General features: G+C 59.8%; 43 protein-coding genes and 3 pseudogenes. 17 read left to right on the top strand and 29 right to left on the bottom strand.

Annotated features, from left to right (window positions below):
- The first annotated feature begins 511 nt into the window (after positions 1 to 511).
- The 5 genes from NKJ23_RS21355 to NKJ23_RS21335 all read left to right on the top strand — a co-directional run bounded on the left by NKJ23_RS21355 (position 512) and on the right by NKJ23_RS21335 (position 5,976).
- Entirely contained in the window at positions 512 to 865 is a 354-nt protein-coding gene (locus NKJ23_RS21355) for a hypothetical protein (RefSeq protein ID WP_023680319.1), read from the top strand.
- Between the two features lie 988 nt (positions 866 to 1,853).
- Positions 1,854 to 2,237, top strand: coding sequence for a hypothetical protein (locus NKJ23_RS21350; protein WP_156937370.1), 384 nt, complete (start codon positions 1,854 to 1,856; stop codon positions 2,235 to 2,237).
- Between the two features lie 392 nt (positions 2,238 to 2,629).
- Positions 2,630 to 2,995 carry a hypothetical protein gene (locus NKJ23_RS21345; RefSeq protein WP_023677855.1) on the top strand — a complete coding sequence of 122 codons (366 nt, stop codon included), beginning with the start codon at positions 2,630 to 2,632 and terminating at the stop codon, positions 2,993 to 2,995.
- Between the two features lie 1,089 nt (positions 2,996 to 4,084).
- Positions 4,085 to 4,609: a YciE/YciF ferroxidase family protein gene (locus NKJ23_RS21340; protein ID WP_352682207.1), complete on the top strand. Its 525-nt coding sequence runs from the start codon at positions 4,085 to 4,087 to the stop codon at positions 4,607 to 4,609.
- A gap of 200 nt (positions 4,610 to 4,809) precedes the next feature.
- Positions 4,810 to 5,976, top strand: coding sequence for a glycoside hydrolase family 1 protein (locus NKJ23_RS21335; protein WP_352682155.1), 1,167 nt, complete (start codon positions 4,810 to 4,812; stop codon positions 5,974 to 5,976).
- A 136-nt stretch (positions 5,977 to 6,112) separates the two neighbouring features.
- Here the strand turns inward: NKJ23_RS21335 and glf are convergent, their stop codons facing one another.
- Positions 6,113 to 7,255 carry a UDP-galactopyranose mutase gene (glf, locus tag NKJ23_RS21330; RefSeq protein WP_352492345.1) on the bottom strand — a complete coding sequence of 381 codons (1,143 nt, stop codon included), beginning with the start codon at positions 7,253 to 7,255 and terminating at the stop codon, positions 6,113 to 6,115.
- 2 nt (positions 7,256 to 7,257) lie between these two features.
- A complete protein-coding gene (locus NKJ23_RS21325) occupies positions 7,258 to 8,430 on the bottom strand; it encodes a glycosyltransferase family protein (RefSeq protein WP_352467856.1) in 1,173 nt (390 codons plus the stop codon).
- A gap of 399 nt (positions 8,431 to 8,829) precedes the next feature.
- Between NKJ23_RS21325 and NKJ23_RS21320 the strand changes: the two genes are divergently transcribed.
- Positions 8,830 to 9,753 (top strand): glycoside hydrolase family protein, encoded by a 924-nt coding sequence (locus NKJ23_RS21320; RefSeq protein WP_352508321.1) that lies wholly within the window; start codon positions 8,830 to 8,832, stop codon positions 9,751 to 9,753.
- Positions 9,754 to 9,986: 233 nt separating this feature from the next.
- On the opposite strand, the gene NKJ23_RS21315 is transcribed toward NKJ23_RS21320, so the two are convergent.
- The 5 genes from NKJ23_RS21315 to NKJ23_RS21295 form a co-directional block, all read right to left on the bottom strand.
- A complete protein-coding gene (locus tag NKJ23_RS21315) occupies positions 9,987 to 10,907 on the bottom strand; it encodes an ArsR/SmtB family transcription factor (RefSeq protein WP_352516188.1) in 921 nt (306 codons plus the stop codon).
- A 1,167-nt stretch (positions 10,908 to 12,074) separates the two neighbouring features.
- Positions 12,075 to 12,542, bottom strand: coding sequence for a tetratricopeptide repeat protein (locus tag NKJ23_RS21310; protein ID WP_352682152.1), 468 nt, complete (start codon positions 12,540 to 12,542; stop codon positions 12,075 to 12,077).
- Positions 12,543 to 12,557: 15 nt separating this feature from the next.
- Positions 12,558 to 13,010, bottom strand: a complete 453-nt coding sequence (locus NKJ23_RS21305) for a YidB family protein (RefSeq protein WP_352503351.1) — start codon at positions 13,008 to 13,010, stop codon at positions 12,558 to 12,560.
- A gap of 355 nt (positions 13,011 to 13,365) precedes the next feature.
- A complete protein-coding gene (locus NKJ23_RS21300; protein ID WP_352492316.1) occupies positions 13,366 to 14,235 on the bottom strand; it encodes an MBL fold metallo-hydrolase in 870 nt (289 codons plus the stop codon).
- A gap of 1,324 nt (positions 14,236 to 15,559) precedes the next feature.
- Positions 15,560 to 15,718 carry a hypothetical protein gene (locus NKJ23_RS21295; RefSeq protein ID WP_352682150.1) on the bottom strand — a complete coding sequence of 53 codons (159 nt, stop codon included), beginning with the start codon at positions 15,716 to 15,718 and terminating at the stop codon, positions 15,560 to 15,562.
- 376 nt (positions 15,719 to 16,094) lie between these two features.
- Here NKJ23_RS21295 and NKJ23_RS21290 point away from each other — a divergent pair, with 376 nt between their 5' ends.
- Positions 16,095 to 16,733 carry a hypothetical protein gene (locus tag NKJ23_RS21290; RefSeq protein WP_352682148.1) on the top strand — a complete coding sequence of 213 codons (639 nt, stop codon included), beginning with the start codon at positions 16,095 to 16,097 and terminating at the stop codon, positions 16,731 to 16,733.
- Between the two features lie 21 nt (positions 16,734 to 16,754).
- Here NKJ23_RS21290 and NKJ23_RS21285 read toward each other — a convergent pair whose 3' ends face one another.
- The 8 genes and pseudogenes from NKJ23_RS21285 to NKJ23_RS21250 all read right to left on the bottom strand — a co-directional run.
- Complete coding sequence (locus NKJ23_RS21285; RefSeq protein WP_352682205.1) at positions 16,755 to 18,416, bottom strand: DNA polymerase/3'-5' exonuclease PolX; 1,662 nt, start codon at positions 18,414 to 18,416, stop codon at positions 16,755 to 16,757.
- A 103-nt stretch (positions 18,417 to 18,519) separates the two neighbouring features.
- Complete coding sequence (ligD, locus tag NKJ23_RS21280) at positions 18,520 to 20,418, bottom strand: DNA ligase D (protein WP_352682146.1); 1,899 nt, start codon at positions 20,416 to 20,418, stop codon at positions 18,520 to 18,522.
- Between the two features lie 536 nt (positions 20,419 to 20,954).
- Positions 20,955 to 21,080, bottom strand: coding sequence for a DUF982 domain-containing protein (locus NKJ23_RS21275; protein WP_352682203.1), 126 nt, complete (start codon positions 21,078 to 21,080; stop codon positions 20,955 to 20,957).
- A gap of 120 nt (positions 21,081 to 21,200) precedes the next feature.
- Positions 21,201 to 21,446 (bottom strand): DUF982 domain-containing protein, encoded by a 246-nt coding sequence (locus tag NKJ23_RS21270; RefSeq protein WP_352473718.1) that lies wholly within the window; start codon positions 21,444 to 21,446, stop codon positions 21,201 to 21,203.
- 480 nt (positions 21,447 to 21,926) lie between these two features.
- Positions 21,927 to 22,181 (bottom strand): DUF982 domain-containing protein, encoded by a 255-nt coding sequence (locus NKJ23_RS21265; RefSeq protein ID WP_352467868.1) that lies wholly within the window; start codon positions 22,179 to 22,181, stop codon positions 21,927 to 21,929.
- A gap of 548 nt (positions 22,182 to 22,729) precedes the next feature.
- Complete coding sequence (locus NKJ23_RS21260; RefSeq protein ID WP_352467869.1) at positions 22,730 to 22,957, bottom strand: hypothetical protein; 228 nt, start codon at positions 22,955 to 22,957, stop codon at positions 22,730 to 22,732.
- Positions 22,958 to 23,623: 666 nt separating this feature from the next.
- The gene (locus NKJ23_RS21255; RefSeq protein ID WP_352682143.1) at positions 23,624 to 23,821 is read right to left on the bottom strand and encodes a hypothetical protein; all 198 of its coding nucleotides are present in this window, start codon (positions 23,819 to 23,821) and stop codon (positions 23,624 to 23,626) included.
- A gap of 644 nt (positions 23,822 to 24,465) precedes the next feature.
- Positions 24,466 to 24,662: pseudogene (locus tag NKJ23_RS21250) on the bottom strand (transposase); the annotation flags it as partial.
- Between the two features lie 75 nt (positions 24,663 to 24,737).
- Here NKJ23_RS21250 and NKJ23_RS21245 point away from each other — a divergent pair.
- The 3 genes from NKJ23_RS21245 (at position 24,738) to NKJ23_RS21235 (ending at position 27,669) form a co-directional block, all read left to right on the top strand.
- The gene (locus NKJ23_RS21245) at positions 24,738 to 24,989 is read left to right on the top strand and encodes a DUF6074 family protein (RefSeq protein WP_352473724.1); all 252 of its coding nucleotides are present in this window, start codon (positions 24,738 to 24,740) and stop codon (positions 24,987 to 24,989) included.
- A gap of 717 nt (positions 24,990 to 25,706) precedes the next feature.
- Positions 25,707 to 26,867, top strand: coding sequence for a hypothetical protein (locus NKJ23_RS21240; RefSeq protein WP_352682141.1), 1,161 nt, complete (start codon positions 25,707 to 25,709; stop codon positions 26,865 to 26,867).
- Between the two features lie 220 nt (positions 26,868 to 27,087).
- Positions 27,088 to 27,669, top strand: coding sequence for a hypothetical protein (locus tag NKJ23_RS21235; RefSeq protein WP_352682139.1), 582 nt, complete (start codon positions 27,088 to 27,090; stop codon positions 27,667 to 27,669).
- Positions 27,670 to 27,777: 108 nt separating this feature from the next.
- Here NKJ23_RS21235 and NKJ23_RS21230 read toward each other — a convergent pair whose 3' ends face one another.
- Complete coding sequence (locus tag NKJ23_RS21230; protein WP_352682137.1) at positions 27,778 to 29,982, bottom strand: hypothetical protein; 2,205 nt, start codon at positions 29,980 to 29,982, stop codon at positions 27,778 to 27,780.
- Between the two features lie 287 nt (positions 29,983 to 30,269).
- Positions 30,270 to 30,593, bottom strand: a complete 324-nt coding sequence (locus NKJ23_RS21225) for a hypothetical protein (protein WP_352682135.1) — start codon at positions 30,591 to 30,593, stop codon at positions 30,270 to 30,272.
- A gap of 46 nt (positions 30,594 to 30,639) precedes the next feature.
- Between NKJ23_RS21225 and NKJ23_RS21220 the strand changes: the two genes are divergently transcribed.
- Positions 30,640 to 31,221 (top strand): hypothetical protein, encoded by a 582-nt coding sequence (locus NKJ23_RS21220; protein WP_352682133.1) that lies wholly within the window; start codon positions 30,640 to 30,642, stop codon positions 31,219 to 31,221.
- Positions 31,222 to 31,227: 6 nt separating this feature from the next.
- Here NKJ23_RS21220 and NKJ23_RS21215 read toward each other — a convergent pair whose 3' ends face one another.
- The 4 genes from NKJ23_RS21215 to NKJ23_RS21200 form a co-directional block, all read right to left on the bottom strand.
- On the bottom strand, positions 31,228 to 32,091 hold the full coding sequence (locus tag NKJ23_RS21215; RefSeq protein WP_352682131.1) for a hypothetical protein: 864 nt from the start codon (positions 32,089 to 32,091) through the stop codon (positions 31,228 to 31,230).
- Positions 32,092 to 32,393: 302 nt separating this feature from the next.
- Complete coding sequence (locus NKJ23_RS21210) at positions 32,394 to 37,238, bottom strand: NACHT domain-containing protein (RefSeq protein ID WP_352682129.1); 4,845 nt, start codon at positions 37,236 to 37,238, stop codon at positions 32,394 to 32,396.
- A gap of 211 nt (positions 37,239 to 37,449) precedes the next feature.
- Complete coding sequence (locus NKJ23_RS21205) at positions 37,450 to 42,591, bottom strand: NACHT domain-containing protein (RefSeq protein ID WP_352682127.1); 5,142 nt, start codon at positions 42,589 to 42,591, stop codon at positions 37,450 to 37,452.
- A gap of 347 nt (positions 42,592 to 42,938) precedes the next feature.
- Positions 42,939 to 47,492, bottom strand: a complete 4,554-nt coding sequence (locus NKJ23_RS21200) for an ATP-binding protein (protein ID WP_352682125.1) — start codon at positions 47,490 to 47,492, stop codon at positions 42,939 to 42,941.
- A 522-nt stretch (positions 47,493 to 48,014) separates the two neighbouring features.
- Between NKJ23_RS21200 and NKJ23_RS21195 the strand changes: the two genes are divergently transcribed.
- Positions 48,015 to 48,275 carry a hypothetical protein gene (locus NKJ23_RS21195; RefSeq protein ID WP_352682123.1) on the top strand — a complete coding sequence of 87 codons (261 nt, stop codon included), beginning with the start codon at positions 48,015 to 48,017 and terminating at the stop codon, positions 48,273 to 48,275.
- Here NKJ23_RS21195 and NKJ23_RS21190 read toward each other — a convergent pair.
- The 5 genes and pseudogenes from NKJ23_RS21190 to NKJ23_RS21170 all read right to left on the bottom strand — a co-directional run bounded on the left by NKJ23_RS21190 (position 48,272) and on the right by NKJ23_RS21170 (position 51,703).
- Complete coding sequence (locus tag NKJ23_RS21190) at positions 48,272 to 49,096, bottom strand: toll/interleukin-1 receptor domain-containing protein (protein WP_352682121.1); 825 nt, start codon at positions 49,094 to 49,096, stop codon at positions 48,272 to 48,274. The genes NKJ23_RS21195 and NKJ23_RS21190 overlap by 4 nt on opposite strands.
- 77 nt (positions 49,097 to 49,173) lie before the next feature.
- Positions 49,174 to 49,734 (bottom strand): RloB domain-containing protein, encoded by a 561-nt coding sequence (locus tag NKJ23_RS21185; protein WP_352682119.1) that lies wholly within the window; start codon positions 49,732 to 49,734, stop codon positions 49,174 to 49,176.
- A 2-nt stretch (positions 49,735 to 49,736) separates the two neighbouring features.
- Positions 49,737 to 50,966, bottom strand: a complete 1,230-nt coding sequence (locus tag NKJ23_RS21180) for an AAA family ATPase (RefSeq protein WP_352682118.1) — start codon at positions 50,964 to 50,966, stop codon at positions 49,737 to 49,739.
- A gap of 98 nt (positions 50,967 to 51,064) precedes the next feature.
- A pseudogene (dnaE2, locus tag NKJ23_RS21175) lies at positions 51,065 to 51,443 on the bottom strand (error-prone DNA polymerase); the annotation flags it as partial.
- A gap of 5 nt (positions 51,444 to 51,448) precedes the next feature.
- Positions 51,449 to 51,703, bottom strand: a complete 255-nt coding sequence (locus NKJ23_RS21170) for a hypothetical protein (protein WP_352682116.1) — start codon at positions 51,701 to 51,703, stop codon at positions 51,449 to 51,451.
- Between the two features lie 99 nt (positions 51,704 to 51,802).
- Here NKJ23_RS21170 and NKJ23_RS21165 point away from each other — a divergent pair, with 99 nt between their 5' ends.
- Entirely contained in the window at positions 51,803 to 52,489 is a 687-nt protein-coding gene (locus NKJ23_RS21165; RefSeq protein ID WP_352682114.1) for a DUF4160 domain-containing protein, read from the top strand.
- Between the two features lie 70 nt (positions 52,490 to 52,559).
- Here the strand turns inward: NKJ23_RS21165 and NKJ23_RS21160 are convergent, their stop codons facing one another.
- The 3 genes from NKJ23_RS21160 to NKJ23_RS21150 form a co-directional block, all read right to left on the bottom strand.
- Entirely contained in the window at positions 52,560 to 53,276 is a 717-nt protein-coding gene (locus NKJ23_RS21160; protein ID WP_352682112.1) for a hypothetical protein, read from the bottom strand.
- 251 nt (positions 53,277 to 53,527) lie between these two features.
- Complete coding sequence (locus NKJ23_RS21155; protein ID WP_352682110.1) at positions 53,528 to 53,992, bottom strand: type II CBASS E2 protein; 465 nt, start codon at positions 53,990 to 53,992, stop codon at positions 53,528 to 53,530.
- A 343-nt stretch (positions 53,993 to 54,335) separates the two neighbouring features.
- Positions 54,336 to 55,307, bottom strand: coding sequence for a LysR substrate-binding domain-containing protein (locus NKJ23_RS21150; RefSeq protein WP_352457357.1), 972 nt, complete (start codon positions 55,305 to 55,307; stop codon positions 54,336 to 54,338).
- A 122-nt stretch (positions 55,308 to 55,429) separates the two neighbouring features.
- Here NKJ23_RS21150 and NKJ23_RS21145 point away from each other — a divergent pair, with 122 nt between their 5' ends.
- The 4 genes and pseudogenes from NKJ23_RS21145 to NKJ23_RS21130 all read left to right on the top strand — a co-directional run.
- A complete protein-coding gene (locus tag NKJ23_RS21145; protein WP_352457358.1) occupies positions 55,430 to 55,897 on the top strand; it encodes an ATP-binding cassette domain-containing protein in 468 nt (155 codons plus the stop codon).
- Positions 55,897 to 56,557 (top strand): annotated as a pseudogene (locus tag NKJ23_RS21140) (amidohydrolase family protein). The gene NKJ23_RS21145 and the pseudogene NKJ23_RS21140 overlap by 1 nt, the downstream one beginning before the upstream one ends.
- Positions 56,558 to 56,592: 35 nt before the next feature.
- Positions 56,593 to 57,345 carry an SDR family NAD(P)-dependent oxidoreductase gene (locus NKJ23_RS21135; RefSeq protein WP_352453729.1) on the top strand — a complete coding sequence of 251 codons (753 nt, stop codon included), beginning with the start codon at positions 56,593 to 56,595 and terminating at the stop codon, positions 57,343 to 57,345.
- Between the two features lie 19 nt (positions 57,346 to 57,364).
- A partial coding sequence (locus NKJ23_RS21130) for a thiamine pyrophosphate-binding protein (RefSeq protein ID WP_502902560.1) occupies positions 57,365 to 57,671 on the top strand: 307 nt, incomplete at its 3' end.

The raw sequence follows: 57,671 nt of genomic DNA, 5'->3' as shown, positions 1-57,671 counted from the left end.
TGCAGCGATGGTGGAAAAGGCGAAGATCGGGAAGATCGGCGCAAGGAAAACGGCCCGTGGACGCTCGCCGCTGCGCCGCTCCATCACACAGTCCAACTGGCACTGGCCGCTTCCTGGCCATCCGACGCGGCGACATATTGAAGGTCCCGCATGGCATACTGCGACCGCTGCATGTCGTTCCTGGCAAGTAAGAACGGCAAGCAGATGAAGCTACCAGCGCTCGGCGAAGCTGAAGTGGATTCTCGACGAGGCGCTGATCGCGGCCGCTGGCGCTCCGCATTGAGCCTTGTGCCTCACCGCGCCACCGCAGTCACAAGGAACGCGACGGCCTCTCCGCTCGTTGATTGCTTTTCGACTCGAGCCGCCGTCATGAGGTTCTAATATACGCCGGCCATCCTAAGGCTGACCTACGACCAGAGTTACAAAAGTTGAACTTCATCGGGGAACACTCCTTCTGTCTGCCTGTTCAATTTGCCAGGCGCATCCCGCGCATTCAGACAGGAGAAAGAAGATGAAACGCATCCTTTTGGCTTCGGCCGTGCTGGCGGTGTCGGCCGGGCTTTCCTTTGCCCAGACGACCAGCGGAACTTCGAGCGGAACCTCGACGAGCGGAACCTCGACCACGACGACCATGCCCAGCACGACGGATCAGGGCACCGGCACGACGAGCAGCGGGACCAACATGTCCGGCGATCAAGGCACCGACACGACCACCACCAGCGGCACCACAAATCCGAACTCGGCCAGAGACTGCGCGCCCGGCCAGCAGACTGGCAGCGCTCAGCAGGCGGCGCCAGGTCAGCAGGACACGGCAGCCAACACCGCCGCGCCAGGCCAGGTCAAAAAGACCGACGAAGGTTGCTGATTGGCACATCGGCTCAGGTTGGAATCACCAGCGTGTGGCTGGATGATCTCCCCCGACCACCGCCTGAACTCAACTCGGCTGGCGAGCAAGTTGCCGCCAGCCGAGCGTCAGTTGAGGAACCTTGTGCTTGCTTGTGCTTTCAGTGGGCAGGCCTGGCTTCTGTTTGCTTTCGGTCAGATACATATCCGCCTGCTCGCGCATCATGCCTGAAGGGAGCTGCGGTCGCGCTCAGAGGAGAGCCGCGCTGTATTGCCGATAGCGCTAGAGCGAAGAAGCCCTACGGCAACCGGCAGTTGGACTGACACCAAGTTGGCTCCGAGAGCGTTGGGAACAGCCTGGCACGGCACGTTGCTCAGTTTGGACCTTCGCAAAGGATGCATGGATGGCGAAAGACGTTTCTCGCGAGGAAGAGCAACGCGGCACCGGAAAGGTCCTCATCTGGGGCGCCGCGATCGCCCTTGTTCTCTTTGTTGCCCTGCTGGCCATATTCGTTCTGGGGTAGTCCTGACTGCTGCAGCAGGATCTAACTTGGGTGCACGACGTTCTGAGCCTAGAGAGCTGCAGAGCCTACTTGGATCTTGAGCACCGTGGGGTTGAATGCAAGTCCGTGTGGTGCAAGTGACTGCTAGGCTTTCACGGTTTTGGTGTCCTCTTCGGTTTAGATGCCGCGGGCCGACGTCACAGCAAGTGCGGCCTTCAGGCGCTGCTCCCGAAGCCGCGGTCTTTGCGTCTCGTGCCGCACCCTCAATGTCGGTCAATCCTCGTGCAGCATCCGAGGCGCGCTCGTCTCTGGCTTGTCTTTCTTTCTCGGTAGGCAAATTCCTACACTCCGATGTGCCAGCACAGTCGGCTGTCGCACCCAACCACGGTCGCCATATCGTATTCCAACAGAAAAAACCCGCCTCGACTGCCGCTGAGCGCGCGCATCCCCGCCTCTGGAACGCTTCAAATACTTTGCCGTTGTTAAAGGCACCTGCAGGAGCCAGGCATGAGAGTATTCCAACGAATTTTGCCGCTCGCCGTGTTCGCCTTGCAGCTTTTTGCCGTGCAGTCATTTGCTCAGACCGAGCAGCAAGATCTGCCGGGGCAAGGCGCATCATCGACAACCGAAGATGCCCAGGATGTCGGCGTCGACGTTTCGCTTGGCAGGCACGAAGTGAAACAGCAGATCGCAAGGGAGCTTGGAATCTCCGAGGTGGAAGTGCCTCTGGCAGTTCATGTGCCTATCGAGCTCGCCAAGCGGGTGTGCGAGAAAGAGGTATTCGACGCACGCGCCAATGTGAACCGAAGCTGCACCGCGACGAAATACATCCCGGAAATTGCCGAAGCAGCACGAAATCGTCCGCAAACCTCTGCCGTTCCGGAGCAATAGGCGAAGACGAATACTATGGGATACAGAAGGGGTGCTTGGCTACTCTGGTCGATCGACAAAGCGCCCCCCGAAAGTGTGGAGCTTGCGCGTAAGTTTTCAGGCAGCGTCGATACCGCTTGGCTTCCCCAGAGGATGAATCAGTTTGGGGCCGTATGCTTCGACAAAAGGCGCACACCAGATTGCGAAGGCAACCTTCGACCAGTAGAGGCGGACACTGCTTGTTAGCAGCATCTTGATGATCGCCAGACTGACGAGCTTCTCTGGTCAGCCTAGTAGCTTTTTGAGACTCCCCGCCCTTTTAGGTATACTTTCCCCTGACTGTCGACAATTGTTAGGGCGTCCTCAGCTGTGAGCGACCATCGCCCTTCCGCCCCGATCGGGAGACAGCGCAGATGGAAACCTCGTTCAAGAACGAACTGTTGCGGCGCCTGAGCGCACCGGATCTGACGTTGCTGCAGCCTCACCTCGAAGCCCGTCACTTGGGACTGAGGACGCACCTGGAGCAGACCTCGGTCCCGATTGACACCGTCGATTTCTTCGAGAGCGGTCTCGGGTTAATGGTGGCGAAGCTTCGGGCTGAGGTCGAGGCCGAGGTTGGCCTTATTGGCTTTGACGGTATGACCGGGGCAGCCCTGGTCATGGGTGAGGACCGGTCCCCACACGATTGCTTTGTTCAATTGAAGGCTGAAGCTATTGCTATAGACGCGCGTTGGCGGATCGTTCTTATGGGCAGCCCGAGGCGGAATACATCCGACTGATCGGGACGCCCCCGTTGCTCATGATGTCACCCGTGCTGCCCTCTCTCCCGTCGCTGACCACATTCGGGAGGTGGCGATTGGCACCTGTCAGGACGTTCTGGCAAGGGTTGTCCAACGGTATGAAACCGCAGTGTCGATCCAGGACAGGATCGTTGAACATTGCAAGGAGGTCGGATTAACACCGCAAGCAGATGAAGCTTTTTTGCAGGCCTTGTGGTTGTCGCTGGCGAAGGCCAGGACGGCCTTGGAGCGTGAGGTCCCCCCGGCACCGCTGCACCTGGCCGGCCGCTCTAGTCCTGGACAATTGCCGACCTCGTCGCTGGTCAGCATGCCAGAATGTCGATGGCGGAAGCCATGAGGACCCCGATTGAATGTTCTCATTCGTTTGTGATCGGGGGTGCAAGTCAATCCGGCTCCAGCGCATGTTGGCCTCAGGAACAAACCGCCGTCGCATCCGTTCAGCATCGCGAAGGACGACACGGCTGTCCACGGCCTTTCCGGTACTGCAAAGGAGACATGACATGCTCGGTCCGCAGAGGGGATTCGAAGACCATCTGAGGCTTCGCGCCGCTGGCGACATCGAGGAGGATCTTAGGTGCAACTATGCTGTGGACGTGGTCCTCTTGACCTCGAATTCGAATTTAGAGGCCATGATGCCGTCCGCCTGTCGTCCAAACGCCTGCGCGAGCAGCTGCCTCAAGGTGAGTTCAACTACATCGGAAAACAGGTCCGCGGCCCCTGTACACTGCTGATCTGGTCGGCAACTTCGTCCAGGTTCGACGCCATTGGGGGCACGAGAAGAGATCGGGAACCTTGATCAGGTGCGGGCAAAGGTCCGTTACGAAAAATGCGGCCGCAAGGACTCGATGACAGCGGAAACCCTTCAGGCAGACGATCCTCATTCCGGAACTTCCGCAATGGAGCGCAGCCGAGATGCTCAAGCCGCTGCTGGCGCGGCGGACTGAAATCAGCGGTCAACCCGACCGTCGCTCGCTGTTGGCTGCCGGTGTGCCGTCGCCGAAGGAACAACAAGAGACTGGTCCAGTTAGAGCCATGCATGCGTCGATAGAAATGAAAGAGGAGATGACAATGGCGACGAAAAAAAGCTCTCAGGGCAGCTCCAAGGGCTTGGAAGACCTTTTCTATGATGGTCTGAAAGACATCTACTACGCCGAACGCAAGATTCTGACGGCGCTCCGGAAAATGGCAAAGGGCGCGGAGTCCGAAGAGTTGAAGGCGGCGTTCGAAAAACATCGTGACGAGACAGAGGGTCAGATTGAGCGCCTGCAGCAAGTTTTCGACGCCTTTGGCAAGAGAGTCCAAGGGAAAACGTGCCCGGCGATCGACGGCATCATCGAAGAAGGACAAGAGATTTTGGAGGAGTTCGAGGAGGCTCCGGCATTGGACGCGGGTCTCGTGGCTGCAGCCCAGTCCGTCGAACATTATGAAATAGCGCGCTACGGGACTCTTGTCACATGGGCCGGCTTACTTGGTCTGAAAGACGCCGTCCCGCTACTCGAACAGACGCTCAAGGAAGAAAAAGCAACCGATGAGGCGCTCACCCGACTAGGCGAAGCAGGCGTCAACGAACGGGCGATGCAACAGGCCGCATAACTTCGGATCGAATCGACGCGATCGCGGCCCCGGCAGACGGGATTGGAGCTTGGTTGTATTCGCCAATCCTGGCACACGCGTATAGGCCGCCGAGCCGTCGACGTGGTTGGTAGCCGACCGGTTTCGACTAGCCACCGGAACTGACAATGGGGACTGCGAATGCGATCACTTGCGCACGTCTTGGGCGACAGGATGTTGGTATGAACGAGGATACCGCTCGTCGGCCCACGGCAGGCTCTTCCGGGTTCGACAGCTTTTTCATGGCTGGTTTCGAGTGTTCCTCCCACAGGCGCGCCGACGGGGCCCGTCTTGATCTGATCCGCGCGACCTCACATGACATCCATGCACATGGCGACTATCGCCGTTGTGCCGAGCTTGGGCTTCGCACGATCCGCGACGGCTTGCGCTGGCACCTGATTGAAACGGCGCCCGGAGTCTTCGACTGGTCGAGTTGGACGTCGGCGATCGAAGCAGCCCAGGCGGCCGGGGTGCAGATTATCTGGGATATCTTCCACTATGGCTCGCCAGACCATATCGACCAAGGTGGCCCGGGGTTTATCAAGGCCTACGTCCGTTTCGCCGCGGAAGCTGTTCGGGTTCATCGCTCCGCAACCGGGGTGGCTCCCCTGGTGTGCCCGATCAACGAGATTTCGTTTTTTGCATGGGCGGTGGAGGTCGGCTATTTCCCCCGCGTCGGGCCGAACAAGCGTGGATGGTTCAAACGACACCTTGTCAGGGCAGCGGTCGCCGGCGTGAGGGCCATGCGGGAGGCCGAACCCGGCTGCAGGTTCATCTGGGCTGAACCGCTGATCCATATTGCTCCTCGTGACCGTACTCACCCCGAGCGGCGGCGCGCCGAAAATGCTCGCCAGGGCCAATTCGAGGCGTATGACATGCTGATCGGGCGCGTGGAACCGGAGTTGGGCGGCAGCGAGGACGTTGTGGACGTCATCGGCCTCAACATCTATCCGCACAACCAATGGTACTTGAATGGCCCAACGATACCGATGGGGCACCACGAATACCGTGCACTTTCGGAAATGCTGGTCGAGGTCGCCGAGCGATACAAGAAGCCGATGTTCATCGCCGAGACCGGCGCCGAAGGTTCAGGCCGGCCAGCCTGGCTTCACTACGTTTGCGACGAAGTGCGCGACGCGACGAGCCTCGGTGCACCTGTTCAGGGTATATGCCTGTACCCGGTGACGGCCTACCCAGGTTGGGACAATTCGCGCCACGCCGAAGTCGGCTTGTTCTCCACCATTCATGCGGACGGCTCGCGCACTGTTCGCAAGCCACTTGCGGACGAGTTGGAGCGCCAGCGCCAATCGTTCTTGGCGTTTGAGGAACAACAAGCAAGCGCGCCTTAGGCTCGCTGATACGAACAGTGCGCGCTTTTCAGCTGCATCAACAGCACAGCATATCTAGAGCTGTTCGCCGAGAAGCCGAGAAACATGGGCCTCTTTGGCCGTGGGTCGCCCGACGCCGGTCAGGCCGGCGCATCATTCACTCGGCCGCCTCGCGCTGCGTCGGCGTGACGAGCATCCCGTTTGCTGGCAGGCGTGTCTGAATGCGCCCGAACGTAGCCAATGCCTGGCCGACCACCTGATCCATATTGTAATAGCGATATGTTGCAAGACGTCCGACGAACCAGACCTCCGGGCACGCCGCGGCCAAAGCTTCGTATCGTTTGTACAAAGCCTCGTTTTCGGCCCGCGGCACCGGGTAATAAGGATCTCCGACGTCGGTGGGGTATTCGTAGGTGAGGCTGGTCTTCGGACTCTGCTGACCGGTCAGATGCTTGTACTCGGTGATCCGTGTGTATTTTTCCGTCTGCGGATAGTTGACGACGGCGACCGGTTGAAACTGCTCGCAATCAAGTGTCGTGTGCTCAAAGCGCAGCGAACGGTAGGGCAAGCGACCAAGCTTCCAGTCGAAATACTCGTCGATCGGACCGGTGTAGATCATCTGCTGGAAGGGGATCTTGTCGCGAATTTCGCGGTAGTCGGTCTGCAGCATGATCTTGATCTTGGGACTATCCAGCATGCGCTGAAACATGCGCGTATACCCGCCTGCCGGCATGTTCTGGAAGCTGTCGCCAAAATACCGATCGTCGCGATCGGTCCGGGTCGGGACTCGCGCCGTCACTGACTTGCTCAACTGGGAAGGGTCGACACCCCACTGCTTCCTGGTGTAGCCGCGGAAGAATTTCTCGTAGAGCTCTCTGCCTACTGTGCTCACCACGACGTCCTCGGCGGTGCGGACTTCTTTGACCGTTTCGCGTCGGAAAGCGAAGAAGTCCTGCAGCTGCTCGGACGTCAATTCAAGGCCGTAGAGGCGGTTTATGGTGTCGAGATTAATCGGTATCGGCAGCAGCTTTCCATCGACAAGCGACAGCACGCGATGTTCGTAAGGCCGCCATTGCGTGAATTGCGACAGATAGTCCACGATCGATTGGGCGTTGGTGTGAAAGATGTGAGGCCCGTAACGGTGAATTAGTATTCCCGCCTCGTCGTAGCAGTCATAGGCATTGCCGCCGACGTGATTTCGTCGGTCTATGATCAGGACGCTTTCCTGCCGTTGCGATGCGATACGCTCGGCCAGCACACTGCCGGCGAAACCGGCCCCTACGATCAACCAGTCGAACACGCTCACGCCCTCCTCAGGAATGGGACGACGCTCTTCATCGCATGGGCGCGCTCGATGTGGGCAGCCATCGCGCTCCAGGTCTTCTCCCAGGACATGTCGGCGAGGTAGGCGTCGGCCTTCTTCACCAGGAAATCGCGGGGGTGGGCCAGGATCGAGCGAAGCTTGGCCTCGATGTCCTCCGCCTCGACAATCTCGACAAGGCCTTCGACGCCGTAGGTACGCACAACGTCGACGATCGCCGTGGACAACACCGGCAGTCCTGCCGCAAGAAACTCGGGAGTCTTGGTCGGGCTGATGTAGCGGGTCGCTTCGTTGAGCGCGAACGGCATCCAGCCGGCACTCCAATGCCTGAGATAGTTCGGCAGGTCTGCATAGGACTTGCCGCCCAGCCAATGCAGGTTGCCTGCCGTGGGAAGGCTCGCCCGATCGATCTTGACGACAGGGCCGAGCATGACAAAATGCACGTCTGGCATTGCCGCAGCCGCATGCGCGATAAGTTCAAGGTCGAGCCGTTCGTCGATGACCCCGAAGTACCCCACCCTCGGGTGAGGTATGTCGGCCTGATCGAATGGGTCTTCACCTGGCGCCCTAGCCTGATGGAAATGGGTAACGTCGATGCTGCTCGGGAAGGGAAAGATCGCCCGATGCAAGCTGCGCTTGGCCTCGTAGAGGCTCTGCCCGCCCGTGAAGACGACATCGGCACGTTGCAACAGCGCCTTTTCCAACTGCGTCAACTCTGCGGGAGCGTCTTTGAACGCGGAGAGTTCATCCATGCAGTCGTAGACGCAGACGTCACAGGCGAGATGATCGCTGAAGCGTAGCGCCATGGGCGTGTAATACCAGGTCGTCAATCGGTCATGCGGCGTGGAGGCGAGGATCTGATCGACGAACCTGCGCTGGATTGCGTCCGCCCTGGTCGCGGAAGTACCAACTGGGATCAGCGGGGTCACTATTCTGATCTTGGGGGTAATATTGTGCACCCGCATCGAAGGGTGGCGCCTCTCATCGAAGATCGGCTCTTCGAAGTAAATTAGCTGTTGCTGTTTTGACGCCAGGGTCAGAATGTGTTGTGGTCTCTGATATACGAAGTTCCATCGGAGGTGTGAAAAGCAAATTAAAATAGACGGTTGTACAGGGTTTTTTGGTGTTTTGGCCCGGCCCGCCGCCATTTCCATGTAGATTATCCTTCGATATAGTTACAAAATGCCTCGACTAACAAAAGTCAATCGAGGCAGCTTTGACATGAAGTTCGCAGCCTTCTATATAACTTCCATCCCGATAAGTTGTTCCATAGCTCCAAACTGTCTCGGGCGAGACCAGCCGTCCGCTCCACTTGCGACGGCTCGACAGAGAAGGGGCGAGCCGGCCGCCCCCATTCGATCCACATGATGAAGCCCCTCGCGTCAGGTCGGGCTCCCCAAATGTGGCCCTTTGCCACAGAGCGGTTCAAATCCTTCAATCGTTCAACAACCGTTCATCAGCGGAGCTATAAATACGCTTGGAATCGATTCATCTGAGTCGCGCCGGTGGTTCATTTGAATGGAGCCCGAGACGAATCGAGGGATGGCTGGCGAATGAAGATCGACTTTGAAACCAACGTCTTTCCATTGTTTCACCCGCAGGTTGTGGATGATCTGAAGGACCCTTGTCCGGTGTTCGATGGCACGCTCTGGCACGTCTTCGGCTCCAGCGGCACCGTCACAACCGAGAGCTGGAAAATCCTCCACGCCACAGCGCCGGATCTTTATGGACCCTGGACAGAGCACGAGGCGATCGTTTTGCCGGTAACCGGATCGGGCATTGCGGCGCCCGGCGTCATTCATGAGTGCGGCGTCTTCCACATGTTTATCCAGACCGAATTCATGAAGTCCGGCGGACGTTGCGAGCACGCGGTCTCCAATGACGGCTTTCATTGGGTGGTGCTCAATCCGGCGATATTGTCGCTGCCCGACACCGATGAGGACGGCATCTACGATCCCCACCCCGCAATCGTCGGAGGCAAGCGCTATATCGTCTATTCAGGCATGCCCAAATTCACCAGGGTGCCCCAGCCTGATGTCTATCTGGCGCGCAGCCAATCCGATTCCTGGTTCGGGCCATGGAAACGTCTCGGCAAGATACTCGATCATCTCGACGTGCCGCATCACAATGCGCGCGAACACCCGGATTACGAATGGGGGATCGAAGGCGCGCAGCTCGTCGAGCTGCCGGACGGTCGTGTGCTTCTTAACGCCACCTGCTTCCTCCCCGAAGGTCCGCGCGGCAGCCGGCAGCGCGTCTTCTTCGCCATCGCCAATGACGTCAAGGGTCCCTACGTTTCCGTTGGCCCCGTTCTCGACCCTGGTGAGCCCGGCGAGAATGGCCATTCGACCGTAATGATCGAAGGCCGGCAATTGACTTTGTTCTACCAGAGCAGGCGTGAGGCTACGAACCATCGCTGGCGGTTCGGGTTGGCTAAGTGTGACCTGGATCGGCATATACTTTCGAGAGTTGCCTAGATGGTAAGTTCCGGCATTTGCCGGAACGGAGGATAATCTGGCTGTTGGTTGGTGGGACGGATCCCTTTGTACTGGTGATTGAGGGTAGCAGGGGATTCGCAGCCAGTGGGCAAAGCTTGCGACGAGGGATCTATACACGTCAGGCAAGCCGGTCGCCTCATGGACGGCGGTGCCAGCTGCAAGCCTAGCCTAGCAATGAACTGTAACTGAGCGCAGCAACGCGGCCAGTCGATTCACGCGGTTTTGATCCTGAGCACAATGTCCTGATCGTAATTTCCAAAGCCCTTGCCGAAAATATTGATCCCGCCGGGGCGCTTGGCATCGTCCTTGACGCCGATACGGACGCGGATTGAATGATGGCTCTTCAGATCGAGTGCGGCGAGGCCGGTTTCGGAAATCCTGAGGCCGTCGACATAGGTGCCGTCATTGGCAATTCGCCAGTTCTTCAGCTTACCGTATTGCGAGCCCTTAAGCTTCCACCAGGTGGGCGTGAAGACGCCGCGCTTGTCGCCGAAATCCCCCGGCGACGTCCAGGTGCCGACATCGACGCCATTGATCGTCAGCGTGATGTCCGAGGGCCAATCGGCGCTGGTGCCCGGCACTTCCGAAGACAGCTCTATCGCAACTTCGAGTCCGGTGATCTCGGCATTGGCGAGCTTGGCATTGTTGGGGAACTGGTATTCGACAAAACCGCGCGTGAACCATAGCAGACCGGCCTTCATGCGGTCCGGATCGAGGAAAGTGTTGGGAACATCGAGCAGACCGATGATGCCGTCCGGCGAACAAAGGCCGCAGGGCGCGGTAACCTCGAAGCCGGTATAAAGCCCGATCGGCATCGACACTTCGATCGCGTCGTTCTTGACCGCACGATATTCGCTCTTGAACACGACGAGCACTTTTTCGGCGGTCGGATAGCAGATTTTCCGGTTGCCTTTCTTCGCTCTCTCGGTGCGGATCAGCCCCGCATCCTCCAGCACCTGGATGTTGGTCGAGACGGTCGACTGCGGAAGCGACAGCACGGCGGCGATTTCGTTGACATTCATCGGCCCCTTCTCATGCAGCAGTTTCAGCATCGAGATCCGCGCCGAGGAGGCAAGCCCCTTGAGCACGGCAATGCCTTCCTCAGGTTCGATCACCAGAAAATTGCGATTCATGAAATCGGCAGTCTATGCTCGTGACAGAGGTTATGGCTTCGCTCATTGCAACGGCGCTGACCGAAACGCCGAGCCGTTGATTTGGTTACATTAAGCCCTCGACCGTCAGTATGCATCGCAAGCCGTACCCGCAAGGATGGTGCGACATGTCTACTTTGTTCTCCGACCGCCAGCTCCTTGTAGTGCGGGGGTGCTTGTCAGTCCGTGGCCTCGATTTGCAGACGACTAGGTAGATGCTGGCAGCCACAAAGAGAGGCAGAAGCCGAACACGGAATTGGGGCCGTTCCCCTGGCCAAATCCCCAAGATACGGGACCTCGACGTCGATGTTAGCCGAACCGGCGCGGATGGACGCACAGGATGCGGTTCGCTGAAGTGCGTGCCGCCGTGAAGTAAATCATCGGATTCGCCACCCGATAGAGTCGGGACGGCGTTCTACCTATTGCTTTTGAGCATGATCTTTTCCGAAAATCACGATTCCACTTCTTCGGGATCCCGCCAGTGCCGGCCTACTTCATGCTGGCCGCGGCAGCGACCCTGTCCACCATGGCGAGAACAGCTAGCGGTGCGGTGTGGTGGACCATGTGGCCGGCCTGCGGGATGATATCGACAAAGGAACCAGGAATCTCCGATTGTAGTCTAAGAGCCTCGGCTTTCGCATCGAACAACCGGTCGCCGGCCCCGGCAATAATGCCGGCAGGCTCAACAGGGTGAAGCGGCCGCCGGCCAGCGCGTCGGCCAGCATCAATCCCGATTCGGCCGCGATCGACCGCAGCTGTGAGGCCGCTGGCGATGTCCTTTGCCGACGAAGCAAACCCTGCAGAGACGATGCCGGGGCGAACTACTTGCCCATGGCGAGCGGCCAGGTGAGCAGCACAAGCAGCGGCAGCAAAATGTGGGGGAAAACACCACCGGCGACAGGCAAGGCCGGCAGCCCGCCAGTGCAAGGCCCAGGCGCGGCGGCAAGAACGGACCGATGAAGACTCCCGATCGAATCGTCGTCCGATCGAGCTCATCGACTCGCCCGCCTGCCATCGAACCCAAATCTCAGGCGCTGAGCGGCCGAGTAGTAGATGCGACTTCGCTGCTTCATGGCTCACACTCCATCTTTCAGAAGAGCGTGTGTTGCTGCGATCAGTTGAATCCGCCACCCAAACCGAACGCGGCTGCTAGGCAGGCCGAAGCTTGTGCAAGTACAGCTGTGCGTCACAAGGCAAGTGAACTAAGAAGCTGCACGAACCGCGGGTGATCGCGAATGGCGTCGAAATGACTTCGTGACGGATTCGTTCCAATACGTTCTGACTCACGCTTCCTCCGACGGCTCTTTCCAGGTACCGCACCGCTTCCTCCACTTCCCCGAGCACGGAATGCATGCAAGCGGCGTTGTACTGCGTCACGAAGTCGTCCGGATCGATCGCCAGCGCTTTGGCCAGCCAGGAACGCGCCTTCTTCCGCTCACCGATATACGCGAGCGAGGGCGCCGCGATGCAGCGGTGCCGCATTTTCAGGATGGCGGCCAGTTGAGCGTTCGGCGCGCTCGAAACAGACCCTTGGTTCGCGAGCGGATGAAGGCGATCGCGCAGGAGCGTCCCCCCGTGTAGAGTTGCCACCCTGGATCTCGCCTTGGCCGGCTGCATTCCTGGCTGTGTCCCCTAGGATACATTGTCGAGCAGGGTCGACTTATCCAAGCCATGTGTCGGCTCAGGCGGCCATTCACCATTCGGCGTCATCTCGTTGACTGTCTCGGGTAGATCCCGCGCAATCCTTCTGATTAGCTCCTCGCGCGAAAGACCCGTCTGCATCGAAATGGACGTGAGTGTACCTTCGTCCATTGCCGCTTGGACGTCCCTTGGCTCAATCGGTTGGTTTGGCCCGCTGCCAACCCACGAGTCGACCTTCGATCCTGCCCCCACCTCCCTGAACCGGTCGAGGATCTCACCAAGGTCAGCCCTCGACACGCCATTCGTTATCTGAGCCAGAATTCTGCGTTGCGGGTCGTTTGGGTTAAGATACCCCGCTCCCGGAATCAATTCACAGAGCTTGTCGCGATTTTGGTATGCCAGAACGCCAAGCATCGCGATCGCCAATCTTCCCAGATTTGCCATTTGATCTCCTCCACGGTTTTGGCCGATGAGCGAATCGAAGCCAAGTCTTGGCGGATGACGACCCGTGTGGGCTCGAACAACTTCTTGCCGGTCGGCTCGCCGGCGGAGAGCACGCGTCCTTCGGGTTCTCGTTTTCATCTGACGTCTTCTCCTGACGCAGAATTTCGGGGCGCTTGGCCCGCAGTCGCCCTACGCCGATCGAACGCCCTAACCCGGCGCCTTCCGGGTTTGTTCCGCTTGTCAGAGTTTGTCGGCGACGATGGAGAGCGCGACCCGACGGGGTAACTCTACCGGGTCGAGAGACAGAGTCTGCCCAATTCGACCATATTTCAGAACGACGGCGGCTCGGTTAGCCTCAGCTACCTTGGACTGCCGCCGGCTCGCGCACGAATTTCAATTTCGGCGGGACGGCGAACACCCTGAACCGCTCAGCCAGGCTGTCAAGAGCTTGACGCATGCCCACTCCCGCGGCAGCCGCACCGTGTCCACTGATGACCATGTGCGGGTTCAGGGCAGCCAAGTGCTTCACGGATCTTTCCGCCGCATCCCAGTCCGGCGTGAAGTAGCGCGGCGGACCGTGCATCTCAAGATCCTGAACGGCGACCTCATAGACTGACTCCTGACCGGTGGTGATGAAAGCGTCCCCTACGATCAGCGAGCGGTCCTCCTCGCGCCAGAGCGAGATATGCCCAGGAGCGTGCCCGGGTGTGTGTAGCCATCGCCATCCGGGCATTCCGGGGATCGATCCGTCGGCAGGTAGGAGTTCCAAACGGTTGCCAAGATCAATTGGCCCCCGTGGAAAAAGCGGCGAAAGCAGCGCCATCAGTCCACCCCCGACCCAGGGATCCGGTGGCGGATAGGATGCGGTTCCGTCCAAATAGGGGCGCTCGAGTGGATGCGCGAAGACAGGCACGTCCCACCTATTCGCGAGGTCTAGAACCGTTCCCACATGGTCGAAATGGCCGTGGGTCAGGATGATCGCGGCCGGCCGTGCGTTCGTGCCAAACCGCTTTTCCGCGACCGCAAGAATGCTGCCGCGGGACGTCGGCAACCCGGTATCGATCAGCATCCAGTTCCGATCTCCGCTGCCCGGTGCGCCGAAGAACACGACATTGACGATTGCTAGGCGCAAATAGCCCAAGTCCGGTGCGATGCTCCAAGCGCCGTCGCCACGATCCTCGCGCCTGGCGTGGTCGATCTCGGAAAGTCGAATCTGAACGGTCATGTGATCCCGTGCCTCTCTTGTTGCTGAGCAGCCGCTCGAGTCGATCGGCGGCGGTGGTATATCGCCCCGAACTTGGCACGGCCCTCCTTGTTCCTCCTTCGCCACCCAGCTCCGGACAGTCCACCACAGGAACAAAGGCTCGACCAAATCGGTTCGGCATTACCCGGTCACGCCAGGACGAGCTGGACTGAGCAACGAAGATGGCGCGCGCCCCATTGGATGCGGTATTTCGCCAACGCGGTTCCCGGTCCTAACAAGGCGGCCGAGTTCGAAGCCGACTGCTGAAAGAAGACTTCGAATGAGCGAAGTGGGGCGTATGGACGAGCACCAGGTGGAGGCTCCGGTTCCGCAAGCTTCGCCTATGACTGGTCAAGTTGGGCGCCAATGGTCGAGGCGGCCCGATCGGCAGGTGTCCAGGTTATCTGGGACATCTTCCATTACGGATCTCCAGACCATGTCGATCAGGGATCGCTGCATTTCATCGATGCCTATGCCTCGTTCGCGGCAGAAGCCGTGAGGGTACAGCGTTCGATCGCGGGAACACCGCCTCTGTTGTGTCCCATCAACTAGATCTCCTTTTTCGCATGGGCTGTTGAGGTCGGCTATTTCCCGCGTGGGGCCGAACAAACGTGCTGGTTCAAGCGGCATCTCGTGAAGGCTGCCATCGCGGGTGTTCGTGCAATGCGGGAGATCGACCCCGCCTGCAGATTTGTCTGGGCCGAGCCCCTTATCCAAATCGCTCCTCGTGACCGGACCCGCAGCGAACGGGGTCGGGCCGAAAACGCCCGTCAGGGGCAGTTCGAAGCTTACGACATGTTGCTGGGCCGCGTCGAACCTGAGTTGGGCGGGAGCGAAGATGTTGTCGATTGTCGTGGGCCTGAATTTCTAGCCGCACAATCAATGGGAAATAAACGGGCCGACGATATCGATGGGACACCATGAGTACCGCGCTTTGTCGGAAATGTTGCTCGAGGTTGCTCATCGGTACGGTAAGCCGATGTTCATTGCCGAGACCGGCTCAGAGGGATCCGGCGGGCCGGCTTGGCTCCACTATGTATGCCGCGACGAGGTGCGTGCCGCTATGGGTGTCGGAGCATCGATTCGAGGGTATTTGCCTGTACCCGATAACGGCCTACCCAGGCTGGGACAATTCGCGTCATGCAGAGGTGGGGTTATTTTCGGCCATCCACCCGAATGGCACACGCCGCCTCCGTCAGCCCGTCGCGGACGAACTGGTGCATCAGCAAGATCTGTTCACGGCAAACCGGACGCGCTGATTGTGTTGCGACACACCGCAAGGGCGAGCACCGAAGACCAGGGCGAATTACGGTGTATTCCTCAGCCAAAATCGGCGCCACGCGATGCCAAGTGGCATGGGTGCGAGGAAGTGCAGCATCAGGAAGCGGTGGCCCCTTCCACCAACCCGCACTCTGAGCGTCGCTTCCGGAAGTTTGATCTGCTCCAGCGAGAAACCTTCAAACATGCAACTCCCTCCATTCGCAACATTTGCCAAATGTGTAAACGGAGAGGCAGTTCAATGTCGGCTTCCGCGGGATCTGAACTTGCCTTGTATTCCGCGAAGAGGTCGTGAGCCGAACGGCGGCTTTAACTGGTCCCTCGGCAATAACCGGACGGACAGCAAACGGCCCCCAAAAAGCCGCCAGGCGGCAACGCGCCTGATATCGCACCTTGTGATCAACTCTGCCGCTTCCTGTTAGCCGAAGTTGCAAGCGGCCCCGCTAACAATCGTGGTTGCGCCTTCAGGGCATCGTGGTTCAGACCGCTGGCGGATTAGAACTCATGTTGGCTTTGCGATCGGCTCATCGCTTGCCGACAATCGGTGACCTATATAAAGGGGCATGTCCACGCGCCGAAAAATCAATGCAACAGCGAAGCTGATTGGAGAGTGGCCTTTAACCCCGGCCGCAACGTTTGGATCGTCGGTCAGAGCGAGGGGTATTTTTCTCGAAATACGCGCCCGCCTTCCAACGGAGTTCAGGAAATTGCTCAATATCGAGTCCCGCGTGCTTACCCTGCGCCTGTCTGAGGGCGCCGAGAATGATGGGCAGGTGGTATTCGGGATCATATCCAAAGCACTGCAGAATATCGAAGACCTGCCCGTAATCCCCCGTGAAATCGAGGACATTCTGACGATCTCGACGGCCGAACGGCACCGCTGGCTGAAAGATGGTCGCTTGCAGAGCGCCGGGACGAAAACCGTGAAACTTCGCGGGCGGGCAAGGAACATCACCTTTCACGTGTTCGACCCGGAGCACGTGGAGGATGTGCTTGACCGCGACCTGGTTACGGTCTGGCGCGAACAGGACGCAGCGACAGCTGCAGAGAACAGGCGGCGAGCCGCGGGGAAGGCCGCTATGAAACGTGCTCAAAGAAGCGGTCGCGGAACTGCAGCTTCAACTGGCTACGGCCCCGACGAGAACGCGCACTCCAGTTTGCGCGGCTGGGAAGATTTTGAGAATGACGGACTCCTGCGCTGATAGGCCGGGCGCACAAGCAGTTTAGGACGTTTGCCTGCGCCGTGCGAGATGCGCAAGAAGGGCCGTCAAACGCATCGCGTTCAGGACCCGCTTCGCAGGAACACCGCCCTTGCGCGCCATCTCGACACCCCAATGCATGTGGTCGAGCTCGCGGATCGAATGAGCGTCCGGATTGATGCTGAAGATGCAGCCCTGATCGAGTGCCTTTTGATGCCAGCGCCAGTCGAGGTCGAGTCGCCACGGATGTGCGTTGATTTCGACAGCGACGCCGTGTTTCGCACACGCTTTGAGGACTTTTTCGACGTCGAGATCATAACCGGGCCGCCGCAACAGCTGGCGACCGGTCATGTGCCCGATGATTGTCGTCCGGGGATTTGCGATCGCCTCAATGATACGCTCCGTCTGTTCCTTCTTTGGCAACTTGAAGCGGCTGTGCACGCTCGCGACAACGAAATCGAACAGCTCCAGGATATCATTCGGGTAATCGAGCGAGCCATCCGCCAGGATGTCCGCCTCGATGCCCTTCAGTATGCGAAATTTTCCATTGTATGCCTTGTTCAGCCGGTCAGCTTCGCGGTGCTGTTCAGCAATCTCCTGCAACGAAAGGCCGCCTGCGTAGTGAGCGGACTGCGAATGATCGGCGACACCATAGTATTCGAAACCGCGCTTGCGCGTGGCTTCCGCCATTGCCTCAAGCGTTTCGGTGCCATCGGATGCGGTCGTGTGAGAATGCAGGATGCCATGCAGATCTTCATCCCGAATGAGGGCGGGTAGCTTCTGCTTTGCCGCTCGCTCAATCTCGTCCCTGCCTTCGCGCAATTCAGGCTCGATAAACTGCAAGTCCAGAGCTTGGTAGATTTCTTCTTCTGTCGCTGACGCGATCAGCTTTCTCCCGCGATGAAGCCCGTCGGCGTTTAGGGTGAACCCCTTGTCGGCCGCGAACGTCTTCAGTTGCTTGAGGTGGTCTGCCGAACCGGTTGCTTCGAGCAGGCTCGCGCCAAAGTGCTTCCTGTCCGTGACAACAAGCCTGAGGGTCGTATCCTCGATTCCAGTCGATTTTCTGGCCTGCGCTACCAGGGCGAAATCGGAAACGAGCTCGCAACCGCGCCGGAAGTCGCCTGCAATTTCGACGCGCGAAAAGTCTGGATGCTCTTGCTTCACCGATATGACCGCATGTTCGAGAAGAGCGGCGGCCTTGTGCAGGTGAAGTTGCGTTTCGCCGCTGCGCACGATGGCCAGGTTCTGCAGGAGCTTTGTCTGAAGCGCGGCGCCGAGGCCTTTGACTGGGCGTATGCGGTCTTCTCTTGCTGCGGCCTCGAGCTCCGCCAGCGAGTTCACGCCGAGCGCCTGATGAAGCTTCAGTATCTTATCAGGACGAAGCCCGGGTATGGCAAACAGCTCCATCACGCCCGCTGGAACATCCTCGCGCAGCTTCTCAAGGCTCGGGTGCGTGCCGGTTTGGTAAAGCTTGGTCACGATGTCTGCGATTGCGTCACCGATCCCCGGGATCTTGGTGAGGGCGCCGGCGGCAATGATCCGATCAAGCGGCTGCGACAGCGCCGTCAGACTGTCTGCCGCGCGCAAGTATGCCTTTGTGCGATAGGGATTGTCGCCGCGCATAGACGCCCGTTGTGCGTATTCCCTCAAAAGACTGGCGACGGTCCTCGGATTGATTTTTGCCATGGCTTCAGCCAAACGGAGGCCGATCTCCGCAGGTTCCAATCAGGCAAGGCCATGAGCGCCGCGTTGCCCTTTAAATCCCGGCTTTACTGCCTCTTCACGTACGCTACAGATTGGGCAAGGATTGGTCAGCGCGACCCCATCCAGCCAGAGCTTTGGAGGCTGCGCGTTTATTTAATTCAGGAGCATCGCCCACGTGGAAATGAGAGGGCGCATCTATTGTCTTCATCTCCGCCCACGTGATCGGTGCCGCGACAGGGGCGCCTGGACGTGATCTTGCGCTGTAGGGCATGATCGCGGTCGCCCCGCGCTGATTGCGTAGATAGTCCACAAAGATGCGACCCTTGCGGCGCGCCTTTGACAACACGGCCGTGAAATGGGCCGGATCGCTCCGGGCGACCGCCTGCGCCAGGCGAGACGCGAAGTCCTTCACCTCTGGCCACTCGGCGCCAGGGGTGAGCGGCGCGATGACGTGCACTCCTTTGCCTCCCGTCAGCATCGGGAAAGTCGTAAGTCCCAGCGATTTAAGGATAGCGCGGAACTGAAAGGCAGCGGCGCGGACGGCCTCAAAATCGAGGCCTTCATCGGGGTCGAGGTCGAACACGAGGCGGTCGGCCTTTTCGACATCCTCGATCCGAGCCCCCCATCCATGCAGCTCGATCGTTCCCATCTGGACGCAGGTCATCAGTCCGTCGGCATCGTCGACATAGAGATATGGTTCCTCGTGCCCGTCCTTCTCCGTGATGCCGACGTGGTGGACTTTGTCGCCAAAGCTGCCGGCGTCGTGTTTTTGGAAGAAGCACTTCTTCGCGCGGCCCTGTGGGCATCGAACCAGACTGATCGGCCGGCTGCCAACCCAAGGAAGCATGATCGCCGCGACCGCTGCGTAATGGTCGGCGAGCTGTCCCTTGGTGATGTTGGACTCCGGATAGATGACGCGGTCACGGTTACTTATCGCGATGGCGGTTGTCGCAGACGCGGCGAGATCGGCTGCATGACGTTCCGTCTCGAGCACGACCGCCTCCGGCTTCTTGTCTTCACGGAGACCAAGATAGCTCGGATGTCGTAACGTCCCTTCATTTGTCATTTCGGTGAAGGCAATCTCAGCGACCAGTTTCGGACGGAGCCAGTGTGCGCCGCGCACTTCGGCGCGTGGTGCGTCGACGGTGGCGGCCTTCTGCTCAAGCGGCGCCATGATCTTCAAGAGACGAAGAAGTTCAGCGGTATCGAAGCCGGTGCCGACTTTCCCGGCGTAACGCAGCTTGCCGCGGTCATGAACGCCAAGGATCAAGGACCGAAACGCGCGGACCTTGTCGGACGGCGTCCAGCCGACAATCACAAATTCCTGCCGCCTGATGCATTTGATCTTCAGCCAGCTTGCGCCGCGGGCCGCCACATAACTCGAATCCGCGAGCTTTGAGATGACGCCCTCAAGGCCGGCAGCGCAGAAGCGATCGAGCAGCTCTTCTCCGCGGCCGAGGATATGGTCGGAGTAACGAAGGACCGGATTTTTCGCAGGCAAGATCGCCTCCAGCTTCGCCTTGCGCTCAACAAGAGGAAGCTTTGTCAGATCTTCGCCGTCGAGCTGCAGCAGATCGAACGCATAAAAGTCGATAGTCGCCGGGGCACCCTTCAATGCATTTTGAAGCGCTTGGAAGTTAGATCTTCCTTCGGCATCGACAACCACGGCCTCGCCGTCAATCAGGGCGGAGCGCACCTTGAGCTTGCGAGCCTCGGAGAGGACCGAGGGAAAACGGCTAGACCAGTCCAGACCAGATCGTGTGTAGGCTCGCGCCTCGCCTCCGCCGACCGCAACGAGAATACGATAGCCGTCGTATTTCATTTCATGGATCCAACGATCGCCGGCAGGGACCGTGTCCACGAGCGTTGCGAGCTGGACCGGCCGGAAAGCGGGCGGCGCTAAAGTGACCTCGTCACGAGCGGGCGACTTCGCTTGACTAGCGCTCGACGCATTGATTGCCTTACGCGACGTTGGCTTGACCACCCTGACCTAAACCATACTCAGAGACGAAACAGCGTTATTTGCCGTCCAACGCGCGACTACTTCTTTAGTTTCGCTGGCGGCCGTGTTGAGCTTTTCGCGATCATTGCCGACCCGCTTGATTAGCGCCTCGGCCTGAGGCCGTGCTTCCTGCCTCCGGCCCTTCCATTCCCGATTTTCGCGCACAGCTCACAGGCAATAATCAAGAGCAGGAACGGGCCCTCAAATGCCGCCACAGCGTATCCGGTTTCTGCCATCGGCTTTAGAAGCCTGACATCCGGTTCCGGTCCCCTGTGCGTACGGTTTTGATCTTCTCGTCGAACCCTATGTTCGATTGATGATTACTCGACGTGCCCCATTGACGCCAACTACCTCGCCCAGAGCAGCTCCGATGCCAGTTTCAAGAAGTGCAAAATGGCCATAAATGCGCCGACCAGAGTGAATGCTCTCGTATCCGGGTCTATTTCGAGCAGCGCGGACTTGGTCAGCATTAGACAGCCTAACGGGTCCTTCCCAACATAGCCATGGGCACCGGCCTGCTACTCACGCAGCACCCTCTCCTCCTTGGCAGCAGCCTCGAAAGCCTGACGGACCTCTTCCGGAGTCACACGGTCCTGAAGGGCGTCGGCGCACAGTTGCACAGCCTTCCTCCACTTAGGTCCCATCTTGGTCCACTTCATGAGTTCCTCGGCGGCACCCTCGACGTTGTTGCACCCGTAGGACCCCAGGTCGGTCGGTCTTGACGTACACCGGAGGGGAGAACCAATGGGTTGCCACGACAACTCCTACTCAGGGGAGAGATACACGTTGGCCTCCTTAGCGGCAGCCTCAAAGGCCTTTCGTATTATGTGGGGGTCAATCGAATCGCCCTCCAAGGCTGACAGGCAGAGGGTCACCGCCTTATGCCAGCGAGGCCCTCGCCGGGTCCACATCTTGAGCTGCTCAAGGGCTTCCTTCGCATTGTTGCAGCCATGCCTGACACCGGTTTCAGTCTTCACGAACACCGGAGGGACGAACCAGATGGGCGCCATGATACCTCCTACTCAGGGGAGAGATACACGTTGGCCTCCTTGGCAGCCGCCTCAAAGGCTTCACGCACCTCATGGGGGACATCCTGCCCTCGAACGCGTCGACGCAGGATTGGACCGCCTTCGTCCACCTCGGGCCCTTTGTGTCCCATGCCAGGAGTTCCTCGGCGGCTCCCTCGACGTGGCTGACCCCATTGCGAATGCCCGGACGTTTCGTCTTCACGTAGACCGGGGGAGAGAACCAGAGAGGACCCATAAGAGGGAACTTAGAGCGGGAAGAGCCCGCCGACCAACCCCGCTTTAGCTGCAGCTAAGGGAACGATGTAGGCCCTCGCGGGTTTAGAGGCGGCAGCGGGATTACTTCGTGGATGTGCAGCCGCTGTGGGGGGGTCCGTCGCCTCTCATCTCCATGCTTGGCGGCGGGCTCCTTTCGCGAAGGCGGTGTTGGTCTGAGACACCTAGAACCTTATACCGCAATCCAATTTAGCTGGTTGTCATTGGGGGGAGTAATGTCCCCTCCTCTTTTGCAGCAGCCAGGAATGCCTTGCGGGCCTCCTCAGCTTCCATCTCGTCGAAAATCACGGCCATGCAAACGCGCACCGCGAGGTCCCACCAAGGGCCACGCTTGGTCCACTTCATCAACTCCTCGCCGGCTGCCTCGGCGTTGTTGACGTTGCGGATGATCCCGGGACGCTCGGTCTTGACGGGGATCGGAGGGTTGAACCAGTGGAGAGCCATGAATGGACCCCAGGCGGCTAGCGGGTTTCGTCTCTACTAACCGGCTCAGCGATGAGGACGATTACCGTTTGTTAGGCATGTCTGAGTCCGTGACGGGATGTTTCCAAAGGTTCATCGACGGTTATCTAAGCGGTCGGTACGAAGCCGGTATGCATCATCTTCCGGTGGGTGTCGCCCTGGTCATTTCGCTTGTTGTCGGTCTACTCGTTGCGACGATCGCGTAAAAGGACCAGTCGGAAATCTGCGGCATCCGATGGTTATTTGTCCTCGGCGAGAGCGTTAATGTGAGGACTGTCACGCCAAGGCCGGAATATTGAGAATGAATGACAGCATATGGGCGCGCGCCCATTGCGAGGTCACCGAAGTCGGCCGACAGCTACTCCCGGGCGTCGAAAGCCACGCAGAGGCCCATGGCAGTTGCTGCCTCGACGATTGCCTCGGTTAGTTCTTCGTCGGAGGCCACCAAATAAGGCGCAGTCTCCCGAGCTTCGCGTAATGCCGCTTTGATCGAGACCGTGTCGCGACGGTCCGCCCTGTTGAGGAGGCGGTTATTCGCGAAGATCGAACCCGACGAACAGGCCAAAGGCTGGGGCAACATTGACAATAAGCTCCACCAGCTCGCAGTCAGTTTCCGCCAGATGTGGCCGGTCTCGGCGCACCGCTGCAATAGTCTCTTTGACGGAGATGATTTGGCCGCGACGGGCTTGTAGGATCAGCTCGTGAACAAGGTGTTTGGCAGTCACTTTGTCGGGTCGGCAGTTCGTCCAAACGTTCATACAAGGCCTCCCACCTCAGCGAGAACCCAAGAGAACATTCATGATCCTCTGTCGAGAAAAATCAAGAAGAATGTTTGATAACTTCTGAGTGGGAATCAGGGGGACAAGCCACGAAGCGAGCCTCTATACTCTTTGACCTGACGCTCAGCCAGCCGGCTAGGGACCTTCTTCCGTCGGGCCCTGTTTGGCCCGATCAATAGCCGCAAGTAATGACTGTAGGGTTGGCGGCAGTTCTGGTTCGACCTCCAGATTTAAGAACGTTTGTACGTGATGACGATAGCCTTCGGAACGGATCAGTTTCCGAAACGCTTCGGAGACAGACTGATGGTCTGCTTTGTTGCTCGTTGTCATGTTCGGGAAGTCCGTCCCAATGAGCCGCAACTCGCCCGCAACGAATGGGTTCCATCAGGAGGTCGGAATATTTGGTAGAAATTTCTGAGCGGGAGATCGGCTAACTGGCTCGCGCGAAGACCCCCGTGCCCCCTTCGATCCGCCGAGCATTAATCCCCGCTGTTTGAACAGAAGATCGTGTCGATCTAGCGTCGGTGTTGCATATCGTGAATGTTGGAATGCTTCTGTCCAATGTTTGCTCACGCTGTGATGCCAACAGGGCAGGCTCTTGCGGCAGGGTGCCGCAAGGTCGCGACGATGAAACGCCGGCCCAATTCAACCTGGGCGACGCCCTTCAAAGCTGGGAGGATCCATCTTCACCAAGCGGTCTGCGGCCTCGACCGCAGTTCGTATCCTGCTGCACAGCGCGAGATTTTCCGCCAGCATTTCTTCAGTGCGTTGAAGCGCGAGCTCGATCCGGTGGATGCGCTGCCTGGCATTGGCAACTTCCGATGTCAAAAGATCGGCCGCCATCCCGTGGCCGTGGGGTTCCATAGTGTCCATGGGTTTCTAATACATGGGGGGCGATATCGTTCCCTGATGTCGGGCGAAACGGCGGGCCGCAGAAAAGCGCGACGGGCCGAATGACCAATGCGCGCCGTGTCAAAACAGCGCCGGCAACAGGCGAACGGCTTCGGCCGCTCTAGATCCCACGGGCAGAGGCGATCACGGTCCAGAGGGCCATTGATCTGTTCAGGTACGACTACAATGTAAGCGAAGACACACTCAGGCGGCTGGTGATCAAGCACCGTCTTCACAACCAGACAATGCCCGGTGCTCCGTGGAGAATAAGCGCTCCCGGTTTGGCTATGGCGCTCGCCGGCGATGATGACGCGCTTGCGCGGTTGAGGCGGGACGATCGCGAGCATCCGGACGTAACCCGGTATTTCAAGCGGCTCGGCATCCCGCGACCCTGACCTGTTATCAAAAGTTATGGTCGCGGCGACTGTCTAAAATAGACATTAAGTAGATGTCGCGGCCCGACAGGGCTCCACACAAGAGCGAACCGTTGCTGCCTTGCGCATCGCCCTCTAGGCCGCCGGCGTCGAGTTCATCCCGGAGAACGGCAGCCGCGCCGGCGTGAGGCTCCGCAAACCTTAGGCCGTAGACTCGTTACTGCGCAGCCACACACCTGCTTTTCGCCATCGGACGAAGCGGTTGCAACAGGTGGTGCGCGGGCCATAGCGCTGAGGCAGGTCGGCCATGGAGCACCGGAGCGCAGCACCCAGAAGATGCCGTTCAGCACGCGCCGATCATCAACACGTGGCACACCTCTTGGCTTGTTGGGTAGACGCTTTATTCCATTGCTGACCATTGTCCAAAAGCGCTGTTAACCAAATTTTCTCACCCGCCAATGCTTATTCGCGCGACTGAAGGGGTGAGGTGATCGATGTGTGATTCAAACATAAGCGCGTTTCCGCTGCATCGGCGGCGGAAGTTGGTCGAAGGGATCGCCCGGGTCCTGGAATCCAAGAACGGGAAGGACGCGAACGCCTTCTGGCGCAACACCGCCAAGGAAATTCTCGTTCAACTGTCCGAATCAGGAATTGCACCCGGGGTCGCCGAACAGGAAGTTGGAACGCTTCTTCATGCTGTCTTGGCCGATATCGCCACCCGCAGTGCTGCGAAACTTGCACAATAGCATCGGCTCACGATGAAGGATTGCCGCATAGAGACGCCCCGGGGCTCCACAAGCGTAGCACCACTGCATCCGTCAAACGCAGGTTTCTCACTGCGGATGAAAAGATAGGCGCGTTCGTCGAAATCATGCGCGCGAATGTGCTCTCGGGCGAGATACGGCTCCGCCTCGCCTGTCCGGCGGTCATCGACCAAATCGAGGTAGGCGATGCGGAAACCCGCATTCACGAAAGGCCGACGGACCTTTTCCACGAGCTGAACCCGCAAAACCAATGAGCCGCCGTTGAGTTCCACACTGCCAATTATGCGACTTTTGAAGCACAAAAGGCGAACATGTAGTGGCCGGCCTATGTGTTCTCGACGTCAACAGCACTGACTCACTTCGGCTATCGCCGGCTTGTGAATGACCGGAAGGGGGCCGTTTCCAGACCGTCCGGTTTCGGTAGTTGCGAGAAGCTGCCGTTCTGCAGCCGACCCCTTAGCGGACATGGGGAGCTACTTCGAACAAAGATGTAAGCTGCCCTCCCCCATGCCAATCCAATGGCAGTCCTTCGGGCTACCATTGCAGTTTGGTGTACCTTTCCTTCTATAGGCTCTAAGCGATTCCAAGAGGGGGATTTTTGCCTTTCCAGCTGCAGAACTAGCATCGTCAAAGCACGGCTCCCATAGTGCCGCATGACCAGCGCGATGCGCGACTGAAACACACGAACGGGACAGAATGTTGGACTTGTTTACTCCGCGATTCCGGGAAGAAAAGCTCCACAATTACTTTCGTCGCATCTCGGCCGACCCTCACTACGCGAAGGTCCAGCCTATCATTCAAAACTGGGCGACAGGCCTGCTGGATCGAAGGGGAGAGAGCCAGAAATTCATCAACGAATTTCAAACGACATTCAATTCCTCGATGTGGGAACTCTATTTGAACAGAGCGCTGACCGATTTGGGGTGCAGTGTCGACTTTTCAAAGTCAGCGCCGGATTTCTTCGTCCGAGGACCCGGAAACTACGAGTTCAACATAGAGGCTGTCGTCTCTGACCAGCCTCCGACCGCGAAGCAGAAGAAGACGTTCAACGAGCAAGATTTCAAAACCCGTGGTGCACTGAAGCTTGCTGGGAAGATCAGGGACAAGCTGGATCTTTACCGCGGAAGCAATGGAAAGAAGCACCCGTATTCCTCGATGAGCCACGTGTGCAGCCGGCCATTTGTCATTGCAATCGCCCCCTTCGATAGCGACCTCTCACTCACCCAAAACAACGAACTCATCAACATGGTCCTTTTTGGCTTGGCGCCGCCTTTGCTCGAAGGGCCAGACCTAGGAAAGCAAGACAAGATAACCTCTCTCCTGAAGCCTTCGGGTGCGCGAGTTGAGATGGGAATTTTCACGAACGATTCGTTCAAAGAGATCAGCGCCGTTTTCTTTTCTACGGTCGGGACCTTTGGAAAAGCGGTCGTTGAAGGTAAGATTGATAGGCTCGTCCGGTCGACCCGTTACAGGGTGATCGACAAGGACAGGATTGCGCCCGGTTCGGAGCTCTGGCAAGTCGGGACGCACCGGTTTCAGCTCGCCGCGCTGAACTACCTCCTCACGCAACGACGAGGAAGCGAGCATCAGATCGGCGGTGCAGATGTGCTTATTCAGCACTCATCGTTTCATCGTGAAACCCATCTCGATGGGTTTCAGGTCTATTTCAATCCGTTTGCAGAGGTACCGTTTGAGCCAGAATTCCCATGGCCCGCAGAAATCGCTCTCAACTATTACGACGTCGAAAGCGGTGAGCACATCCAAGCGCATCCTGACGGCGCGCTCGTTTCAAGGCAGGTTTATCAAATAACCCCCGAATACATTCGGCTTCTGCTCGGCAGTTATGGCTTTCTTTCATGATGGTTAGCCGGATTGGAGAGGCTTCAAGATCGATTCCTAAGTCCGCATCCTGAGTTCTGCGCTCAAGAGCGGACTGACAGCAACCTGAGGTGCCTTTTTGCGACTGTGTGACGATTGCTTTGAACTCCGGTCATCAACATCTGGTACCATTCTTGAAGTAGCAGCAAGTAGGGCGTCGAACGATCAAGTCTGTCGCCCGAAACCGAATTGGGTCCCCATTATGAAACAGGAGGCAACTACTGTGGCAGCGGGAACTGCCGCGAGCATCGAACTTGCGGATCTGATCCGACGAAACGTGGAGTCTATGGCCTTCCCGCCATCGGAAATAGAGGCGGCCACCTATGAGGAGGTGAGCGCGCTGCCGCGCGTAGTTGTTTCTCGGCCGCCCGTGGAAGAGCTTTTGGCGACTGGCTTCGTGCGTTATGACTGTCACCGAAATTGCGGTGAGCAAGCTGCCAATGACCCGGATGGCAAAAGCAGACAGGTCACTGGATGGTTGCCCCATGGTGAAGACCTGATCCTCCACTCGGTCGCCATTATTGAAAATGAATGGATCTGTCTGACGCCGCAGTTAGTGCCTGCGCCGAACAGGTTTGAGTTCATTCCTGACCCTCATCTTGAGTGGCGCAATGCAGATGGCGGCGCCACCCGGACAGCATTCCGTCATGGGAATGAGGTACCGAAAGCACTTCGCAGGGACCCAGGCCATCATATCCGTATGTGGGACGAATTCCAGGCTCTCGTCGCAAGGGGACATTCGGTGATCGAGGCCAGAGATTTCATGGCAACGTCCGCTTTTTAGGAAATCGAACGTCGATTCGGAATGTCCGGCATGCGGCGCTAACCTGCCCGTCACGGTTCGAGCGAGTTGATTGTTTTGATCAGAGCGGCCACCGGTGGGCGAATAGCGTCAGAGCCCTTCGAATCCTGGGATGCCGTAGGCGGTCGGATCCAACGTCGGATTGAACAGCCATGCCAGCATTGACATGTTGCAGCCGTTCATGGTCTTGACGTTACTTAGCAAATCGGGCTCCGCGGCTGGCGTTTCGTCGGCGGCTACACTCACCTTTCCCTCCGGCCATTTGCCGGTGAGGCGAAATTGCTCCATGACAGCTTTTGCTTCTTCTTCAAGGGTGCGCCAGTATCTCGGCTTTCCGTAGAGAAATGGACACGAGTCTGTTGATGCCGTGAGTCCCGCCATCTCGGCGACTTTGGCGTCGGACAGCCGCCAGCCCAGCGGCAAGCCCAAGTCGCCGATGGGCAGCTCGTGGGGAAAATACCCGCCATCGACGTGTATTCCTTGAACGTTGTCCGGGTCAGCCAGTCCGCCGAGCAACCGCCTGGCCCGACTCACGGCCAATTCGCCTCTGGTGGTCCGAGTGCTGATCATCGTTAACAGCGGGTCCAGAAGATAGGACTGCCGTGGATCTGCGTCCTTTAGGGACTCAAGGTCGTTCAGAGGCACTTTGGAGTTCAAACTCTTGATCGGCATGTAAACGAGAAAAACATTGAACTCGCAGCCCTTCCACTCAACTGTTTGGGTGAATGTCGGGATGACGTGTAAAGGACATTTGCAGAGGTTTGTTCCACTCACCTCGTAGGTGGCGTCTTCGCTCTTGGCGCAGTGCTCGGAGTCGAGGGAAAGCGCCTTTATCTGCTCGACCACTTCCATCGCCGTATCGGCCCCTGCGTTCTCGAAGTAGCCGCCGTCTCCGAGAATTCGATAATCGTCTTTGTCGACTCGCAGCCGCGCCGTCGACGTGAGCCACGGGAAGCGAGCGCTGGTTACGGCTGCCCGGTTCCCTTGGATGTCCTCGCCGCCCGTCATGGGGAAGAAAGCAGCTGTTTGGCCACCCAGGTCAGGCACGGATCCAATCACAAAGCGAAATCCCGAATTGGCGTCCGTTGCAACGAACACCTGGGCGGGACGAGCCTGATCTGGCCGCCATGACGCTGCTAACGGTTCGGAGATACGCGGATTGTCCGGGAGACTTGCAGCAATGGTGTTTGCCAGGACATCGCCCCCGTCCGGCGAAATATCGATGAACGGCACGAAGAAGTCAGCCACCTGCACAATGAGGAGGTTGGCCAAAACGGGGGACAGGAAATCATAAGACAGCACATCGGTATTCACAGCCGTGTTGGAAGAGCCGCATTTACGCAGCTCAGAATTAGGCGCCTCCGCTGATGCGAACAACAGGTTGCCGATGCCCCCGCCCGATATGCCAACCGACGCGAACAGGTGCTGCTGGAAGCTTGGACAAACGGTCTGCAGCTTGCTGAGCGCGAGATAGGAATGAGCTGCGGCATAGATGCCGCCACCCTCGGCGGAGCTGATAATGACCGGATAAGGTCGCTTTGCCTCTTTGTAGGCGTCCAGATCGCCGCGCATTGCCAACCACGGCACGACAGCAGTGGCCGCAAACCAGTCGGAGCTGGCGTCAGCCCCGGGCTCTTTGCCAGGCGTGAGCGGAATATCGTTGCTGCTCCCGAACACAATCGACGCTAAAAGGCAAGCTCCGAGGTATGCCGCTGTGGCCAAAGGCCATGACCATAGGATCGTTAGTGTGGCGCCAAGCAGTCCAAGTCCAATAGTCACGACTGCAATACCTAGAGCCTGAGGTGTCGAGATCGGGTCGAGCCTCACTACGAGGCACAAAAGCGCCCACATGACCAGAACGGTTACAAGCGACCATCTCCGGCTCAGTTCTGCAACGCGCTTTGCGCCATACCCCGCCAATCTTAGCCGGCCTAAGAGCATCATGGCTCCAATACATACAAAGATGCCGGGAACGACAATCACCCAAAACAGCCACGGCGAGGCGGCGTCAGTCTTTTCGATTAAGCGGGCAATTGCGTAAAAGGATACACTCCCGACGAGCAGATCGGCGAATCGTGAGCTTCGACCGAGATCGTCGACGAATGAGATGGCGAAGGCCACGGTTACATATACTGGCAAAGCAAAGAAGAATATCGAGGCATAGCGCTCGTCGCGCAGGTATATGCTGAAGATATGTAAAACCTGCGGTGGCGCTAGAAAATTGAAAAGAACATAAAATACAGATATGACAAAAAGCGGAATGCGCTGAAATAGATATCGTGTGAAAAGCGTCATCGTATGTCTCTAAAGAGAATTTCAGCGCAAGTCAGTGATGCACATTCAAGAGAATGGTATTACATCGCCAGAGAACCGCAAGTCCTCCCCGCATCGTCATCTTATGCGAAGCCGGACGCATCATCAATCTGAGGACTGCCTGCAGCCAGATCCTCGGCTTCGTCGTGATGTCTATCTCCATGCCCTCCATGAGGAGACCTTTGTGGACCACCTGTTGGGCCGGCCAATGAGCCATGACCGTACCGAGTACCGCGTGCCGGTGAACGCCGATATCCATGACGCAGAGGTCATTTTTCTTCGAGGAGTAGGATTTCGATATAAAATCCGCTTGGCGTGAGGGGGCCGGCGAACTTGGCATAGTCGGTACTGCCGCCGCCGTAGCCAACGCCATCCACCACGTGACCGGCAAGTCCGTGCGTGATCTGCCGGTCACGATCGACAAGCTGCGTAGCCTTCTCCAGTACGAGCATCCTGGCGCCGCCCGTTTGGCATTCAGATGCGAAGTGGCCGTGACTTAGTGCAATCGTGCCCAAGGTGGATCGCGAGAATGTCCGCTTTCTGGCTTTGGGCGAACCAACGTGAACGGCTGCGATCAGGCGCAAAGCTGCCACTCACCTATCGAAGAGCAAGAGGCCGCTTAGGGTCAGATCTTGCCGTTTGAGCTGGCCGCCGGAACGGGCACTGCGCCATCTCCGGACCTCCGGATCGCCATCAGGACTGAAGGGATTCTTCAAAGGCACGCATGCGGTGCCTCAAAGTCCGCTGATTGAGCTGCCGCATATGTCGAAGGTTGCGAAGGCAGGCCTCCGTCTCGCCGACACGGCTATCAAGAACGGTATCGAGTTCGATTTCAGCTATGAGGCGGATGCCAAGACGGGCACCCAGAAAATTGCCTTCAGGGTGACGCCCGCGGAGGCGCTGGAAGCGAAGAGGCGGGAGAAGGCGCGGCAACAGTTGCTTACCGGCCCGGAGACGGTGCGGCGGCTAACTGCTGCCGTTCCACAGGTCCAAATCGAAGACTTCACCAGAAGAGTGATTGCGCACGCCCCGTCTGGCAGCTCGTTCGACCAAATTGTGGTCGAGGCTTTCGTGCAGTTCATGAAAGATAACGGCAACGCTTACCAGTTGCTACAGCTCGCGTTGTCATTTGAGATGCAGGGCAGGTCGGACATCGGGCAGGTCATACGCCGACATATCGATGACGGACCGGGCAAAGTGAGCGTCAGCGTAGAGGACTAGGCTCAATCAAGCCTTTGGGGCAGCTGCGGGCTTCTCCGCTTCCTTTGCATCAGCGACAGCTGCCCGCTCTTTGGGCGTCGGGAAAATGGTCTGAAGCTCCTCGGGTGGTATCCGCTCTTTGCCCTTATCAAGGATGCCACTGGTACAGATCGTGATGAACCCGACTCCAAACTGCGAGGTGGAGATCATGAAGTCCCCCTTCTCCTTGTACCCGTAACGGTAACCGAACCGCCTGCCGTAATCCTTGATGTTGCCCCGGCCACCAACCTCTTTTTCAGGCAACATCCTATTCACGTAGTCGGTTAGCTGCGACGCGCGCGGATGGCTGCTGTGAACCGTTGCGGTCCAGATGTAGTGCTTCTTCGTAAGGAACTTGCCGCCCGTTTCCTTGTAGTAGATCGCACACGCCATCTTCCGCCCGATCCTCGTGGCCGCCGCAGGAAACTCTGCAGGCACACCAGCCAACGGCATGTTCGACAAATCGGCGTCCGCTGGCACATGAATCCCCATTTCAGCCAGTGCCGCCGCCTTGGCCTGATTGCTGAGCTTGGTGTTCAGGAGCGCGGCCGGATAGTTGTTCTTGATGCCATCCTGCAGCCGCCACATCGACCACAAGTCGTTGGTGAACAGGTCGGGGTTTCCCATCTGCATGTAGTAGCCGAATATCTGGTCCTCCCTCTTGGTCGAGCCGTTGCAGGCCTCACACGCGGGGAACTCAAAACCCTCCGGGAAGAACCCACGCGGGAAGCACGCCTGAGGCGGGATGTGGTCGACCGTGGACGACTTGGTCACGCCTCCACAAAGGCAGCACAGCGGGTTGTCCTCCAGCAGTTGCTGGTAGCGGCTCTTCTTTTGTTTGGCCTGTCCCATTATTTCAGCAGCCCATGCAGGAGGTCGTTCAGCTGGATGGTGCCATGTGCAAACCCGTCGGCGAGAGCATCGATTTCAGGAATCGAGAGCCGCGCGCTTTGCGCGATTAGCTGCTGTTCCGCTTGCTCGAAAGCCCCGCGTCCAACCTTGCTCAGGCCGATGCCGAACGACGGTCAGTCCGGACTGAACTATACCCGTTAGAGCATCCTTGTCAGGCCTAAGTTTAGCATGGCTCGGTTTCGGATAGGTTAGCAGGCGACATCTACCGGGCTAGGGAAGCGCGGAGATGTCGAGCGACCTGGCTAACGGCCCTTCCGCTGCGCAAACAATGGGACAATCGCAAGCGCAGCGTTCGAACCAGCGTCGGCCATAATGGCCAATATGCGCCGGATCTCGGGCCTGTCGCAGCCCGCGTGATCGGCCAACGGCTTCGCGAGCGCGGCGGCGCGGTCGCCAAGATCATCATATTGCCAGAATTTCGGATCGCGGCCATGCGCCTCGACAAGGCGGGCGAGCCATCGCGTATAGATGGAAGCTCGCTCGTCCAACGACATGCGTTCGACCACACGCAATGATAACCACGCCGCTCGGCGGAGATGAAGTGTCGATTGCTGCCAGGTGTCGATCCATTCCAGAAGATCTGCGAGATGTAGCCAACCGGGCGGAATTGGAGTCGACCAAGGGCCCACGAACCCTGCAGCCTCCACGCAATTGTCGAGTGAATCATAATTGGTTTGCCGAGATGGGACGGCCGTCGCCATGACCCATTCCGCCGCGGGCTTCCACGCGAACCAGAAGCGTGCGTCGGGCCTCCGCTCGCTGACCATTAGTTCGTGGGCGATCGCCTCCATATAGTTGCCGACGAGTTCCCGGCCGTGATCTCGTTCTTCAAACCGGGTCAGACTTTTCCAGATCGCCCCATCGCCGTGGAAGGCCGCAAAGCGCCCGACCTCGCTCGCCATCTTGTGGGCCCATTCGAAGGGATAGCGGCGGTCGTGCTGCCGCGGCTCCTCGTCTTCCGAATAGTCCCGTGTCCATTCGACGAGGCCCTTCAAATAGGTCGCGAAAGCGTCGCGCCCCGTTGCCTCGCTCGTAAGGCGACGCCAGTCGAGGCGGGCTAGAATTTCCGCCACGCGTCCCCAGTCGAGCACGACAGGCGAGATCAGCCGAACGCGGCGCGGCGGATGATACCATTTGCGACCGCGTACCCACTGAGACCGATAGGGTGCCGGCGGAAGGTCTGGAACTCGGTTTGCCGGACATGGCGTTGCAGCGCGTTTGATAATCTTCAATCGCCTCCTCGCCATGCGTCTCGCAGCCCTTTCTTCGCTGCCCTGAAACCAGAAATGGCCGATGTCGATCACGCATACATCCAGCGTGGCAAAGGTCACCCGGCGAGCAAAGTCCGGGTTTGCGTCCCAGAGAAGTCCATCGAGCACTGCCTTTTGAAGGCCATGCAGCCGATCGACGGCAAGTTCGAGGACACGCCGCTCGATGGCGTCGTTGCGCTGGCGGCAGGCATACGCGGCGAGCCCCCATGCTCCTATATCCTGAGGGTCGAAGCTGAGTAGCGCCTCATCAACAGTAAAGTGTTCTTCCGCTGGCGAGCGCCGATTCTGACAACCCGCCTCAAGCCGTTCGCGAGCCCATTCGAGCCTTGCATCGAGAAACGCCATGTCGGCCCTTGCGACGACAATTGCTGCTGCTCCAACAATGGCGAAGGAGGTCATCTTTCGGGCCAGTCCGAATCCGCCATCATCGGCATCCTCGGGCGGTTCGGCCATCACTTGATCAGCTAGTTCGATAGCCTCTTCGAGGGTCAAGCCTTCCTCGATACCACCTTTCTCGCGCGAGTGGACTGCCCACATCGCCAACCGATTTACCTGTCCCATTCTGCGGCGGTTTTCTTCTGCAGCCTCGATGACCTTGAGCTGCTCGGCCGGAGGATTGATATGGGCTTCGATACGCTGCTTGGCCTCATTGTAGCTGATCTCGACCTGATTCTGGTCGCTGTCGGAGAGGATGCGTGCGAACCGCTCCCCGTTCGCCGCGACCCATGATGAATCGGCCGGCTGTCGCTTATCTTCGGCGAGATCCTCCAAACTCCACGTGCCACGCAAGGCGTCGAACTCGGCTTGGACTGTCTCGCCCGCCTTCAGGCGGAATGGAAGCATCAACGTGTGCGACATCGGCGACTGCGCCTTATGTCGCTCGAAGATCGCCTCGACCTGATCGAAGTGGTGATCACGCTCTGAGAAACTGTAGCTTATGCGATGCGCCGGTTGTTGGTCGTCGATATGCTTGCGAATGTCGTAGTTCCAGAACCGCGGCGTCCCGAGAAATGGCGCAGCGTGATCAATCGCACCCGGCGTGTTTACATGCGCCTTGAGGAGAGAAATACACAGACCCGCCGTCGCCACCAGACCGTTGGGCTGTAGAGCGAGCCTAATAAGGTCGCCGACATCCCGTCCGTTGGATGCTTGCCGATGCATCCATTCATCGAGCGCGAGATGCATCGAACCCAGGATATTTGATCCGAGTACGGCTCGGGACCAGCGGTAAACGGTCTCGTCACCCCAGAGAGCGATGGTATGCCCATCGATTTTGAGCGTCAGCGCAAGCGGTTGTTCCCCGTCGCGGCAGCGGGCGTACCAGCGCCAGAAGACCGAGGCTCGCCGTTCGATTCGATGGAAAAGATCCAGCGCCAACACTTCGTCGGCCTCGAACAACTCAAGGAAACCCGCGCGTGATGGGCCAGGCGGGTAGCAACTCTGACCGTCAGGGAGCCCCGAGCTATGAGCGTCGGAAAAACTAAATAGCTCACGCCCGAGGATCGACTGATCGTTACGCGAGCGGCGTCGCGGCGGCAGATAATGGCAGGCGCAAAGCTTGGCCCACGTGGCTGGAAACTTACCTGCCAGGAAACCAGGGGATTTCAGCAACTTGCGTCGCGGGCTGCCGAGGCGCCGATCATTAGCCAGACGCGCGAGATAGGCTTCGACACCGCGCGCGTCCGACTCAGCGCAGAATATCAGAGCCTGCCGAAGTTTCTCTTCGATTAGCTTCCAAGCGTCGCGGTCCGGCAAATCGATCCCGAAAGGCTCGCGTCTATCGCTCCAACCGAGCAGGTGACGGCATTCCTCGATCTCATCCAGCCAAGGGCGTACGATCTGTCCTATGGCCTGGCTATGGGCGTTCGGGAAGTTGAGCGTTGCTCGGCAGAAAACGCGCGCAGGTTCGGCAAGCTGAGGAACAAGACTCTTCGGCCAATTGGACCATTTCGGCAGCGACCAACGTAGAAATGGAACCCAGCTTCGCCACACCGGCTGCTTGCCATAGGTTGCGATCGCGTAGCGTTGGCTTTCGCTAAAATGGGCAAGGTGAGGAGAGTGTAGGAGCGTTTCGTCTAGCCTTGTCTCGGATACGAGGAGCGAGTCAAGAAGACGGCGGATCAGCCGGAAGTCATCGGCTTCGAGGGCGGAACCGAGATCGTCAAGGATTGCGCTAGAGGCTTCGGTATAGAGCGGCGCGACGAGCCAGGCCCGAGCCCAGGCAGGATCTATTGAGGTGTCGGCTTCGAGCGCCGCATACACTTCGCGCCAACGGACATAGTGGCCTTGCTCGAGACACAATTGTCCGAGGAGCCTAACCGCTCGAAGCCACCACAACGGCTCACCGCTGTCGCGCAAACGTTCGCCAAGCCGGTCGCAGTCGGGCAGCAGACCACGGGCGATGAGCCAATCCTCGTGTACGTCAAAAGCAAGCGTGATTGCGTCGGCACGAGGGTCTGAAAGCAGCGTGCCTTCGCTTATGAGGCAGAGCGCTCCTTCCGGATCGAAAACGGAGCTCCCAGGCGCGCGCGTCGGATTTTCGACAAGCCACCGCCCCATCTGCGACAGAGCCTTGGTCCGGCAAACGGTTAAGCGGGCATCATTCTGATCTGCATTAGCCCATTTTCCTGCTAAATCCATTTCGGTAATGCGCCCCTCGGGCGGTACGTCGAGTTTTAAAAGCTCGCGAAGAAGAAAGAGCCGCCGGTTCTGCTGGGCAAGATCATTCCGTCTGAGTAAAGATGCAAAGGCCGGGAACGCTTCCGCAACTGCTTCACAATCCTCCTCTTCTATCGCATCGACCGGAAGGCTCGCCGACTTGCTGATCCCCGCGTCATCGAGAGCGGCGAGCACCAAGTCCCGGTCTTGATATGCGCGAGCGGAAGTAATCATCCGCCAATTGCCGGCATCCAGATAACGTGCCGCGAGCGCCAGCAGGTCGGTCACGACCCCGCGCCGCTCCGAGAGCAGGAGTCGGTCGGCCCCGTCGATCAGGACCAGCAAATTGCCACCGCGTCCGAGGCGCTCGAACAGCTTTGTAGGTGTCTCGCCGATCCCGAGTTGCACCAGGTATTCGGCGAGCGAGCCTGCCCGAACCCTATTGTCTTTCAGAACAAAAAGCGGACCCAAATGCTCAAGTGCCAGGCGCTTCAGGATAGCCGATTTGCCACCTCCGCCCTCACCTGTGACGCGGACGATATTATGCTCAGCAAGATAGACCGACGCGCGCGCAACGAGATGCGACCGGGGCAGTTGGAGACTTTCACTGCCGCGGCGCAAGCGGTCCTCGATTGACCCCAAGGCGGCCTCGGCGGCCTCAGCCACACGCTCGAGATCAGCCGCGCCTGCCGCAAGCTCAGGGTAAAATTGGCGGATGACCGATGGATGCTTTGCCAGCAAGGCTTTGAGAGCGCCCCAGCCAAGAATATCTACCTCGAACTTGCCGACGGCAACCCGATCCGCGGAGACAGTGCGGGCGTGCTCCTGGAGATCCGCATCGACCTCGGCAGTCGTCGCAAAATACCATTTCCCGAGTGGTGGTGCGAACGCCTCTGCTTTGCCGAGCTCGATATCGAACTCGGCCTTAGTTGGCTTTCCGCCAAAGCCTTGGTCCTTGCCTTTGCACTGAACACCGAAGTATGTACCCGGCTTCCATTCGGGCGAGCCGTATACGTCGACGCCGTGCTGCGGTTGGCCGATCCGGCCGTTCTTCTGCGCGGTTGGATCCCTCCATACTTCCGCGAACAAGGCGCAAGACAGGTCCTCGAAGGTTTGCCACTTGCTCGGCGCATTGATCTGTGAGTCGAGAATATCCACGAGCTCAGCCTTGGCACAGCGAAAGATAGCCAGCAATTATGCGGGCGGAGCAATATCTACCCCAGCGCAAGATATTTCGCTTCCATTTTCACATTGGCCGGCGCGAACGCTAATCTGCAATCCGACTCACCCTCCGCTGGCCGAGCTGTTTGAGCCGATGCTTGATGTCCCGCGATTTCGCCTTGCGCGCCGATCGCGTAGGAGGACCTACTCAGCTTCTCCCATCCAGACGCGCGACCGATGCCTGTGGGTCGCCCGCAGCCGCTTCCACCCGCAACTCGAGCTCATGCGCCTCGGCGACGCCAACCCCGATCAGATTGCCCAGCGCGCGGTCGATCCGGCCCCGCGCGGGATGCGCCTGGATCAGCAGGCTCGGTTGTTCGGCGAACACGGCATCGAACCAGCGCACGACGCGACCACCGATGCCAGCGGTGATCCACAGGCCCGCCGCGCGGGTGCGATCGAACCAGGCCTCCACTGCATCGAGGACAAAGTCGAGGTGTCGCGCCCGGGGCGCAACGAGGAGCAGCTTCATAGTGCAAAGCGCCACGAACACCGTCGGCCCGCCCCTCAGCAGGGGGCGCATTGTGGCTAGCAGCGGGTCGATGCGGTCGAAGAGAAATGGCGGGAGATAGCTATGCGTCCCGTTAAATGGATCGTGGGTATTGAGGAGCATCTTCGCGATGATGCCGCCACTTTCTATGTCGATCCGCGAGCTGGCCGGATCGCCGGCATATTCCCACCGCCTGAGCGCGATCACCCGCTCCACCAGCTTGGCGCGCAGATCGGCAGGCCGAGAAGCGGTACGTTGGAGATCATTGAAATAGAGCGCGTCGGCCGCATGCATGACCGTCTGCGCGACCTCGCAGAAGGGCTCGTCTGGCAAATCGGTCACGAGCTTCAGATCGGAATCGAACGACATAGGCGTTCCGTCGAGTAGCCGCTCGGCGAACAGCGCATAATAGTGCAGGTTCCAGTCGTGGGGATCGCGGTCGATCTCGGTATCAACCGACAGCCCCAACCCGTTCATCCGCGCGGTCCAGTCAGCATAGGCCGCGACCACCTCCTGCCGCCAGCCGATCGATCCCTTAGGCGCGGCCTGCATCATCGCCAGCCACTGCGCCGCAGCCGCGCTGTCGACGTGGACGATCTCAATCGCCTCGTCTTCGTCGAACTGTGCCGGTGGGACTGGTCTAGGAACGCGAATACGCGAGCCGCGACGCAGATGTGGACGCTCCTTGGGCCATGTCGGCCACGCAGATTCGGCGCCGCCATCCAGCCAGGCGACCTCGGCTGCGACCGCTGCATCGATTGCCGCGGCCCGCTCTGCTTCGAAACGCGCATGCTCGGCGTCGTCCTCCTCCTGATAGCTCTTCCAGCGCCAGGTCGTGCTTGCGAAGGCTACGCGCATCGCCGCTTTGAAGAGCCTGGGCTCGATCTCGAGGATCCGCGCAAGGCCGGCGGAAAATGCCGGCGCGGCGCTGCGGTCCTTGCGGGTCGCGAGCCGGATCAGCGCATCTCGGTCCGCTTTGCTCCCCTTGCGCCCCCAGAGATGGATCAGCGCAAGCGTCGCGATCGCCGGGCGGTTGAAGCGCAGCGCAAGCTGCGAACCACCCCCGCGATCGGACTGCTCTTCCAACGCGATCGAGATGACCTGACGAACCCATTTCTCGTGCGTCACGAGCAGATCGTCATCCCCATCGCGTGCTACCAGCAGGGCAGTCGTGACCAGCCTCGTCGAGCGCGATTTGAGAGCATCGGTATCACTGTCGTCGGGAAGATCGCCCTCCGCATACTCGACCGCATCGCGTGCCGTTGAGGCGTTGGCGTGTTCGCCTTCTCCGCCCATAGCCAGACTGACGCGCGCCTCGATTTCGCTAGATCGAAGGAACTCGCCCCGCGTTTTCTCCATCGCCGCAAGATGGGCGGCCTCATCCGCCGGCGGCTGATAGGCCAGCTTCCCCTCCCCGATGTCTGTCCAGTTCGACCGTTGAAGCATGTTGTTGGCACAGCGGGCGATGAACCGCGTATCGCCCCAGTTCGAATAAGGCTCATAGGGCTCCAAGTTCTCGATCGCGGCGCCCAGTTGCTCACGCAGACGGTTCGCAATGGTGTCGTCGCCCATATAATTGGGGACGATGTCAAGCAAGGACGCACCCCGTGACGGGCGGGCTTTCAAGTCGGCGAGTTTGACCTTTCCATCCGGCTCTTTCCCAATAGGGAAATCAATTCCCGACCCGATTTGATCATGGGTCTGCCGCGCGCGGTCGGCAGACAGCAGCACAGGGGCTGCGATAAACGGCGCGAGAACGTCACGACCGACACTGAAATGCGACAGCAGTACGTCGATTGCGACCAGCAGATAGGCCGCACAGCTGCCTTCGGGTCCAAGGATGTCGGTGAGCACTTCATCGACGGGTACACCGTCGTCGAGGCGCTGCTGGCTCCACGCCTCGAGGGCCTTCAGTCCGGAGGCCGCGGAATATTCGTGGCTCTGGTCGCGAGACCACAAGTAGCTCGAAGTCCAGGGAAAGAAGCGCGGGCCATGGCCGAGATCGACGGTGTAGCCGTCGTCTTCCGGGGCAAACCCGTCGGTGTTGAACGCTATCGCTTCCGCAACCAGCGTCCGAATCAGCCTCAACCCTTCAGCAGCGCCGGACTCCAACAGATCGAGGAATGGCGGCTGCGCCGGCGAGGCCGGCAGATAGTCGCTGTCGGCGAAGGTGAAGGCTCGCTCCATCGAGCGGTCATGGCGGCCGCGCCGCTCCCGCTTGTCAATGAGGCTCGACAGTATGAGGTCCGTAAGCTCGGCCGGCGCAACCGGCGCGATCACCTTGGAAAACGGCCGGATCGCCTTGACCTTGTAGCTGTCCCCCTCGGCGCCGAGCTCCCTTAAATAAGTCTTCAGTTGATCGGGCGCGAATTCGCCAAGCAAGACCGCAATCAGGCGCAACTGCTCTATCGTGCTACGCGACGCGTCGCTCGCCGCCCGGCCGAGGCTTCGCTCTCCGGGGATCGTCACCTCGGCGTCGCGAACATCAAGCTGACGCAGCCAGCCAAACAGCATGATGGCCGTCTGCTCGGCGAACGGTCGAAGGTGCTTGAGGAAATAGACCTGTATTTGGACCAGCTCGACCACCGCGCCGATCGCCGACATTGGAATCTCAGCAGCATGCGCCACCACCCAGCGCAGGACCAGAACTGCCGACCCGGTATTATTTGTACGATACGAGCGCGGCAGATTGACCTTGGAGCCGTCCGGCATCGTCATCAAGTCTGCCGTCGCCACGGTCTCGGCCGCCGCGATCGCCGTGCACAATTCGATAAGGCGAGCTGCGTCGTCTGCCAATAGACCAGCGCTGCACTTTTCGAGCAATTCGAAGCCGGCCTCCGACCGCGGCAAGGCGAGGATGGCTTGGCGCCGCCATGATCCGTGCGCCCCTCGCGGAGACAGATGAGCGATCAGATCGGTCCAGGCGCTGCAATCTGCCCCCGTCTCGAGCGCGAGACGTGCGGCGAACTCGATACCGCGCGCCACACGCGGCGATACCGGCACAGTCAGATCGAGTGCGGCCAGACGGCTCGGATTCTCTGCGATGTAGTTCCCGATCGCCCAGTCGCGCAGCACGTCGTGATAGAAGTTTAGCCGGTCGCGGCGCACTTCCTTGAGCGTCAGTGCCTCAAGCAGATGCGTCCGAGCAGAAGAATCCTCGGTCAGCTCGACCCCGTCTTCTCCCTTTATGGCACTCGCCGCGAGCGCTGCCAGCAGCCGCTGCGCGGCGCGCACCTCCGCAGCCGACGCGCCGTCCGCTCTCTTCCACCACGAATCGGCCATTGCTGCTTCGGTCCGAACCTCGGTCGCGCTCGGCACCTTCAGCAACCGGGATAGCCGATAGAGATTACGAGCAAGACCGGCGGCGGGATGTTGGGGGGCAAGCAACAGCCGAAGATCCGGCGCCTGATTAACTAGAATCGCGACTTCATCGTCCGACAAGGGGCCGACGGGTACCGGCTGCACGCCGCCCAGGGCGGCAACGATCTCTTCGTCGAGCCAAGGTTCGATATCGACATGGCCGGCAGTGCGCGTGGTAGCGATTACTGTAAAACCCGGAATCGTGCTCGCCGCGCGCATGAGCTCGATGATGGTGCGTTGGCGGCCTCGATCGTCGAACATATCAATGCCGTCGACGAACAGCATCGCGGCGCCGCTAGCGGCCAGATCGGTCAGGAATTCGCCCGCCGAACCCGGAATACCGAGCGCGTTAGAGAACGGTAGCCAGCCGCCTGCCGGCGTCGAGTCGCAGTCAAGCACGATGATCGGCGCTTGGCGCGCCACGCGCTCGGCGACGTGCCGAAGCACCCAGGACTTACCGACACCGGAATCGCCACGGATTTCGATGAACCGATGCGCTTCGGACGCGTCATCCACCGCAGCGACAGCTTCCAATCGTGGCAAGGTCACACCCGCCACGCTCGTCCCGATATGGGAAAGCGTATTCCGCGCGAGTTCGGCTAGCTTGGCGCGTGCCAGCCCATAATCGCGGTCGCCGGCAAGCCGGAACCCTGCCTCGGCGAGATCGGCCCTGAGGCTATCTCGATCAATTTTACCGCCAGTGGTTCCGGTCTTGATCGACAGGTCGGTCAGCCGGCTCCATAGCGCCTCGGCACGGGCGACATCCTCGTCTGCCAGCGCCACCCGCGCGAGCGCCAGACCATGGGCCCGGGCAATCGGCGCCATCGCTTCGAAATCGAACTCGAGGATGAGCATTCGCCGCAAAAGCAACCAGATCGCCTGGTCATTGTCAGCGATACCGCCGGCGATCAAATGCTTTCGCGTCGTCGCGACGAAGTCGCGCATGTCCTTGCTCGCGACGCCCTTGGCGTCGATGCGGTTGAAGAACGCTGTTGCGCTATCCGCAGTTCGCGCCCATTTGAGCACATCCTGATAGGCGCCCGAAATCTTGCGGCTGGTCCGTTGGGTCGCGATGCCGAGAAGATGCCGGTCCTCCGGGACAGAACCCACCGTGCTCAGCGCAATTTGCGACGCGACGTCCTGATAGACGCTATCGCCAGGCGAGAAGGTAATATCCCGCTTCGACTGGATTTCGAGGATGAAGTCGCCCGCCGATCCCACGCCCGAAACTATCAGGTCATCGAGCTTGAATCCCTGCTCCGTGCCCTGGAACCGAATGCTGACGACCCGGGCGTCAGGCAAGCCCGGTGCCCGATTGCCCGTCAGCAGCGCAAGCAGATATAGCGCGCCGAGCTCACCTTCGATATAGGCACCGGCTGGCCCCCGCGATGCTGGGCTCGAACCGCGCGCGATTTCGGAGCTGGACTCCTGTTCCACCATTGAGATGATTTGCAGGGAGTCGTCCTCCCGATCAAGTGGGCACAACACTTTGTTCTAGTTCACCTGAACGGTCGGCAGGTTCTGACTTCGCTGAAAACAGGTGAGAATGGCCGAGGCGCTTTGCAGCCGGCTGCCTTGCTGCCCGGAAGTGGACTTCTTTCTGGTTCCGAATTGGAAATAGCGGACTCTGAGGTCGCCACGAGCCTTATCTTACATGACCCGTGACGGGCAGCGAAGGCTTGAACCAGCACAAACCAGACCTGACCAAGTGCGCTCTATTTATTCCATCTGGGTCCAGACATCGAACCCATCTTAGCCGAGCTGCACACAACTGTGCTCGCGGCGCGTCAACGATCCTTGTCCGATCTGGCCGCGTTCTCTCGGTCCTTGAGAAGTCGCGTACGGAGCTGGCGGGCCTCGACGACAAACTCATAGGGGAGCGTCTCAAAGACGCCCTTGAGGCTGACCGGATCGTTGCGCGCCCAGAGATAATAAGGATCGACGATTTCCATGATTTTTACCAAGCGAGCCCATTGGATAGGTTTCGGCGAATCGAGCAGCCGATCGCGATGCAATAACGCGGCCGTTTCAAGGTGACGTTGACGGAGCGCCACGCGGGCGGCATCGCTTACGGCCGGCAGAGTTTCGGCTGCGAGTTGATCAAGCCAAGGTACCATCACAGCCGAAGGGATGACGGTGGCTACCTGAGCCGCCAAGACTCGGTCCTTTGAGCGCTGCGAGTTCGCCAGCGGGGCGAGTAGCGCTGCCAGCCTATCGCCCCCCAGATGCAGCCGAAGACGCCGCTCGAGTTCCAATCGAAGGGAAGGCTTTGCGTCTCGGTAGCGGAGTAGGAGTTCCGAGCCGGCGCGATCTGGGTCGATCTCAAGCATCAGGTCGGCCGAAGCTGGTACCTCGTGGCGAGTGAGCAAGCGCTGCGCGGCGAAATAGGCTTCGTCCGGATCCTCATTCCGCAAATAGCGAATGGCCGCGATCGCGTTCCCGCGGTCAAACCCCGAGTGGCGGTAAGCCGCGCGCAGCAGCTCGTCTCGAGCCCGGCTGTCGCCCGCCTCGGCCAGCAGTCGCATAAGCCCTCCGTCAACGATCAGGTGCCCGTTGGTCCGCGAGCGCCGCAAGAAGCTGACGACCGCAGCCCTGCCCTCGGGGTGGTCGATGAGCGGGCGCAGGTAACCTTGGCCCGACCATGATGAACTCCCTATGTCCTGCTCCGAGAGCCAGTCAATAACGGCGCGCCGGGCATCTTCGTCTCCGTGTTCGCCGAGGTAGGTAGCGACGAGGTGTGCCTCCTGGTGGATCTGCCCGGCAATCATCTCGCGCGCCAGCGGAAGCACTCTGGGCGTGTAGAAGCCCAGCGCCCGAAACGACGCCAGTATCCTGATTCTGATTTGGCGGGAGGTCCCTGGTTCCAGGAAGGTTGCGACTAGGCGGGACGCATCCTCCGCGGCTCGTAGGAAGCCAGTCAGAGCTGCGGCAGTGTCGAGAGATTGTGCGTCGCCAGCTGCGAGAAGGTTCGTGATGCGGAGGCGGAGCGCCGAGGTGTCCCGGCCGTTCGACGAGCGCATCTCCGCAGCATTCAAATAGATGGGGGAGCCGGTTCGAACCATGCTTTGGATGTGCGCGTCGCAACCGTGTACGGCGAGCGCTTCCATGTACAGGACCTGGCCAACGGACTGGGCGTCGGGGTCCACCAGGGCTGCCGACAGCGACCTCGTGACGGCGTGTGCCTCAGACCAGCGGGCGGCGATAAAGCCATCCTGGCGACCAAAGGTATTGGGTCTTGCGAGCTCGGCCACCACCAAGTCATCGAACCCCGGCCCAGCGATCATCGCCAGAATGCGTTCGCAATGGCCGCCGGTCACATCGCGCGTCATATCGATGCGGCCGCGACGCCGTGCAGCGAACGTCAGCAATTCGGCCTCGAGCGCCGTGCCGGCACGACTTCTCAGTCTGTCGAATTGCCAAGGTTCACAGAGGCGAGGAAGGAAGTCCAAGGGGTGATGCAGTCGCCCCTCCTCTCGGTTGGGATTTCCGGTCCCGTTGAAGACACGGAGCCTTTCGGTGAAAGCGTCGAGAACTTCGTCGAGCGTTTCGGCATTCATCGCCTCGGGTCTGTTGCGGTAATAGAAGATGAGCTCGGTCGGTGGATCGTCGCTCCTGCTCGCACGCATGCGGATCGCGTCAGCGAGGCCCTTTGGATCGGCCGCTGCCAGTAAGTCGAACCACCAATTGGAGGCTTTCCAGCCGTAGAGGTCGCTGCCCTCCGCCAGCTGCCGCATGGCATCGCTTGGCGCTAGCCGTGCGCGGCTTCGCAAGATGCGCTCTGGCATCCACTCCTGCGCACCGGTCCCGGCTGCGTCAAGTACCGTACTCAAGGACGTTTCGCGGAAATGGCCTATTGCCTCTACGAGCGCTGCGCTCGAGGACGTCATTAGGGCCACCAACCGCTCGCGATGCCTGTTCCAAATCGCTGACGCCGTATCTCCGTCAACCGATTTCTCATCCTTGAGCCGCCACAACAGCTGGTCGATCGCCGTCACGTCCGTTTCGGCGGCCAGCTTCTTGTCGAGCCACTCCGGGGCTGCGGCAACGGCGATGCGCAGCGCATCGGAACTCAACTCCCGCCGGATAATCGCGAGCGACCGTACCTCGACATCCGATGTGGTTGCGGCCTCGTCGTAGGCGGCCGTGCGCGCAAGGTGCTCGCCCCAGATCGAGTCAAGCGCTCTCGGAGCCGGCACCATGCGGGCCGCCCGCACTCCAATGTCGACGATGCGCTCGACGCCCGACGTGATCTGGCGCTCGATCAGGTCCTCGACGGGCTGGGCATCCGCGACTGCGATGCTGGCGAGGGCGAATGGAAGATTCCTCAGGATTTCCGTATCACCCTCTTCACCGAGCTCGTGGGCGGCGAGATATTCCAGGGCGGGAAGGATGCGCGGGCCCAGGCTGCCGAAGCCGTTTGTCCACTGATCCTCGGCATGGTCTTCCGGGTGCATCCGCGCGATATGCTTACGGATGAGCATGGCAACGAACTCGGGCTCGCTCTGGCCAGCGAGCAGCCACAATGCGTCGAAGTAGACATAGCCAAGACGCGTGCCGATCGCTTCGCCACTCTTGGTTCGCAGAACGTCGATCGAGGCAAAACGGGCCTCGGCTTCCGTCGGAGACAATCCATCCTCCAGTATTGCTTCGACCAAAGATTCCGCGACCGCCCAGTTGAGCATTCGGTCCGCGGCGAAAGCGATGCGGTCGGCTACCACGCGCCGTAAAAGCCCGACCTGCTCAAGGCGCAGGATTGCGGGATCGTCGAGCCCCGCGGCCCGCATCTCGCCGATACGCCAAGGATAGTGGCTTTGCCCTGTCAGGAGTTGGCCGGCCAGCGACCTCAGGCAGTGTCGGTCGCTGGGATGGTCGAATTGCTCGCGGGCATCCAGGCTCGCGTAGTCCCAATAGGCGTTGAACAGCTGATACTCTGATACGCCCGCCCAAGCATCGCGTTTGGGTAACTGAACAATAATGCTAGCGTGCACCGGCTTCAGAAGCAGTTCGAAAACATCGTCGGGCGTGGTCTCCAGCGCCGTGGCATGCCCATGTACGGTTAGGAAGCGGCGCAGTTCGGCACTCCGGAAATTGCCGATCTCAATGATCTGCAAATCTTGGCGAACCGAGCGGATCGCCTCGGTAATGCGCGGCTGGGCCGAGATGACGATGCGCACACCATGTTCGTGCCACCTGGCTCGCGCGAGCCGCTCCGCGAAGGTCCGATCCTGCACGTCATCGACATAGAGGGTGAGCCACGTCCCGTCGGCGCGACGGAGCGCCTCGCGCAGGCTTTTGGCCATGACCGCGATCGGCGCGAGATCCGGATGCGCCGGTTGCCAGATCCGCTCCGCGATGAAGTCGAGAACCTCCTCGATTGTCGCGGGCGCGCGCATGAGGATAGCGAGCTCGCCGCGATCGATCTGCTCGAAGGCGAGTTGTGCGAGTGACCAAGTCTTACCCTGTCCGGACTCGCCCGAGAGGACGGCGAGATCGGCCACGACATCGGGCAGAGCTCGACGCACCTGTAGTTCAACGGCGTAGCCGATGAGGCGGGCGTCCTCTTGCAGATGATTGCCGAGCAGCGTCGGCAAGGACTGGATATGTGCAAGCAGGCGGTGCGCTCGCGGACTAACCAGGGCGAGCAGGTCTGCGGACGACAGCTTTGCCCCATTCGTTGCGAGCATCATCAATTGGCCAATCAACTGATGGCGCTTGTCACTCACGTGTTCGCCGGGCTCGATGAGCGGGGTAAGCACCTTGTCGATCTCGTCCTGGGCCGCCGCTGGATTGAATACGTGGATTTCAAGCCGATCGAGCAGATGGCGCAACTCGGCGGTAACCTGGTCTAGGCCAGCAAATTTCGCGAGGCGTCGCTCAAACTCTGCCGTCGTCAGGCGTTCAGAGCCCCATCGATGTGGTTTGCCAGTAGCCCGCCCGCGCGACGCGATGTAGCCCTGAAGCGTAGCAAGGCCGGCCCCGTTGTTGGTGACGAAGCGAAATGTCTGGTCGGCAGCGATATGAACCGCACGCAGCAAGTCGGGAAACACCTTTGAGGCGACCTCACTGCTGGACCATCTACCCCGGCCGGTGCGCATCTTCACCTGTTCGACGATGTCGCGTGGTCCGCGAAGAAGCCTGTGGTCCCCGCCGTCGGAGGGTTCGAGATGCAAAATCATCTGGGCGCTGCCGTCCACAGGCGAAAGCGCGATGCTCATCTCGAGGCCGAGGTGAACGCTCCGCAAGATCTGCACGAGAAAGCCGGCGATCGCGCGCCGGCCCGGCGTTCCCGCGTCAAGGTCGATGGCAAGCGAGGCCGCGATCTGAGACGCCGCGTCGTTCATTGTGTTGGCTTCCTCAGGCCCATTCCATGATCGAGCGATGATTCGCTCTCAGAAGCAGCCTAGCCATCGGTGCGGCAAAGGCGAGGCGGAAGAAGGGACCTGGCAGTTGAAGCGGGCGGAAGCATCAGTCTACTTCGCGCCGACGTTTTTGTCCGCATTTCCAAGCCCGACGTTCCTGCACCGCAGGACCAAACTGTGAAACTCCCGCATAGCAAATGGGCTGACGGGAGGGTCCACAGTCTGGGACGTTCAAGGTTGATATCGAGCCTTCGGACCGATGTTCACGAACGTCGTCCCGAGGATGCGGCGTGAGCGGGTCGATGTAAGTCGTAAATGGTCTCCGCCTTCGTTTGGGTTAGACAAGATCGGATTGAATCGGTGTCGCCATTCTCGAATGGCAGCTCAAGAACGGACGGATCCGCGAGGCTGCCAAGTGCCAAGCCTATCTCATCTACCGACCTGATGTGATGATACAATCTCGGCGAGTGGCTCGATCTGGCGTCGTTCATCCTCTCCGACATTGTGGAAGACCCCACGCCGTCCGAGCGTGGGCGGCGCGGTCTCTACAACGACATTCTGAAATGCGTGGCCGAACTCGAGCGCCGCGGCCTCACTGTATTGTCGGGCGTCATGGAAGCGCCGCAACCGGGGCTGCCTGATTGGAAGGTGGCCATTGTCTCGGTGACGCCACGTCTGACCGATCCCGGCGCGCCCAAGCGCCGCCACGTCATGGTCGACCGCCGCTGCGTGGCACTGCCGCCGAATGCGCTCGCTGACGGCTAGGCAATGAGCGCGGCGCGCTCAGCGATGAATTGGGCAATCTGAGCCGGTACGAAACGGCGCGCATCGACATAGCCATCGGTGCGGAACACTCCATCGACGGCGCCATCGTCCACGCGCACGAACATGACGCGCTGATCTTCGCGCCCCATGATGATTTCGCGGATGGCACGGAATTCGACGTCACACCAATCCTTGCGCTGATAGTCCTCGCCGAGGAAGACAACGATCAGCTTGGACCGATTTCGGTAGATGTCCTGCAGGAGGGTGTCCAACGAGGGTCGCGCAAGCTGGGACACGTAGTTGTTGTCGTAGAAATAGGCATTGGGGCCGACGCGTGCTTCAAGCTCGCGGGCGACCTGCTCGACCAGTCCGCGCGCCTCACCAGGGAAAGAGAGGCCGACATCGAAAGTGTGCCGCGTGATGTCGACGGCCCTCCCGGCCTGCTGGGTCCATGACGGCAGCACGATGCCGCGTGCGGCATGGAGTTCCTTGGGCAGGTTGACATTCTTGACCGCCCAATGCGTGCGGTTCATTTCCCAGTTGCCGATATCGAGCTCGAAGCTGAGGGCATCGAAATCGGCCGCCACCAGGAACGGATCTACAGGGATGATCTCGTATTCGATCCGCACTTGGCCGCGGCGTACGGTGACCTCGCGGATGATGCCGAATTTGGGGTCGAGCTTGCAGCCGGCTTCGTAAGCGAAGATGGAAGGCAGACGAGTCAGTTCCTTCAGCGCTTCCTCGTCCAGGGCGCCGAACTGCTGGGCTATCTGCTCGTCGGTGTATTCATGGTGGCGAACGCAGCGGCTGGCGTCGAGCACGCAGGGATCGCCTTTCTACTGATCTTCCCATCCGGATACGAAGAGGTTGTACATCGGCGTGCTTTCAAGGTGAGGCGTCAGGGCAGAAGCCCGACATCGTGGAGGAAGGCGGCGAGCACGGGCTCGACTGCAGCGGCCCGGCGCACATCGGTAAGGCCGATGCGGCGCGCCAGCAGGATCTTGGTCATGGGTTTGTCGTACTGAGGCCAGGCACCACGCAGGGCGACTCCCGATGCTTGCGTGGTCGGCGGCCGATGCTGGGCGAAGCCGTTGAGGTGACGCAGCAGCAGCGCCTCGTGGCAGGGGTCCTGCCAGATGAGACGGATGTCCAGCTGGTTGGCGAGCTGCTCGGCCTGTTGCCGACGTTGGTTATCGTTCTGCACCTGATCGATGTCGAGGAGCACTGCCCGACGCGCGAATTCCGAGCGGCGCCGGCGTCTCCGCTCGATCTCTTGTGCGGCGCGGCGCAAGCGGGAGGTGGGGTCACCCGCGCCCGGGCTGAGGTTCACGACTTCGAGGTGAACCGGACGGCCGGCGGCCTGCAGCAGATCGTTGAGCAACTGCCCATAGGCCTGTTCGGATTCCCCCTCGCAGCCCAGAAAGATCGGCGTTTTCGGTCTTATGGTCGGACGGCGCATCCTCATCCAACCTGGGGGACTGCGCCGTACACGCCGCCGAGATACTTCTTGTAGAGATTGTCGGTGCGGCGAACGGCGCCAACGTCCATCAGGCTATACACCTGTGACCGGCCCCGGCTGTCCTTCTCGCAAAAGACCACCTCTTCCTTGGCGAGATCGTCGAGCAGGGACGCCGAGTGGCACGTCATCCATAGCTGCGCGTCATAGGGGTTGCGTTCCGGGTCATAAAACCAGCGGACGATCTCCGGCAGGATCAGCGGGTGGATCGACTGATCCAGTTCGTCGACAAGCGCCACCCCTCCCTGCTGCAGGGCGAGCAGGATCAGGGGGAAGATGCGGATGAAGGAACGCGTCCCGTGGCTCTCGAGGCCCCAGGGCATATCCACATGCAGACCCTGATGCCGAAACAGTGCGACCGGTCCGGTTGCTGCCTGCACGATCTGCATCTCCTCGACACCGAGGTCGATGCGCTGCAGCTCCCGGTTGAGCGCCGCCACGACCGGCGGGTTCTGCGCGAGGTAGGTGATCACGGCCTGGTCGCCAAGATCGGTGCGGTCGATCAGGATGTTGCGATAGACGGCGGCGGCGGCCTCGAGGATGACCTTGGAGGCCTGGTGTTCGAAGAGTGCCAAGGTCGCGATGACGCTGGCATCCTCCCTTACCTTGTCGACCACCCGCGAGAAGCCGCTGAGCGGAAAGATCCTCGATCCCTGGACCTTACGGTCGGCATCCCGCTCGAAGACGCGCTGCCACTTGCCCTGGCCGTTGTTCTTCATGCGCAAAGCTTCGTGGGTGACGGTCTTGATCACGCCATCTGTGGGTTGCAAGTGCAATTCGTAGCGGAAGGTTCCGACATCGTCGGCGACGGCGATCTCCTCCGCGCTGCGTTCGGCGCCACTCAGGTCGAGCAGACCGCCCAGCTCGATCGCGAGCCGGATCGGACGATTGGCGGATTCCGCGTCGTTGAAGCGCTCGAAGGGAAGACCGGGACCCTTGTGCTGGAAGCTCTCGCCGATGAACCAGCTCACGAAGGCCAAGGCACGCAGCACGGTCGACTTGCCCGAGCCATTGGGCCCGAACAGCGCAACCGCCTTGGCGACACGCTCTTCCGAGCGCGGGAAGATCGAACCAAATCTTTCCGGCAGATCCGGCACGTTCTTGCCGATCCTCAGGTCGAGGACCTGTGGATCGCGGATGGAATAGAAGTTCTCGATTTCGAGGCGGTACAGCATTCGCGCAATATGGGGTGCCGTATTCGTATTTTCAACCGAAATTTGTCGATTATACGTTTTAGTCAGCCAAAATGCTACCTGAAGTCGCGGGTTTTGACTTTGATTGGCTCCACCTTCAGCCTGGGATCTACGATATCGCGTGGCTTGATCCTCGGCAGCATCGAGATCTGCGCGCGGCTCTCGATCTGAAAGACCCCAATCGTGTCCGCCTTGCGGATCATGGCGTAGGTCGCGGGATCCTCGGCCGGGTGGCGAGGTGGAGCGTGAGGCCCCCTCGGCCAGGAGATCGAAGCTGCGCATCATGCAGGTGAGCATGCCTAGCGCCAAAACATCCACCTTCATGAATTTGAGAATGTCGATATCGTCCTTCTCCCATTCGATGACCTGCCGATCGGCCATGAGCACCGGCTCGATCGGCACCAGCTCATCGAGGTGGTCGTGGGTCAGGACGAATCCACCGGGGTGCTGCGACAGGTGATGCATCAGAGGATCCGGCCGCGCTTTCGGGCGGCGACACCGGCCGCCCACAAGGTGGCGGCCGCTCCGTCGATGGCCCCGTTAGCGCCGCTGGCGACCTCATGCAGCGCCCCCAGCGCAAGCCCTCCTCCCAGCAGCACGCGAGCGATTTCGGGGACGCCGAAGAGTAGGATCTCGCGCCGGCGTGCAGAGCCGCTTTCCAGGCGTGCGATGCGCCCCCGAAGTTCGCGCAATTCACGACTGTTCGAGGACATGGCCATGCCCGTCGCGCTCGGCTCCGTTTTTCGATATGTTCTATCTTTGTTCCCGTGACGGAAGAGTCAATTGCAGGCACAGTTCAGATATGGAGTGTTGATCTGATGACCGACGAATTGCCGAAGTTTTCCCGCGTGGAGCTTGCGCTCGGCGAGCGTGTGGGAAAAATCGCCGCGCCCATGATTAACCAAGGCATGGCGCTCGAAGAGGCCCTGACGGGCGCCTACCCGATAGCAGCGAGGCAACTCATCGACGCTGGTGAAGATGCGCAGGAAGTCGAGGCGGCTCTGGCTCGTCAGCTCGCCTCTCAAGGGGTCCTGCCCGAGCAAGAAACCTTAGAGATTTCAAAGCCGCTTCACGCCGCGCTCATGGAGAGCTTTGAGGACGGGCTGATCACGCTGCCCGAAGGGCCGGTCCGTCTCGACGAAGTGACGGTCAAGGCGAACACCGGCTTTAAGATGGTGCTCTACCCGAACGAGTCGCAGCACGCCGGCTTTCCCCACGTGAAGGTCCAACTACAGGATGGCGACATCAATATCTCAATCGAGGAAGAACCTCGCGTCGTGGCCGGCAAGCGCAGCCTTCGCGGCGAGGCTGCTGCCCTTCGTGCCGTGAAGGACCACAAGAAGAGCCTGCTCGAGGAGTGGCACGCGACCCGGCCCGACGACCAGAAACTTCCGAAACCCGCGAGCTCCGCACCGCCAAAAGCGCCAAACACCGCTGCACATAAGGTCGCGATCGCGGGCGGTTCATCGCATTCCAACCCATGGCGACCGCGATGGACTCGGTGAGTTCTTTCTTGCAAACAACCGGATCGTCCCCGTCAATTTTCAGCAGAACGCGATAGCGGGCGACTAGTCCTCAGGAGCTCACGTTGCGCCCCCAGAAATCAGCGCTGAAATTGTTCAGCCGGTCATCGTCACCGAGCCTAACCTCAAACTGACCTGGAATGCCCGCTCCGTCACGGCCCGCCCGGAAATAGTCGCGCACTGACCAATGAGCCAACCGCTCAAAGTGCTCCCGTTCGTAATGCAGGTCACTCTCACGGTTCTCCGCAAGCTTCCTGGCGCTCGGCTTTCGCTTAGGCTTCGGCTGAGCGAGTGCAAGACAGTCCAAACGGGGCCGGACCTTGTGCTTGAAGACAATGGACCCGGAAGTCCATTCATCCCCGGTCGCCCGGCGCCACCGGTAGCTGACGCGAACCTGCATGTTCTGGGTCAGACCAAATGGAGGCATCGTCGGATCGTAGACAAAAAATAGCTGGCTCTCGCGTTCCTCGACCTCCATGCGTTGCTTTATCTGGGCGAACGCAAAAGTCAGATCACTGCCGGCCTTGTGAGCGGAATATAGCGTCTCTTCGCGCTTCTTGGCCGACTTCGCGATCCTATACGCCGCAAGCGCTCGATCGAAGTACCGAAGCTTGGTGGCCACGTACTCTCCGCAGTCGTAGAGTGGTAGGCTGCTGAGTTTTCCGAGGTGCTCTGAACTGATGGCCTGATTAACCAAGTCATGAAGCTCGCTGCTGTTAATCGCGCCGATGGCCTGCTTCTCGCGGTGACTTAGGTTTATCAGCCCCATCTGGCTCTCCGTCCGCATAGATCACACCGTCACGTTCAACGCATTTGAGGTATCTGACAACACTCTTGTACGAGAAGGGCGCCCAGAACATGGCTAAAGGTCAGATGACACCTTGTGCCACTATCGTCCCTGACCCGATGAGGTTGAGAGCCCGTCAACCGGCTGCTGCGCTTCATCGCCACGCACGCGCAGGTACCCTGCCACCGCGCACCGATACCGAAAAGTGAGGCCTTGTTTGCCTTCTCCCCTTGCTACCGCGTGGCCCGGCGAACGGCCCGGCGGATGACCTCGCTCGAATCTGGATCGGGGTGCTCGCCACCGCCTTTCCATTCATCAGAAACCAGCCATTCTTCAAAGTAGAATAGCCATGTCGCAATCCATGGAATAAAGGTCTGGTCCAGGCGCATCGACCCCACCCACTCATGCGCTTTGGGCAGGTACAGGCAGAGTCGGAGTGGATCACGGTAGACGTGCGGTAATTTTCTCTCGCCACCAAGAAGCTGAATGTCCGGTTCCAGCACGACAGCTTTCGCTGATCCGCCTCGCTCATAGCTCAGACGGACGCGATATTCCCGACTCAACGGCGTGGGACGAACATGACATTCCCAGGTCAAGCCTTTTGTATTCAACGCACCGTCGCCCGCACAAATCGGGTTCGCTCGCAGGAACAAGAATTGCTGTGCGGGCGTGAGATCAGGACGGGTTGACCAGCTCATTAATCACCGAAATCGCTACAAGGGGCTGATCGGACGTCGCCTGCGAGCCCGCTCCTTTTCGGCTCAGCAGACCGAGGTCGCCATCGGCTGCGCCGTGCGCACGCCCGGAGTCCGTTCGCTGCCCGGCAAGGCCGACATAGCATGCGGCATCAAAGAGCTGATTGTGCCTAATGCCACATTTGTGCACCAACGCCTTGTGGCGCGGGCAGCCACAGGCACAGGCTACGCGGAAAATGAAAAGCGGGGCCAACCCATTCGCTTGCACACAGCCTGCGTTTTGCCAGCTCCTCAACCGCAACGTGCTGTCAATCTTCGTCTTGCCATGTCTTGAACGCCGAACTGTTCACGCCATTGGCGCCGCTTTGTCATCCCGTGCCCCGAAATGAGGCCGTCGTTCGAACGATATGCGCAGTTGCTTATCCGCCAGAAACCGGCGAGCCAGATCGGTGTCGCGCTTACCCACGCGTGACACCCAGTCCGAAAACAGGCGAACCGCGCGCCGGTTCATATGCCGCGAAGGACAGACCAGCCAGTATCCCGGAAACTCGATGACCTCGAACTCTATCGAGACCGGAACCAGAGAACCCGACACCAGGTCCTCGAATGCGATGGATGTGCTTTCCAGGACCACACCTGCACCGTCCTTCGCCAGTTGAACCGACATTGACGAACGGTCGAAACGATAGGGATACGTCATGCGGGCGCCCTGGATACCGTTGCACGGCAGCCAATAATCCCACCGGAAATAGGCCTTCACACTGTCGATCAACCGCGCATGGCGAAGCTGCTCGCGCGGATCCGGTGAGATCGCGCGCAGTTCGGCAAGATAGGAAGGCGAGCACATCGGCAGGATCAGATCGTTGACGACGCAATCCGAATAAAGGCCGGCCCAGCCGCCGTCGCCATAACGAAGATCAAGATCGATGACCTCCGTTTCGAAATCCGAGAAATTGGGCGTGGCGTCGACGCGCAAATTCCAGCTCGGATAGCCCTTGCTGAACTCGGCCAACCGCGGCGCCAGCCATTTCTCGCCGAAGGAAGGACTGACGCGCAGGCTAAGCTGGAAGCTTTCGCGCTGCCGCACAATGGCATTACGCACCTCGCGTATGGATTCGAAAGCCTGGGTCGTGGTCTGGAAGAGCCGCTCACCGTCGATCGTGAGCGAGAGATGGCGCTTTTCGCGCTGAAAAAGCCGCACCCCGAGTTGGTGTTCGAGCAGCCGCAGCTGCTGGCTAACCGCCGAAGGTGTCACCTGCAATTCCTGAGCGGCCTTTGCCACGCCGCCGAGCCGCGCGACTGCCTCGAAATGCGTCATCGAATTGAACTTGATGTCTGACCTCGTCCTCGTCAGTTAAGCTCAGCTACACAGAATGTTAAGAAACGAAAATTGAGCCGAATGTCAATCGGTCGCACAGTGGTCCCGGAAGGAGATACAGGATGGAGCCGAGTTCAACCCAAAGCTTGGGTAGCGCCGGCAACGTGCCGGGAGTTGGACAGGTATTGACCAGGAAGCCCCTGATCGAAGCTGCGAATATCGAGAAGAGTTATGACGCAACCCGTGTCCTGCGGGGTGTGAGTTTTCAGGTCCGGGCCGACGAAATCCACGCGCTCCTGGGCGGCAACGGCGCCGGCAAAAGCACTCTCATCCGCATCGTCACAGGGCTGACCTCACGCGAAGCCGGCGAGATTGGCTTCGCCTCGTCGAAGGCCGACCACAACAGCCCGATCATCGCGGTGGTGCATCAGGAGCTGGCGCTGTTGCCCGAGCTGTCCGGTCGCGGAAAACATCGGCATTGTGCATGCGAGGTCGGGCTGGTCGCAGATCAGCCGTCGCCGCACGCGCGAAACTGCGCTCGGAGCGCTCCAGCTGATCGACCCAGCGATCGGCGAAGCGATCATCGATAATGCCGGCACGCAAATTGTCCCTCCACGAAGGCCAGATCGTCCGGATCGCTCGTGCCCTTTCCACCGGAGCCGAAGTGCTGCTTCTCGATCCCGGCGATCCGGTTGGGGAAACGCGCTGGCTGCAGGAGATCGCCAACAAGCGAGGCTTTCCGCATGGCATCGTCGGCTATGCCGACCTGTCCCAACCCGACGTCGGCGACCTCCTCGACCGCCACATGGAATATCCGAACTTCCGCGGCATGCGGCAGCCGATGAATTATCATCCCGACCCCGCCAAGACCTATCTGGCGCGGCCGGAGGTCAGTCGTACGCCCGAATGGCGGCGCGGCTTCCGGGAGCTGGCGAAGCGCGGGCTGAGCTTCGACCCGCAGCTCTACTATCCGCAGATGAGCGAGTTCCTCGAACTGGCGCGCGACTTTCCCGACGTGCAGATCATTCTCAATCACACCGGCATGCAGGTCGACGGCGCCGAGCATCGAGGAGGCGATCGCAGCCTTCGGCGTCGGCCGCTCGATGTTCGCGACGAACTTCCCCGTCGACAAGCTGTTCTCGAGCTTCGACGCCATTTTGAACGCCTTCAAGGAAATTACGATCGCCCACCCGCACGAGGAGCGGCTCGCGCTGTTCCATGACAACGCCGCCCGGTTCTACCGACTTTAGATCGCCGGCAAACAGAAATAGCAGGAGAGTTCGACTTGTTGCTGAAGGGCAAGGCCGTGGTGATTTCGGGGGCCGCGGGCCCCCGGGGAATTGGCCGCTCCACGGCAGCGCTGATGGTACAGCACGGGGCTCGCGTTGCAATACTCGACCTCGATGACGGGCAAGCGCGTGACGCCGCTGCGTCGCTTGGACCCGACCATATCGGCCTTGCGTGCAACGTCGCGGACCTCGACGCCTGCAAGAGGGCGGCGGCGCAAGTGACAGAAACCTTGGGCAGGATCGATGTGCTCTGCAACAATGCGGGCGTCACGCAGCCGGTCAAGACGCTGGAGATCAGCGCGGCTGACTGGGACCGCATCCTCGATGTCAACCTACGCGGCGTGCTCCATCTCAGCCAGGCATTCATCCCGAACATGCGCGAAAATGGCGGCGGCTCGATCATCTGCATGTCGTCAGTTTCGGCCCAGCGCGGCGGCGGCATCTTCGGTGGCCCGCACTATTCGGCTGCCAAGGCGGGTGTTCTGGGGCTTGCCAAGGCCATGGCGCGCGAATTCGGTCCCGAAGGCATCCGCGTCAACTGCATCACACCGGGCCTGATCCAGACCGACATCACCGGCGGCAAACTGACCAACGCCATGCGCGCCGACATCATCAAGGGAATCCCGCTCAGCCGGCTGGGCGAGGCGCGCGACGTAGCCGGCGCCTATCTCTTCCTGGCTTCCGATCTGGCCAGCTACATCACCGGCGCCGTGATCGATGTCAACGGTGGGATGCTAATCCATGGCTGAGTGGACAACGGAGCTTGAGATGCCTCGCGCTGGCAGCAATGTCAGCCTGGCCGAACGAGCCTATCGTATCCGCCGACACGCCGTGCGGATGGGTCAAGTCCAGGGCCAAGGTTATGTTGGACAGGCGCTGGGTGTCGCCGACGTGCTTGCCGTCGCCTATTTCCATGCGCTTCGTTACCGGCCGGAGGACACGTTGTGGGAGGGACGCGACCGCTTCCTGCTGTCGATCGGACACTATGCGATCGCGCTCTACGCGGCTCTGATCGAAGCGGGCGTGCTGCCGGAGGAAGAGCTCGAAACCTATGGCAGCGATGAAAGCCGTATGC

The organism is Mesorhizobium sp. M0184 (assembly GCF_040322215.1).
Lineage (GTDB): Bacteria > Pseudomonadota > Alphaproteobacteria > Rhizobiales > Rhizobiaceae > Mesorhizobium.
Note: the sequence above shows the minus strand (reverse complement) of the source record. Positions and strands in the feature narration are given on the sequence as shown.

Coding starts and splice junctions, on each gene's coding strand:
- NKJ23_RS21160 (WP_352682112.1), bottom strand. CDS start 53,276: ATGGGGCTGATAAACCTAAGTCACCGCGAGAAGCAGGCCATCGGCGCG.
- NKJ23_RS21205 (WP_352682127.1), bottom strand. CDS start 42,591: ATGGTGGAACAGGAGTCCAGCTCCGAAATCGCGCGCGGTTCGAGCCCA.
- NKJ23_RS21320 (WP_352508321.1), top strand. CDS start 8,830: ATGAAGATCGACTTTGAAACCAACGTCTTTCCATTGTTTCACCCGCAG.
- NKJ23_RS21260 (WP_352467869.1), bottom strand. CDS start 22,957: ATGAACGTTTGGACGAACTGCCGACCCGACAAAGTGACTGCCAAACAC.
- NKJ23_RS21245 (WP_352473724.1), top strand. CDS start 24,738: ATGTGTGATTCAAACATAAGCGCGTTTCCGCTGCATCGGCGGCGGAAG.
- NKJ23_RS21265 (WP_352467868.1), bottom strand. CDS start 22,181: ATGGCTCTCCACTGGTTCAACCCTCCGATCCCCGTCAAGACCGAGCGT.
- NKJ23_RS21350 (WP_156937370.1), top strand. CDS start 1,854: ATGAGAGTATTCCAACGAATTTTGCCGCTCGCCGTGTTCGCCTTGCAG.
- NKJ23_RS21185 (WP_352682119.1), bottom strand. CDS start 49,734: ATGCGCCGTCCGACCATAAGACCGAAAACGCCGATCTTTCTGGGCTGC.
- NKJ23_RS21180 (WP_352682118.1), bottom strand. CDS start 50,966: ATGCTGTACCGCCTCGAAATCGAGAACTTCTATTCCATCCGCGATCCA.
- NKJ23_RS21165 (WP_352682114.1), top strand. CDS start 51,803: ATGACCGACGAATTGCCGAAGTTTTCCCGCGTGGAGCTTGCGCTCGGC.
- NKJ23_RS21285 (WP_352682205.1), bottom strand. CDS start 18,416: ATGGCAAAAATCAATCCGAGGACCGTCGCCAGTCTTTTGAGGGAATAC.
- NKJ23_RS21235 (WP_352682139.1), top strand. CDS start 27,088: ATGAAACAGGAGGCAACTACTGTGGCAGCGGGAACTGCCGCGAGCATC.
- NKJ23_RS21355 (WP_023680319.1), top strand. CDS start 512: ATGAAACGCATCCTTTTGGCTTCGGCCGTGCTGGCGGTGTCGGCCGGG.
- NKJ23_RS21325 (WP_352467856.1), bottom strand. CDS start 8,430: ATGGAAATGGCGGCGGGCCGGGCCAAAACACCAAAAAACCCTGTACAA.
- NKJ23_RS21230 (WP_352682137.1), bottom strand. CDS start 29,982: ATGACGCTTTTCACACGATATCTATTTCAGCGCATTCCGCTTTTTGTC.
- NKJ23_RS21300 (WP_352492316.1), bottom strand. CDS start 14,235: ATGACCGTTCAGATTCGACTTTCCGAGATCGACCACGCCAGGCGCGAG.
- NKJ23_RS21295 (WP_352682150.1), bottom strand. CDS start 15,718: ATGTTTGAAGGTTTCTCGCTGGAGCAGATCAAACTTCCGGAAGCGACG.
- NKJ23_RS21275 (WP_352682203.1), bottom strand. CDS start 21,080: ATGGGACCTAAGTGGAGGAAGGCTGTGCAACTGTGCGCCGACGCCCTT.
- NKJ23_RS21340 (WP_352682207.1), top strand. CDS start 4,085: ATGGCGACGAAAAAAAGCTCTCAGGGCAGCTCCAAGGGCTTGGAAGAC.
- NKJ23_RS21255 (WP_352682143.1), bottom strand. CDS start 23,821: ATGGCGGCCGATCTTTTGACATCGGAAGTTGCCAATGCCAGGCAGCGC.
- NKJ23_RS21200 (WP_352682125.1), bottom strand. CDS start 47,492: ATGAACGACGCGGCGTCTCAGATCGCGGCCTCGCTTGCCATCGACCTT.
- NKJ23_RS21170 (WP_352682116.1), bottom strand. CDS start 51,703: ATGGCCATGTCCTCGAACAGTCGTGAATTGCGCGAACTTCGGGGGCGC.
- NKJ23_RS21335 (WP_352682155.1), top strand. CDS start 4,810: ATGAACGAGGATACCGCTCGTCGGCCCACGGCAGGCTCTTCCGGGTTC.
- NKJ23_RS21155 (WP_352682110.1), bottom strand. CDS start 53,992: ATGAGCTGGTCAACCCGTCCTGATCTCACGCCCGCACAGCAATTCTTG.
- NKJ23_RS21315 (WP_352516188.1), bottom strand. CDS start 10,907: ATGAATCGCAATTTTCTGGTGATCGAACCTGAGGAAGGCATTGCCGTG.
- NKJ23_RS21145 (WP_352457358.1), top strand. CDS start 55,430: ATGGAGCCGAGTTCAACCCAAAGCTTGGGTAGCGCCGGCAACGTGCCG.
- NKJ23_RS21150 (WP_352457357.1), bottom strand. CDS start 55,307: ATGACGCATTTCGAGGCAGTCGCGCGGCTCGGCGGCGTGGCAAAGGCC.
- NKJ23_RS21310 (WP_352682152.1), bottom strand. CDS start 12,542: ATGCAGCCGGCCAAGGCGAGATCCAGGGTGGCAACTCTACACGGGGGG.
- NKJ23_RS21345 (WP_023677855.1), top strand. CDS start 2,630: ATGGAAACCTCGTTCAAGAACGAACTGTTGCGGCGCCTGAGCGCACCG.
- NKJ23_RS21215 (WP_352682131.1), bottom strand. CDS start 32,091: ATGGGACAGGCCAAACAAAAGAAGAGCCGCTACCAGCAACTGCTGGAG.
- NKJ23_RS21270 (WP_352473718.1), bottom strand. CDS start 21,446: ATGGCGCCCATCTGGTTCGTCCCTCCGGTGTTCGTGAAGACTGAAACC.
- NKJ23_RS21290 (WP_352682148.1), top strand. CDS start 16,095: ATGTCCACGCGCCGAAAAATCAATGCAACAGCGAAGCTGATTGGAGAG.
- NKJ23_RS21305 (WP_352503351.1), bottom strand. CDS start 13,010: ATGGCAAATCTGGGAAGATTGGCGATCGCGATGCTTGGCGTTCTGGCA.